48 protein-coding genes, 3 other RNA genes and 1 pseudogene (1 of these 52 running past the window's edge) are annotated in these 57671 nt (G+C 64.5%); 11 read left to right on the top strand and 41 right to left on the bottom strand.

Features of this window, described 5'->3' with window-relative positions:
- Positions 1-958, bottom strand: partial view of a type VI secretion system baseplate subunit TssK gene (gene tssK / locus VC212_RS14030; protein ID WP_055850177.1) — the 5' portion only. It extends 377 nt beyond the left edge of the window; only the first 958 of its 1335 coding nucleotides appear in the window; the start codon lies at positions 956-958; the stop codon falls past the left edge of the window.
- A 117-nt stretch (positions 959-1075) separates the two neighbouring features.
- On the opposite strand from tssK, the gene VC212_RS14025 reads away from it, so the two are divergent.
- Positions 1076-2101, top strand: coding sequence for a hypothetical protein (locus VC212_RS14025; RefSeq protein WP_323526132.1), 1026 nt, complete (start codon positions 1076-1078; stop codon positions 2099-2101).
- 121 nt (positions 2102-2222) lie between these two features.
- On the opposite strand, the gene VC212_RS14020 is transcribed toward VC212_RS14025, so the two are convergent.
- Positions 2223-2298, bottom strand: a non-coding RNA gene (locus VC212_RS14020) — sX9 sRNA.
- A gap of 210 nt (positions 2299-2508) precedes the next feature.
- Positions 2509-3405 carry an aldo/keto reductase family oxidoreductase gene (locus VC212_RS14015; RefSeq protein ID WP_323526130.1) on the bottom strand — a complete coding sequence of 299 codons (897 nt, stop codon included), beginning with the start codon at positions 3403-3405 and terminating at the stop codon, positions 2509-2511.
- A gap of 226 nt (positions 3406-3631) precedes the next feature.
- Between VC212_RS14015 and VC212_RS14010 the strand changes: the two genes are divergently transcribed.
- The gene (locus VC212_RS14010; RefSeq protein ID WP_323526253.1) at positions 3632-4513 is read left to right on the top strand and encodes a LysR family transcriptional regulator; all 882 of its coding nucleotides are present in this window, start codon (positions 3632-3634) and stop codon (positions 4511-4513) included.
- Between the two features lie 130 nt (positions 4514-4643).
- Here the strand turns inward: VC212_RS14010 and tagH are convergent, their stop codons facing one another.
- The 10 genes from tagH to VC212_RS13960 form a co-directional block, all read right to left on the bottom strand.
- A complete protein-coding gene (tagH, locus tag VC212_RS14005; RefSeq protein ID WP_323526128.1) occupies positions 4644-5969 on the bottom strand; it encodes a type VI secretion system-associated FHA domain protein TagH in 1326 nt (441 codons plus the stop codon).
- A 588-nt stretch (positions 5970-6557) separates the two neighbouring features.
- Positions 6558-7106 carry a hypothetical protein gene (locus tag VC212_RS14000; protein ID WP_115563340.1) on the bottom strand — a complete coding sequence of 183 codons (549 nt, stop codon included), beginning with the start codon at positions 7104-7106 and terminating at the stop codon, positions 6558-6560.
- Positions 7103-9067: a type VI secretion system tip protein TssI/VgrG gene (tssI, locus tag VC212_RS13995; protein WP_323526126.1), complete on the bottom strand. Its 1965-nt coding sequence runs from the start codon at positions 9065-9067 to the stop codon at positions 7103-7105. The genes VC212_RS14000 and tssI overlap by 4 nt, the downstream gene beginning before the upstream one ends.
- 150 nt (positions 9068-9217) lie before the next feature.
- A complete protein-coding gene (locus tag VC212_RS13990) occupies positions 9218-10570 on the bottom strand; it encodes a tetratricopeptide repeat protein (RefSeq protein WP_055846917.1) in 1353 nt (450 codons plus the stop codon).
- Between the two features lie 318 nt (positions 10571-10888).
- Positions 10889-11134 carry a PAAR domain-containing protein gene (locus VC212_RS13985; protein ID WP_236699248.1) on the bottom strand — a complete coding sequence of 82 codons (246 nt, stop codon included), beginning with the start codon at positions 11132-11134 and terminating at the stop codon, positions 10889-10891.
- A 111-nt stretch (positions 11135-11245) separates the two neighbouring features.
- On the bottom strand, positions 11246-13759 hold the full coding sequence (locus VC212_RS13980; protein WP_055846912.1) for a serine/threonine-protein kinase: 2514 nt from the start codon (positions 13757-13759) through the stop codon (positions 11246-11248).
- Positions 13738-14277, bottom strand: a complete 540-nt coding sequence (gene ecfK / locus VC212_RS13975; RefSeq protein ID WP_055846909.1) for an ECF-type sigma factor EcfK — start codon at positions 14275-14277, stop codon at positions 13738-13740. Before ecfK ends, VC212_RS13980 begins: the two co-directional genes overlap by 22 nt.
- Before the next feature lie 81 nt (positions 14278-14358).
- A non-coding RNA gene (locus VC212_RS13970) (sX9 sRNA) lies at positions 14359-14434 on the bottom strand.
- 139 nt (positions 14435-14573) lie between these two features.
- Complete coding sequence (locus VC212_RS13965) at positions 14574-14948, bottom strand: DUF2147 domain-containing protein (protein ID WP_236699211.1); 375 nt, start codon at positions 14946-14948, stop codon at positions 14574-14576.
- A gap of 340 nt (positions 14949-15288) precedes the next feature.
- Entirely contained in the window at positions 15289-15816 is a 528-nt protein-coding gene (locus VC212_RS13960; RefSeq protein WP_055846903.1) for a hypothetical protein, read from the bottom strand.
- Between VC212_RS13960 and VC212_RS13955 the strand changes: the two genes are divergently transcribed.
- Positions 15815-16069, top strand: a complete 255-nt coding sequence (locus tag VC212_RS13955) for a hypothetical protein (protein ID WP_153066601.1) — start codon at positions 15815-15817, stop codon at positions 16067-16069. The genes VC212_RS13960 and VC212_RS13955 overlap by 2 nt on opposite strands.
- Positions 16070-16649: 580 nt before the next feature.
- Here the strand turns inward: VC212_RS13955 and VC212_RS13950 are convergent.
- Entirely contained in the window at positions 16650-17234 is a 585-nt protein-coding gene (locus tag VC212_RS13950; RefSeq protein WP_055846899.1) for a TetR/AcrR family transcriptional regulator, read from the bottom strand.
- A 122-nt stretch (positions 17235-17356) separates the two neighbouring features.
- On the opposite strand from VC212_RS13950, the gene VC212_RS13945 reads away from it, so the two are divergent.
- Positions 17357-18763 carry an amidase gene (locus VC212_RS13945; RefSeq protein ID WP_055846896.1) on the top strand — a complete coding sequence of 469 codons (1407 nt, stop codon included), beginning with the start codon at positions 17357-17359 and terminating at the stop codon, positions 18761-18763.
- A gap of 60 nt (positions 18764-18823) precedes the next feature.
- Here the strand turns inward: VC212_RS13945 and VC212_RS13940 are convergent.
- The 3 genes from VC212_RS13940 to VC212_RS13930 all read right to left on the bottom strand — a co-directional run bounded on the left by VC212_RS13940 (position 18824) and on the right by VC212_RS13930 (position 20352).
- A non-coding RNA gene (locus tag VC212_RS13940) (sX9 sRNA) lies at positions 18824-18903 on the bottom strand.
- A 61-nt stretch (positions 18904-18964) separates the two neighbouring features.
- Complete coding sequence (locus VC212_RS13935; protein WP_323526124.1) at positions 18965-19348, bottom strand: nuclear transport factor 2 family protein; 384 nt, start codon at positions 19346-19348, stop codon at positions 18965-18967.
- The gene (locus VC212_RS13930) at positions 19348-20352 is read right to left on the bottom strand and encodes an NADP-dependent oxidoreductase (RefSeq protein WP_323526123.1); all 1005 of its coding nucleotides are present in this window, start codon (positions 20350-20352) and stop codon (positions 19348-19350) included. The genes VC212_RS13935 and VC212_RS13930 overlap by 1 nt, the downstream gene beginning before the upstream one ends.
- 137 nt (positions 20353-20489) lie before the next feature.
- On the opposite strand from VC212_RS13930, the gene VC212_RS13925 reads away from it, so the two are divergent.
- Entirely contained in the window at positions 20490-21017 is a 528-nt protein-coding gene (locus VC212_RS13925) for a helix-turn-helix domain-containing protein (protein ID WP_323526252.1), read from the top strand.
- A 69-nt stretch (positions 21018-21086) separates the two neighbouring features.
- On the opposite strand, the gene VC212_RS13920 is transcribed toward VC212_RS13925, so the two are convergent.
- The 11 genes from VC212_RS13920 to tssB form a co-directional block, all read right to left on the bottom strand.
- Positions 21087-21821 carry a hypothetical protein gene (locus VC212_RS13920; protein ID WP_323526122.1) on the bottom strand — a complete coding sequence of 245 codons (735 nt, stop codon included), beginning with the start codon at positions 21819-21821 and terminating at the stop codon, positions 21087-21089.
- Positions 21822-21882: 61 nt separating this feature from the next.
- On the bottom strand, positions 21883-22542 hold the full coding sequence (locus VC212_RS13915) for a type II CAAX endopeptidase family protein (protein ID WP_323526120.1): 660 nt from the start codon (positions 22540-22542) through the stop codon (positions 21883-21885).
- A 52-nt stretch (positions 22543-22594) separates the two neighbouring features.
- A complete protein-coding gene (locus VC212_RS13910; protein WP_323526119.1) occupies positions 22595-22978 on the bottom strand; it encodes a DUF4124 domain-containing protein in 384 nt (127 codons plus the stop codon).
- A gap of 2082 nt (positions 22979-25060) precedes the next feature.
- Positions 25061-27805, bottom strand: a complete 2745-nt coding sequence (gene tssH, locus VC212_RS13905) for a type VI secretion system ATPase TssH (protein WP_323526118.1) — start codon at positions 27803-27805, stop codon at positions 25061-25063.
- 67 nt (positions 27806-27872) lie between these two features.
- Positions 27873-28913, bottom strand: coding sequence for a type VI secretion system baseplate subunit TssG (gene tssG / locus VC212_RS13900; protein WP_323526116.1), 1041 nt, complete (start codon positions 28911-28913; stop codon positions 27873-27875).
- Positions 28877-30760: a type VI secretion system baseplate subunit TssF gene (tssF, locus tag VC212_RS13895; protein WP_323526114.1), complete on the bottom strand. Its 1884-nt coding sequence runs from the start codon at positions 30758-30760 to the stop codon at positions 28877-28879. The genes tssG and tssF overlap by 37 nt, the downstream gene beginning before the upstream one ends.
- Positions 30761-30764: 4 nt before the next feature.
- Entirely contained in the window at positions 30765-31268 is a 504-nt protein-coding gene (gene tssE, locus VC212_RS13890) for a type VI secretion system baseplate subunit TssE (protein ID WP_115554925.1), read from the bottom strand.
- Between the two features lie 5 nt (positions 31269-31273).
- Positions 31274-32068, bottom strand: a complete 795-nt coding sequence (locus VC212_RS13885) for a type VI secretion system accessory protein TagJ (RefSeq protein ID WP_323526113.1) — start codon at positions 32066-32068, stop codon at positions 31274-31276.
- 63 nt (positions 32069-32131) lie between these two features.
- Entirely contained in the window at positions 32132-32635 is a 504-nt protein-coding gene (locus VC212_RS13880; RefSeq protein WP_055846859.1) for a type VI secretion system tube protein Hcp, read from the bottom strand.
- Positions 32636-32718: 83 nt separating this feature from the next.
- Positions 32719-34212 (bottom strand): type VI secretion system contractile sheath large subunit, encoded by a 1494-nt coding sequence (tssC, locus tag VC212_RS13875; RefSeq protein WP_115514270.1) that lies wholly within the window; start codon positions 34210-34212, stop codon positions 32719-32721.
- A 4-nt stretch (positions 34213-34216) separates the two neighbouring features.
- A complete protein-coding gene (gene tssB / locus VC212_RS13870) occupies positions 34217-34726 on the bottom strand; it encodes a type VI secretion system contractile sheath small subunit (protein ID WP_008572540.1) in 510 nt (169 codons plus the stop codon).
- Positions 34727-35015: 289 nt separating this feature from the next.
- Between tssB and tagK the strand changes: the two are divergent.
- Positions 35016-35674 (top strand): annotated as a pseudogene (gene tagK, locus VC212_RS13865) (transcriptional regulator TagK).
- 290 nt (positions 35675-35964) lie between these two features.
- On the opposite strand, the gene VC212_RS13860 reads toward tagK, so the two are convergent.
- From VC212_RS13860 to VC212_RS13845, 4 genes are all read right to left on the bottom strand, one after another.
- Positions 35965-36411: a universal stress protein gene (locus VC212_RS13860; protein ID WP_055850174.1), complete on the bottom strand. Its 447-nt coding sequence runs from the start codon at positions 36409-36411 to the stop codon at positions 35965-35967.
- A 190-nt stretch (positions 36412-36601) separates the two neighbouring features.
- Positions 36602-37183, bottom strand: coding sequence for a sugar O-acetyltransferase (locus tag VC212_RS13855; RefSeq protein ID WP_323526251.1), 582 nt, complete (start codon positions 37181-37183; stop codon positions 36602-36604).
- A 204-nt stretch (positions 37184-37387) separates the two neighbouring features.
- Complete coding sequence (gene uvrD / locus VC212_RS13850; RefSeq protein ID WP_323526111.1) at positions 37388-39574, bottom strand: DNA helicase II; 2187 nt, start codon at positions 39572-39574, stop codon at positions 37388-37390.
- Between the two features lie 602 nt (positions 39575-40176).
- A complete protein-coding gene (locus tag VC212_RS13845; protein WP_115555165.1) occupies positions 40177-41574 on the bottom strand; it encodes an FAD-dependent oxidoreductase in 1398 nt (465 codons plus the stop codon).
- A 169-nt stretch (positions 41575-41743) separates the two neighbouring features.
- Here VC212_RS13845 and VC212_RS13840 point away from each other — a divergent pair, with 169 nt between their 5' ends.
- Complete coding sequence (locus tag VC212_RS13840) at positions 41744-42136, top strand: VOC family protein (RefSeq protein WP_323526108.1); 393 nt, start codon at positions 41744-41746, stop codon at positions 42134-42136.
- Between the two features lie 10 nt (positions 42137-42146).
- On the opposite strand, the gene cls is transcribed toward VC212_RS13840, so the two are convergent.
- Together cls and VC212_RS13830 are read right to left on the bottom strand one after the other, a co-directional pair.
- Positions 42147-43565, bottom strand: a complete 1419-nt coding sequence (gene cls / locus VC212_RS13835) for a cardiolipin synthase (protein ID WP_323518709.1) — start codon at positions 43563-43565, stop codon at positions 42147-42149.
- A gap of 13 nt (positions 43566-43578) precedes the next feature.
- A complete protein-coding gene (locus VC212_RS13830) occupies positions 43579-44889 on the bottom strand; it encodes a LysR family transcriptional regulator (protein ID WP_323526107.1) in 1311 nt (436 codons plus the stop codon).
- Between the two features lie 101 nt (positions 44890-44990).
- Here VC212_RS13830 and VC212_RS13825 point away from each other — a divergent pair, with 101 nt between their 5' ends.
- From VC212_RS13825 to VC212_RS13815, 3 genes are all read left to right on the top strand, one after another.
- Complete coding sequence (locus VC212_RS13825; protein WP_115554930.1) at positions 44991-45662, top strand: 4-carboxy-4-hydroxy-2-oxoadipate aldolase/oxaloacetate decarboxylase; 672 nt, start codon at positions 44991-44993, stop codon at positions 45660-45662.
- Complete coding sequence (locus tag VC212_RS13820) at positions 45655-46710, top strand: 4-oxalomesaconate tautomerase (protein WP_323526105.1); 1056 nt, start codon at positions 45655-45657, stop codon at positions 46708-46710. Before VC212_RS13825 ends, VC212_RS13820 begins: the two co-directional genes overlap by 8 nt.
- A 561-nt stretch (positions 46711-47271) precedes the next feature.
- Positions 47272-48294 (top strand): amidohydrolase family protein, encoded by a 1023-nt coding sequence (locus tag VC212_RS13815; protein WP_323526104.1) that lies wholly within the window; start codon positions 47272-47274, stop codon positions 48292-48294.
- 331 nt (positions 48295-48625) lie between these two features.
- Here the strand turns inward: VC212_RS13815 and rpmG are convergent, their stop codons facing one another.
- The 4 genes from rpmG to VC212_RS13795 all read right to left on the bottom strand — a co-directional run bounded on the left by rpmG (position 48626) and on the right by VC212_RS13795 (position 53163).
- Complete coding sequence (rpmG, locus tag VC212_RS13810; protein ID WP_002809462.1) at positions 48626-48793, bottom strand: 50S ribosomal protein L33; 168 nt, start codon at positions 48791-48793, stop codon at positions 48626-48628.
- A gap of 13 nt (positions 48794-48806) precedes the next feature.
- Positions 48807-49043, bottom strand: a complete 237-nt coding sequence (gene rpmB, locus VC212_RS13805) for a 50S ribosomal protein L28 (RefSeq protein ID WP_002809459.1) — start codon at positions 49041-49043, stop codon at positions 48807-48809.
- A gap of 260 nt (positions 49044-49303) precedes the next feature.
- On the bottom strand, positions 49304-49951 hold the full coding sequence (locus tag VC212_RS13800; protein ID WP_323526103.1) for a cation transporter: 648 nt from the start codon (positions 49949-49951) through the stop codon (positions 49304-49306).
- Entirely contained in the window at positions 49948-53163 is a 3216-nt protein-coding gene (locus tag VC212_RS13795; RefSeq protein ID WP_323526102.1) for a CusA/CzcA family heavy metal efflux RND transporter, read from the bottom strand. The genes VC212_RS13800 and VC212_RS13795 overlap by 4 nt, the downstream gene beginning before the upstream one ends.
- Positions 53164-53306: 143 nt before the next feature.
- On the opposite strand from VC212_RS13795, the gene VC212_RS13790 reads away from it, so the two are divergent.
- On the top strand, positions 53307-53579 hold the full coding sequence (locus VC212_RS13790; RefSeq protein ID WP_323526258.1) for a hypothetical protein: 273 nt from the start codon (positions 53307-53309) through the stop codon (positions 53577-53579).
- A 286-nt stretch (positions 53580-53865) separates the two neighbouring features.
- On the opposite strand, the gene VC212_RS13785 is transcribed toward VC212_RS13790, so the two are convergent.
- The 3 genes from VC212_RS13785 to VC212_RS13775 form a co-directional block, all read right to left on the bottom strand.
- Entirely contained in the window at positions 53866-55137 is a 1272-nt protein-coding gene (locus VC212_RS13785; protein ID WP_323526100.1) for an efflux RND transporter periplasmic adaptor subunit, read from the bottom strand.
- A gap of 233 nt (positions 55138-55370) precedes the next feature.
- Positions 55371-56636 carry a TolC family protein gene (locus VC212_RS13780; protein WP_323526098.1) on the bottom strand — a complete coding sequence of 422 codons (1266 nt, stop codon included), beginning with the start codon at positions 56634-56636 and terminating at the stop codon, positions 55371-55373.
- Positions 56637-56692: 56 nt separating this feature from the next.
- Complete coding sequence (locus tag VC212_RS13775) at positions 56693-57076, bottom strand: hypothetical protein (RefSeq protein ID WP_161961720.1); 384 nt, start codon at positions 57074-57076, stop codon at positions 56693-56695.
- Between the last annotated feature and the right edge of the window lie 595 nt (positions 57077-57671).

Here is a 57671-nt window from a genome sequence, read left to right as displayed (position 1 = left end):
ACGGGGTGGCGGTCTGTTCGAGCACTGCGCTCAGGCTGGAGCGCAGTGCGCCGATCACCGGCTCGAAGCTGTCCTGCTGCGCCTCGTGCCGGTAGGCCGGCCATGCCGGCGGGCGCTTGCCCGGTGCGGTAAATGTGCTGAGTTCGCCGGCCAGCGCCACCAGCGCACGGAACAGTTCTTCCGGGTGCGCCAGTGGTGCAGCAGCCCAATGCGCAATCTGCGGCTGCCAGCGGTTGACCACTTGCAGTAGCAGGAAATCGGCGATGTCGGCAGCGCCGCCGCGATCGGTGAGCGTGACCCGCGCCGCCAACGCCTCGCCGCGCTGATGCAACAAGCCAAGTAGTTCGGTCAGAAACGTGGTCAGCCTTGAGGCGGCCTGACACACCATCGCGCTAGGAATAAAGTGCGGGTCGAGGATCACCTGACGGTCCGAGCGCGATTCGATGATGCGTGCTACTGCGATGCGGTCCAACCCGTCCAGTGGCTGCGATTGCGGCAGCAGGCGCGTACTCAGCCCGCCGACTTCCATCAGCACCGCCTCGCTGGTGCTGCCCGACGCGTCGCCGCTTTCGGTTTCACGTACGCGGTAGCGGAACAACTGATCGGCCGGCGATTCCGGGCGCCCCAGTTCCGGCTGCGCAGGCACCCGCAACGGCAGCGTGAGATACACGATCTGATCGCGGCAGTTGGGGTCTACCTCCAGCGCCATCGGCAGCGGGTCGTCGCCGGGCATCGCAAACGGCGTGCCGTCGGCAAACACGCCGCGCGCACGCCGCAAGCCCAGCTTACCCACCGCCAACAGATCGGTTTCCCATTCCAGCTCGCTCAGTCCCCAGGCATACGGCCGCAAGCGTGCCGCACGCAGATCGACGTAGCGCTCCAGGTACCGCTCCTGCTGCTGCAGATGCTGAGGGCGCAGAAACAGCCCCTCGCTCCACACGACCTTGTTGTTCTGCATGATCCACTCGCTAGGGAAACGCCGCGCGCCACCGCACGGCGTGCCATGCGCGATCGTCATGTTGTTGGTCGGTTGCATGCCACTGGCGATCGCGATGGCTGCAGTCGCCAGGCCCCGATGGATCGCGTCGATGGAGCGATTCTGCGGCGCACCTGTCAGGCGCACCCGTCAAAATGTCTCAGGCGATCGACTGCCATCGGAGATATCGGTACGCTCTGGCGCACCCGCACAGCAGACACCACCAAAGGTGCCATGCGCTGCGGATTCGTCGCTGGGGAGAGCGCCTTGATCGTGGTGTTTGTGGTCGAAAAGCGTCCCGTCACGCAAGGCTGCGGCTTTATCGCGGACTTCTGCTTGATCTGCCGTACCGCCCGGGTATTCGAGGTCCAGCGCGTCGGCCTGGCATGGTCGATGTTTGGTCTGCGTCTTGGCGCGGCGACCTACACGCATGAACATCAGGTGTGCCAACACTGCCGGCAAGCGCTCCCGCACGATCCAGCGTGGTTCACCCAACGCGCGTCAACGCCAGAGACCGTCGACAGATTGATCCACATCACGCAGCCGGCGTTTGCCGCTCGCCATGCGCGCCGGCTGAAGATCGAGGAGCAGATGCGCGACTCGGCCGCGTCGCTGGATCCGGCGATACGCGCCGACCTGTTGCACGCCCCTTTCGTACTGCTGTCCCCGCAGCTTGATCAGCGCTTTGCGACCACCCAACTCGATTGGCGGCAACTGGCGGCACTGGTGTTTGGCCTGCCGTGCGCGATCCTGCTCCTGCTGCCCATCGAGTTCCTGCTCGAACGCGTCGGCGTCCCCATTGCAAAGACTGGCCCGTGGATCGCGTTTGCCGCGTTCACTGCCTATGTGGGGCTGGTGCTGTTGGTATTTCGACGGGCACGCAGGCAGTTTTTTGAGCGCAAGATTCTTCCAGCGTTCGCACTTGCCGTTGCCGGGCTTTCCCCAAGCCGCGAAGAACTGACGCTGGCGCTGGCACACCATCGCAGCGGCCCGCTGCGTCATTGGCGTCGCCTCAGGCCTGCCTGGCTGGATACGATTGCCCGGCTGCCTGCACCCGCCAGGTGGCATGCGCAACTTCAGACGCCGTCGGCCGACGAGGATGCGCGCTGGCGGCGGCCGGCGTGATGGCGCGCTGTTGCCCGACCTGATTGCGACAGCCGCGGGTGGCGCAACAGCGCGGCTGGCGATTCGATGCGTGTCGCGGTGAGCTTGCCTCCTGCGTTTGAATGGCGCTGCGACTGAGAGCGGCTAACACTACGTCGCGAACAGTCGGCAGGTGGGTGTGGGCGGCGCGGAGGAAGCGGAGTGTACGCGTGGACCATGCCGCACCGAGCACCACCCGCGCCCGCCTGGCGGTGAGCACAGTCGTTTTGCTAGCCGCTCTTGGCAAGACCACCGTTGGCCCGCAACGCACTGACACCGTCGTGACCGTCAGCGCTGCAGGCGTTTGCCACGCGCGTCACCAAGACGCGCCTGGCGCCTCATCTTGCAGTTTCTGAAACCGCTACTGGAGACGACGCATCCGGTTTTTCTCAAGGGGAGCTGCTGGCCTCGGCCTCGTTCGCAATACCGTCGAGCATTGCCACCTGCTGCGCGGACAGGCTCAGCTCGGAAGCCGCGAAGTTCTCCCACAGATGAGGCACGGAGGAGGTGCCGGCGATCACCAGGATGTTCGGCGAGCGTTGCAGCAGCCAGGCAAGCGCCACCTGCTTGGGACTTGCGCCGACCTGCTTGGCGACGGCCGACAGTCGGTCGGACTGCAGCGGTGAAAAACCGCCCAGCGGAAAAAACGGAACGTAGGCGATGCCTTGTTGCGCAAGCGAATCGATCAAGGCGTCATCGTCACGCTTGACCAGGTTGTAGTGGTTCTGCACACACACGATCTTGGCCAGCGACTGCGCCTGTGCGATTTGCCCTGCAGTGACGTTGCTCAGACCGATATGCCGAACCAGGCCCTCACGTTGCAGCTCGGCCAGGCACGCAACCGGCTCGGCGATGGAGCGCTCGTCGGTCTGCGTCGGTGCGCCCAGCCGCAAGTTGACGACATCCAGCGCCTCCAGGCCGAGACTGGCGAGGTTGTCGTGCACCTGCCGCTTCAGGCTTTCGGGCGAGAGATCGATGTTCCAGGAGGCATCGCTTCCCCGGCTGATGCCGATCTTGGTGACGATCACCAATTCGTCGCTGTAAGGATGCAGCGCCTCGCGGATCAGTGCGTTGGCGATATGCGGCCCGTAGAACTCGGCCGTATCGATGTGATTGGCACCTGACGCAACGGCCTGGCGTAAAACCGACAGCGCCGCAGCCTTGTCGCGCGGCGGCCCCCATACGTGCGGGCCAGGCAGTTGCATGGTTCCGTACCCCACCCGCTTCAGGCTGAGGGGTGTGCCGGGCAGGGTGAAGATGCCACCAAGACGCGTTGTGCTGTGCATGGGATGTCCTTGGATTGCGTGAGCGGAATGGCTGTACCGGATCTCCCCGGGAGCGGGGCTGCAACGCGCTGCGAAACCGAGCCACTGCGGCGCGTTGACTGCGGCGATGAAAGACCTCGCCTGCTAGGTACATGGCCAATTTACGGGCGCCGCGCCTGTGCGACAATCGGGTACAAACTGGACAGCCTGTACGGAAATTCGAACAATGAGTAGCCGCCTGGCAGAGATGGAAGCCTTTGTGCGCGTTTCGCGGGCGGGCGGTTTTCGCCAGGCCGCCAAGAGCGCGGGTGGCAGCGCCTCCAACTTCAGCGATGCGATCAAGCGCCTGGAATCCTGGCTCGGCGTGCGGCTGTTCAACCGCACCACGCGCAGTGTCGTGCTGACCGACGCGGGCAAGGCATTGCTGGCACGGGTCGAGCCTGCCTTGATCGAACTCGATGGCGCCAAGGACGTGATGAGCGCGTTCCGCAACACACCAACGGGCACGCTTCGGCTCAACGTGCCGATCAGTGCCGCCAACCTGGTGATGCCGCGGATCATTCCACCGTTCATGGCGGCGCATCCGGATATCAGCGTGGAGATCCTGACCGAAGAAAGTTTTGTCGACGTCGTTGCCGCCGGATGCGATGCGGGCATTCGCTACGGCGAGCGGCTGCAGCAGGACATGGTTGCCATCCCGATCGGCCCACGTGTGCAGCGCAGCGCCACGGCCGCAGCGCCCGGCTATCTGACGCGACGCGGCCGGCCGACGCATCCCCGCGCGCTGGTCGACCACGACTGCATCCGTGCCCGCTTCCCAAGCGGTGCGATCGCCGATTGGGAGTTCGAGCGCAACGGTGAAGTGATCACCATTGTGCCGCGCGGGCAATTGCTGGTGGAAATCGGCGGAGGGATCGAGCTTGCCATTCAATCGGCGATCGCAGGCAGCGGGATCATCTATCTGTTCGAGCAATGGCTGCAGCCGCATCTGGAGTCCGGCGCGCTCGAACCGGTGCTCCGTCCCTGGTGGCAGCCGTTTCCGGGACCGTACCTGTATTACCCCAATCGCACTCTCACCCCGCCGCCGCTCAGGGCGTTCATCGAGTTCGTCAAGCAGCTGCCGGACTGAGCGTGCGCGAGGCGCGGGCGAACTAGTCGCCGAACAGGCGGCGTTTCGTAGGAGCGTGCCTGAGCGCGACGGGGCGTTACCGGGATGGCTCGGTCGCGCTCAGGCACGCTCCTACCGCTGCTGGATCGGGTTACCGCTCGCGCGCCGGCTGCCGCCGCGCCGATTTCAACCGCGCCAATTGCGCTTCGTACGCACGTGCGAATTCATCGCCGAACAAGCGGCGGAAGCAGTCGTCCGGGTCGCCGCGCAGTTGCTCGAAATTATCGCGATAACGCTCCCAATAACGACCCTTGCCGCCGAAGCTCAGGCGCTTGCCGCCGGCGTCGACTTCCTGTTCCAGTCGGTCGGGGCTGAAGTGGAACAGCATCGCGTCGAAGGCGGCGCGCATGCCGGCCAGCATCGCCATCTGGTGACAGCGGATGTCGTCGAAAGCATCCTCGAATGCAGGCACACCGGACAGGAACGAAGCGCTTGGCGGAGCCAGCAATTTCTGCAGCGCGTCTTCGGCGGTGGCGGCGAACTTGAGCGGGTTGTTCTCCGAGCGCTGGATCACCGTCACCGGCAAGCGGAAGGTATTCTTGATCTCGGCGCGGGCGCGCAGCACATCCATGACGCCATCTACGACGATGGTGAAGATGCGGTCCAGCTCCGGTGGCACTGCCAGTGTGGAGACGGGCGCACTGGCGGATGCCTGCGGCGCGGGCGCTGCAACGGGTGACGCAGGCGTGGGCGCGGGCACCGCCGACGATGGCGGTGCAAAGTCGCCCATCGTCATGTCCCAGTTTTCCGGCAGCGTGGCGCGCGTGTCGCCATTGCTCGGCGGGCGGAAGTGATCGTGGCTGGCGTTGCTGTGATTCCATGCGCTGGGCATCACGCTCGGTGGTGGGGCCGGCAATGGGTCGAGCAGCCGCAATGGATCGAGCTCGCGTGGCGTGCTGCCGAGCAGCAGGCCGTCCAACGGGTCGTCGGTGACAGGATGCGCCGCAAGCGGCGCACCGAAGTCCAGCAGGTCGAATGCGTGCGCGTTGGCAGGCGCGGCGGTGCGCATCGGCGATGGCGGCGGCGCGACCTGGGTACGGTCGTCCATGGCATCGAGCAACGGATCGAACGCAGGCGCTAGATCGGGCGCGGCGCTCAGGGAGTGCACCTGCACCTGGATCTCGAAGCTGTCCAGTTGCAGGCGGTCGCCATCGCTCAACGCGCACGGGTCGGCACGCGTCAACCCCACGCCATTGAGCGACATGCCATTGGTGCTGCGGTCTTCGATGAAATACATGCCATTGAGAAAACGCACCACCGCATGCGTGCGCGAGATGCCCGGCGCCGCCAGCACCCAATCGCTTTCATCGGAGCGGCCAATGCTGCCGCCGCTGCCGGCAAAACGCTTCTGCGCGCTGGCCCCGAATTGCGCGGCATGCGCGCCGCCGACGGTGAGGATCAACTGCGAACTGGACACGACACAGGCTCCTGCAAATGATGATCGATATCAGGGAAAAACGTGGTGCGGTTGATGGAACGTCGCGAGCGGCCGCGCAGTGATTGTTTAGCCATCCTCAGCGTCACCCAGCTGGTCCTGAGCGGGGTTGGTCGAGGGCGCGGTGCCCTCACCGCTCGCCGGACACGCCGTGGATCCATCCATGGAGCCTCGGTGGCGGCATCCATGCCGCCACACGGTCCCGCAAGCGGTGAGGACACCGCGCCAGGGAGTAAGTCGGCTGCGTTAAGAAGATCTGCGCACACCGACCATCTCGACTGGTCATTGCCCGCGCACCGTCGCAGGACCTTACGCGGCAGGGATACCGCGTAAGAGCCTACGAGGACATACGTGCGGCATGTGCTGCGATGGTGGGCGGGCAAGGGCTCTGCAGCGGCGCCGCAGATCATCCGCTCTGCCACCGGCGCAGTCATCGCCTTACACACAATCGACATCTCAAGATGTTCAAGTGGCTGGAAAACGTTGCGAACAATAGATAGATAGAGGTGACCGGCGTATTCAAGGACGGCATGTCTGCCTGGCATATGCCGCAATGAACAACGGGCGATGTCATGGCGCGCGCGCACTGGTCAGCAACTCCAGCGCATGTGCGGCATACCCGTTGCGGCGCGCCTGTAGCTGCGCCGGCTCACGTGCCGCAAGCAAGGTGATTGCGGCGGCCACCGCGCGCGCGGTCAGGTGCTCGGGCGGTGGCACCGGCGTGGCCTGCTGCGGTGGCGCCAGGCTGCCGCCGGACCAGGCAACGGCCGCCGCAAGCCAGGCACCCAACGAGACGTAGCCGCCTGCATGCGCAAACGCCTGCGCAGCGCGGCGATGCGCTTCGCTGGGGTCGCGTACCCATTTCTCGGCCAGCGCGGCGCCGACACGGTCTTCCTCGTCCAGTGTTTCGCCGCGCGCGCATTGGCACAGCCAGGCCACCGCGTAGCGCTTGGGCAACAGGCGCGCGAGCAGCTTGATCGCATCCTCGCCATACCCCTGCGCCAGCAACGCACGCACCGCGGCCTGCGGCGCCATCGGCGCACCCAGCTGCGCACGTGCAGGTGCGGACAGCTGCATGTCCGCACACGCCTGCGCCAGCGAGAGATCGGGCGCGCTCATCCGATCATGATCAGGCCGCCGGCAACCTGCACCAGCGCGTCGGCCTTGATGTTGACCAGCGGGCCTTTGACGGTGGCCGATGCGCCGGCTTCGGCGCTGAGCATGCCGCCGGACGACAGTTTGAGCGTGCCGTCGCCCACCACCTCGGTGGCCGGCGAGGTGGCCTGCAGCTGCGCATCGGCAATCAACTTGATCGCCATCGAGGTGGTCTTGGCTTCGGACGTCGCATCGATCAGGATCTTGATGCCGCTGAGCACGATGTCGCCGTTGCGCTTCATCACCAGGCGCGAACTGCCGGTGACCAGTTCTATCTCTTCGCCGGCCTTGAGCAACAGTTTCTTACCAACGTCCACGCTGTCGTTGTTGTCGATACGTGCGCTGCGATCGTGGTTGACCGTGAGCACCTGGTCGTTGGTCACCGTGGCGGTGTGGTCGTTCTCCACTTCTTCGCGCAGATCGCGTTGCGCGCGTAGATAGACTTCTTCTTTGCCGGCCTTGTCGTCGAAACGCAGCTCGTTGAAATCCGCGCTGCCGCCGAGCAGGCTGCGGCTACGCATGCCGCTCTGGGTCTTGTTTTCCGGCAAGGCGAACGGCACGGCGTGATCGGCGTTGTAGACGCTGCCAACGATCAGCGGGCGGTCCGGGTCGCCTTCCAGAAAGCTCACCACCACTTCCTGCCCCACCCGCGGCAGGCTCATCGCGCCCCAGCCCTTGCCTGCCCACATCGAGGCCACGCGCACCCAGCAGGACGGCGCCGCGTGCGGGCGTGCAGCGTTGGCCCAATGGAAGGTCACCTGCACACGGCCATGCGCATCCACCACGATGTCTTCGTCGGTCTCGCCGGTCACCACGGCCGTCTGCAGACCGGCGATGCTGGGCGTGGGCGTGCGCCGCAGGCTACGGAAGGGCAGCCGGCTTTCCATCACCTGCACGGTGCTGGAAAACGGCGCCTCATCGCCGTGCTCCGGTGCGGCCAGCGTGGTGTGTGCCGACAGCACCAGATATTCCTGGTTGAGCGGAGCGCACGGATGCTCGCGCAAGGTGAACAGCGCACCGACCATCAGCCCGCAGGCATTGGTGGTGGCGTGGTGGCTGGCGCGTTGCACGTTGACCGCCTCGTTGCGCACTTGCGCGTAGCGGCTGGCATCGGCTTGCAACGCATGCGGGCCTGGATAATCGAAGACGTCCAACCCGTCGGCCCCGTGTAAATCGTCGCCACTGGCGGCGACCTGTGCCGCCAGGGAGGCGCGTGGTTGCTGCGGGTCGTAGTCGGCGAGTGCGTGACGTGTGGAATGCAGCGCACGGGCGCTGCGCCACTGGCTCACCACCGAGCGCAGGATGCGCCGGTGCTGCATGTCCGGTGGTACGTACGGCAAGGTGTCCACCCCGTTGCGCACCGCATGCGCGCCAAGCGCATCGCACAGCACCAGCGTGTGCGCGTTGCGCGCATGCGTGAAGTAGTAATAGATGCCTTCCTGCTCCAGCAGCCGGCTGATGAAGCTGAAGTCGTCTTCGCGGTATTGCACGCAATACACCCGCTTGGGGTATTGCGCGCTGAGCCGCTGCTGGATGTCGCTGTAGCCGCTCTCGCCCAGCACGCTGCTGACGATCTCCGGCACGCTCATGTCCTGATAGATGCGGCAATCGCGGCGTTGGGTAAGCAACCACGGCCGCGGAACCACGTGCAGCTCGAGCACGGTATAGGGGAGCGCATCGATCACGGTGGAACCGGCCTGCGTGCACGTGGCCACCATGCCGTGGTACCAGCGTTGCTCGCCGTTGTCGTCGGCCAGCTGGACGGCGACCGGTGTGGCCAGCAGCGCGCGCAGGTTAGGGTTTGCATCCGTGCACAAGGCTTCGATGCGGAACTCGAACAGCTGCCCCAACGCTTCGCTGGCCTGCATGCGGTGCAGCAGCAGGCGCTCGCCAAGATCGGAGTGCAGCGTGATGGTGCGCGGCATCGAAGCATCCACAGGTGAGTGAGCAACGCACAACGCGCTGACCGGCAGCCCCGACGTACCGGCATGCAAAGACCACCGCGGGCCGGCAACGGACCACTGCTGCCAGGGTCATGCTCACACGCGTGCAGCCGGCAAAGCCGACATTTCGTCTCAGGTCTGTGCAGCTGTGCGTGCGGTCACGACCCAGCCATGCACCGGCTGGCCACGCTCGCTGCGCAGCACATCCAACGCGATGGCAATTGGCTGCAGACCGGCGCTATGCAGCGCAGCCAGCACATGCGCATGGCTATGCCGATAGCGGCCGCTGGCATCGAGTTCCACCGCATCGGCGTCGCTCTCCAGCGCCTCGACGGTAAAGCCCAGCACCCCGCCCGGCCGCAGCGCAGTGGCTGCAGCGCCGAGCACCGGTTGCAGCGCACCGAAATACACCAGCGTGTCTGCCGATGCGATGACATCCCAATGCGCATACCGGCCCTGCAGGTAGGCGGTGAGTTCGGCAACCTCCAGTACGTCGTAACCGCCGCGCTGCCGCGCCTTGGCGACCATGCCCGGCGACAGATCCACCCCGACCAGTTGCTGCGCATACGGGCCTAGCAGCGGTGCGCACAGCCCGGTGCCGCAGCCGGCATCCAACATGGTGAGCGCAGCCTGCGGCGCAGGCAGACAGGCGGCCAGCGCCTCGGTCAGCCGCTGCGGCGCGCGGTACTCCAGGTTATGCAGCAGTTGCTCGTCGAAACTGTCGGCAAAGCCGTCGAACAGCTCGCGCACATAGGTGTCGCCCGCACGTGGCGGCGGTGCGGCGCCACCGCAGGCCGCCAGCATGTGCGCGGCCACGGCATTGCCCGGGTCGCGCGCCAGCCATGCACGGTAGACCGCCTGCGCCTGGGTATGTTCGCCGAGCAGGTACAGCCCGGTGCCCAGCGCTTCGCGTGCGTGCAAATGCTCCGGTGCCAGGCTACAAGCCTGTTGCAGGCACTCCACCGATTGCTGCAGGTGCTCGGCGGCTTGCGCGTTGTTGCGTAGAAACAAGCCGAGCAGGTAGTGCGCATGCGCCGATTCGGGATAGATGTGCAGCAACGCGGCGTAGGTCAGGAAGGCTTCCTCGAGGCGACGCTGCGCTTCAAGCACGGCGGCCAGATTGGCCAACGCATCGGCATGCGCAGGTTCCAGCGCGAGCGCACGCCGATAGCACTGCTCGGCCTCGCTCAGCCGGCCGCATTCGCGATGCACATTGCCCAGGTTGTTGCAGGCATCCGGTTGCGCAGGCGCCAGCTGCAGTGCCTGGCTAATGGCCTCCACCGCTGCTGCGCTATTGCCTTGCTGATGCAGCAATACGCCCTGGTAATGTAGTGCCTGCGCATGGCCGGGCTGCGCCTCCAGCAGCTGGGCATACGCAAGCGCGGCTTGGTCGAGCTTGCCGGTGCGATGCGCCTGCATCGCGGTCTGCAGCACGGTATCCAGATCGACGTGCATCTCGGCGGTCGCGTGACGGGCAGGCTGCATGTGACATCTCCTAGGAGGATTGGACGCAGGGGCTGCGTCGAATGACGGCGGAACGGAACGGTGGCGCGCAATCTCTGGCGGTGCATCTGTGTATCGGTATCTGCAATCGCCGCGCTTGGCTGTTTCTAGCGGCGTTTTGAACCACGCTCACGCTGTGCATTGGCCGCTGCATTGCAGCCACTCAGCTGCATGCGCACGCGACCGGGCAGTGCAATGGCAGTGCTGAGTACGCATCGAAGATCGCTAATGTGTCGCATGCAATGACGTCGCGTGACACCCATGCAAGCCCATCGCCGCGCGCATTCCCCAGCCACGTCATCAGCCGATCAACACCGTAAAACAGCCCAAGGCGATCACCCCGCCATGCGCAGTGCTGTCGCCCAGACGAGCAGCCGGTTGCCCGCTGATGATCACGGTGGGCGCGCCCATCACGATGCTGTCCGGCGGGCCGACGCACACCGCCGAATCGCCGATGCGCGCGGCCGGCAGGCCACCGATCAACACCGTCGGTGCGCCAGGCCCAATGATCGGCCCACCCACATGCGGCACCACACCGGTGACCATCGGGCAGACATGCAGATCGGTCAGGCGTGCGGCAGGTTGCACGAGTGCGCTCCGGCGCTGGCAGTGCGGGCACTATCGCGCCGCGTGGCGCGGCTTACCCGACGATTCGTCTCAGCGCCGCGCCACCGACGTTGTCGTCTCCACGCTGGAGGCGGCCGGCTCCGCCAACGCTAAGGTCTGCCGCGCCGCACGTAGCGGCTCTTCGGCATCGCCAAAGATGCCGGTGAGCACCTGCACCGCCTGCTGGGCATGCGCGCGCGCGGCGGCGGCCTGGCCGAGCACGCGCTCGGCTTCGGACATACCGCGCAGGATCTCGGCCGTTTGCGGATGCGCGTGGCCCAGCACCCGCAGGCTGGTAGCCAATGCGGCACGCTGCTCGGCCAGCGAGGCTGCCGCCTGCCCGGCGTCCAGGAGCCAGAACGCGTGATTGCTGCGCATGCTGATGGTGGCGGGCGCATCGTCTCCAAACACGGCGCGCGTGCGCTCCAGCGCCCCCCGATAATGCGGGCCGGCTTCGGCCACCTTGCCCTGCTGACGCAGTGCGCCGGCCAGATTGCCTTCCACCATCAAGGTATCCATGGCGTTATTCCCGTAGAGCCTGCGATTGATCTGCAGCAGCGGCGCAAGTTCGGCCTCGGCGCCGGCAAAATCGCGTTGCATCAACAGATAGACCGACAGGCTGTTGCGCATCGACAGCACCAGCGGATGCTCGGCCCCATGCAGGGCGCTGCGCTCGCGCAGCAGGCTGCGTTGCAAGGCGATCGCCGGGAGCAGTTGCCCGCTATCGGCCAGCAGCGCGGCATAGACATTGCCGGCATCGATGCGTTGATCTGCACTGCTCGCCGGATTGGCCAGCGCTGCCACATAAGCGCGCCGGCTCTCGGTCATGGCCTCGGCCATGCGGCCCTGATCGCGCAGCGTCCAGCCCAGCCAGGCGCGCATTTCATTGCCAATGGCTTGCTGTTGCAAATCGCCACGCTCGGCCTGTGCAATGCCCTGACGCAGCACCTGCACCGCTTCGTCGCGCTTGCCTGCACCGCGCAGCGCCTGGCCCAGCATGGAAGCCGTCTTCAACGCCGGCCTGCTGCCCGCGCCCATGCTCTGTTGCGCCAGTGCGTGGGCGGTGCGCAGATGCAGTACCGCCTGTGGAAAATCGGCCAGCGCGATCAAGGTACCGCCCAGCGTCTTTTCTACATCGGTGCGCGCATCAGGCTGGCTGGCCAGTTCGCGCGCGGCGCGCTGCGAGGCTTGCTCCAGCACACGCAGCATCAGCGTCTTGTCCAGATCCTTGGCAATCGCCGGGTCCACGCTGGACAGCACCGAGGCCATGAAATCGCCAGTGACGCGCGCACGTTGCGCGTCGCGCGCGGCCTGCTGCAGCGACCACAGCGTTGCGCCCAGGCCGGTCACCACCGCCATTGCCACTAATCCACCGGCCAGCACGCCACTGCGATGGCGCTGGGTGAACTTGCGCAACCGCAATAACCGGCCAGCGCGTAGCGCGCGCGGCGGGTAGCCATCGAGCCAGCGATGCAGATCGTCCAGCAGCGCCGACACCGAGGCGTAGCGCTCCACCGGCTCCGGCGACAACGCGCGCAGCACGATCGCATCCAGGCCATCGCGCAGTTGCTGCTGCAGACGCGTATGGGTGGTCGCACGTGCCGCGCAGATGCGCGCACGCGCATCGGGCGGCACTGCTGCCACGCGCTGCGATGGCAGCTGCGGTAACCCGTCGCGCCCGGCCACTGGCACCAGCCCGCAGCTGAGTTCGTAGAACATCGCCCCCAATGCGTAGATGTCGCTGCGCGCGTCCACCTCCTGCGCGCCGCGTGCCTGCTCCGGGCTCATGTAACCGGGAGTGCCGCGCCCATGCGCCGAGGTCACGCCCGGGTTGGCGGCATCGATGGCGATGCCGAAGTCGATCACTCCCGGCACCGGCCGCCCATCGATCTCGCTGACCAGCACGTTGCTGGGCTTGAGGTCGCGATGGATCACGCCTTTCTGATGCGCGTGCTGCACCGCCTCGCTCACCCGCAACATCAGCAACACGCGCGCATGCAACGACAGCCGATGCGCATCGCACCACCAGGTGATCGGCTCGCCGCGCAGGTACTCCATTACCAGATAGGGGCGGTCGTGCGCATCGGTGCCCACATCGTGAATCTGCGCGATCGCCGGGTGCACCATCTGCGCGAGCAGCCGGCATTCGAACTCGAACAATGCACGGCCCTGCACATCCAGCGCGTCGGCGGCCACCAGCTTGATCGCCACCTCGCGCTCGTAGGCACCGTCGGCGCGATGGCCCAGATACACCTGGCCCATGCCGCCGGCACCGATCAGGCGGTCGATCGCCCACGCACCAAAGCGCGTGCCGGCCGGCAGCTCCGGCAACGGCGCGCGCAATGCGGCGGCGGCCTGTTTCAGTGGCCCACGCACGCGCAGCGTGGCCTGCGATTCCACTGCCAGCATCGCCAGCAATTCATCGCGCAACACCGCATCGTCGCTTGCCTGGGCATGCGCAAAGGCCTCGCGCTCGCGCACCGGCAACTGACAGGCCTGATGGAACAGCGCCTCCAGCCGCTGCCAGGCCGTAGCCGCCACGCTCACAGCTGCGCCGCCAACCACACCCGCGCAAACCGCAGATCGCGCTCCAGCGTGGGCACCGACACCTCCAGCTGCTCGGCCGCTTCGGCCACACTCAAGCCCACCAGCTCGGTCAACGCAAACGCCATGGCCTTGCGCTCATCCACCCGCGCCAGCTTGTCGAAGGCATCGGCGACCAGCATCAGCGCTTCCGGCCGCGCCGCGCCGTCGGACAAGCTGATCGTCAGCGTCACCGCCTGCCCAAGCCGTTTGGCGCTGGCCTGCTGCCGCGCCAGATCCACCAACAGATGACGCATCTGCAGCGCCGCCACCGCATAGAAATGCGCGCGCGAACGAAACCCTTGCTGGCCCTGCTCCAGCCGCATCCACGCCTCGTGCACCAGCTCGGTTGCCTGCAGCCCGGCGCGCGCATCGCGGCGCAGCTCGCGCAGTGCGGTGGCGCGCAACACCTCGTAGACCTGCCGCGCCAACGCATCGCCCGCCCCGGGCGCATCGTGCTGCCAGGCCTGCAACAACTCGGTGATCGGCAGCTCGGACATCGGGGCCCATCTCGCCTGCGTGGGAGCGCAGTATCCCGCATTGGCGGCTGGGTGGGCGGCTGAATACGTAACGATTTAAACGGCTCACAACGCCGTCAGGACAGCTATCAGGTGAGCGTGGACGGCGCGCAGGAAACGTAGTGTCCGAGTTGGGCCGGCCGAGGTCGAACATCGGCAGCGCCTGTCGGGCGGCTCCCCAGTCGTTTCGTCAGCCGCGCTTGGATGCCCGGCCCAGGTTGCAACGGGCTGGCTGTATCGAGCTGGCTAGCTTCCCCAAACGTGCGTCTGCGCGGCGATCAGTTGGCAGGCTGCCAGGTTGGGCCCTGGCAGATGAAGGCCACACATCCCTCCACCTTCAACGAGCCATCGGCATCGCGTTTGACCTTGGCGTTATAGCGCTTGCCGGACTCGGGGTTGTAGATCGTGCCTTTCCACAGATCCCCCGCATCCACCAGCTCGCTCAGAATCACTGTTCCCTCCATCGGGTTGTGGCGCTTTGACGGATCCGGATTGAACACATCGGTCTTTGCGCTACCCGGCTTGACACGCAGCACCTTGACGATGGTGCCGCACAGCGCTGCACCGCAGGGCTGGATGTCCACCAGTGCCTGTTGGTTATCAGTGAACCACTTCCCGGTGATTGGTTCGGCGGCGAATGCGGTTGCGCTCAATGCAACCAATGCGAGGACGAGACAGCGTGCGTCAGAGATCGGCGGGTGCATGATTCGTTCAACCTTCAACAAGACGGGAAAACCAAAGCGGCTTGCCGCAGTGGCCGATGACCGGCGATTGATTCATGAAAGAATCAGAGCCGGCTAATCCGATCTTATTGGCGCAATCTTGGGACATGGTTAGCCACGACTTGGTCGACAAGGCAGCATTTTCATCTTCAGCGTCTTCTGCACTGCATATTCTCCAGTCCCTCCCCACTGACGGGAAAAGGACTGGAGAGCTACTGATCATGGCCAATCTTGGGCCACATCAGCGCAACGCACTCTGCTCAGCAACCGACTAACTCAAGTTCAATGTCGAGCCTTCTGCACAGGCACGAAACTGCTGCGCGCCGCCACTGACAGCCGTGTAAACGATGGCAAAGTTCTTTTTGACATTGGGATCGGGATCCCCGCCGAACGTTGCGTTGCTCACCGTGATCGCGGTACCACCGTTGTTGATCAGCCATTGGCATGTGGCAGTGACGTCGTACCCGTTGTTGCCGGTGCCGTACAGTGCACGCACGACTGTAAAACTGGGTTTACCCGGCACTGGAACCGGCGTCGTGGCGGTAGGCGGATTGGGAACCAGATCGATCTGGCCATTTTCCGCGCAACCGAGCGCGATGGGATTGCCGTTGTTCAACGCGGGATTCTTGTACAGAAGCGCAAAGCTCTTGACCGTACCCGGGTCGGGGTCCGTTCCGAAGAAGGCATTGCTTGCGGTGATATCGTCGTTGCCTGTGTCGACGATGTTCTGGCACACCTGGGTGACATCGACTCCTGCCTTGCTGGTGCCGTACACAGCGGAAAGGATCGTGATAGCCATGATAATTACCCTCTTGGGGGCTGGGAAGGCCGCCCCGAGTCGCCTCTCGCCATGGATGACCGATCAACCGGCACCCTGGCACAACGTTGGACGCAGCGTGCGTGATACTTGGTTATTAAGCGCAATATTTCTTGATGTCTCTAATTTCCAATATCCTTCCGAAGCAGTTGGCCAGCGCCATGCCGAAGCTCTGATGCCGGAAACTCAACGCCACCGTCTTATCCATGCCTACAGCGTCAGGGACATTGATTGATGCTTCCAGAGTCACGATAAAACGTGACCGGAGAGCATCGACAGGAACTTGATGCAGCAACAGGGCTCATGCTGTCCTCAAGCACCGGTAGGGCTCAAGCCAATCTTAGCGAGCGGTAGAACACACACCCGACACAACGTCTCAATCATCTGCCGGGATGCAGACGTGTGACATGCGACGCCTTGTTGGATGAAAATTCGACTAGGCGCGCTGGCTAACGTTGAGAATGGACCGCCCTTCCAACAGGGTCCGCTTCATCTGACTTGTTTCTAGCGACGGCGACAGCACGGGCTTTGACGTTCCTGGCATCGTACGCGTATCGCGCTAAGTGACGACTGCTCCATGCCCCGCTTCTGTGAAGCCTGCGATGCGTACCACTGTGTGGTGACCTATGACGCTGCGCGTCGCCAAGGCCATTGACTCCAGACTTATCCGTTCACAACAGTTACATGCACCCGCTAGCGAAAATCCACCGCCAAGGTGCGGTGTCGCACGTAGTCAACCGCTCCAACTCTTCACCGCTTCGTAAGTGTCTTCAGGTCGAGGCCACGCCATCCGCCGCGTGGCGATGTCTGCGTCATCACTTCGGCAACAACCCGCTTGCCTGGTAACTGTCGATCAACGCATCGAAGAGCTTGATGTCCGCTCGACCACGTGCCATCAACTGCGCACCGCCGATTGCGGCAAAGATGGCGCGAGCACGCTTCTTGGAGTCCTTGGCGTTGGCCGCGTCGGCCGCGTCGGCCGCCACCAGCATCTTGGAAAGCCAGGCAATGTTCACATCGGTGAAGCCCTGAACCTCGCTCTTCACCACGTCCGGCAGGTCGTCATACTCCGCGGCCATGAAACTGCACAGGCAGATGCGGTTTCCGTTTTCGAGCGAGCGACGAAACGTTTCCGGATAGCGGCGCAACGCCTTCAGCGGGTCTTTGGTTTCCGCTGACAAAGCGTCCAGCGTGGCGGCCGAATCCTCCCAATAGCGCTTGGCGACGGCTGCCGCAAGATCTGCCTTGCTCGGGAAGTGGTGATAGAGGCTGGCGGCCTTGATGCCCACCTCTTCGGCAACGCTGCGCACGTTCAAACCACCGTAGCCATGCGCCTGCGCAATCCTGGTCGCTGCGAGCAGGATCCTGTCGCTGGAATTCGTACTGGCCTGGTTCTTCACACATCCGCCTTCGACAGGTGTTGACAGCACCCAGTATAGCGCGCATCGTTTACCTAACAAACGTTAGGTAGTTAGTTTCCAGCGTTTGTCCGCCAGCCAACTTTCTCCTTGCGAGGCACCCCATGCGCAGCGAACTTTTCTATCAAGACGCCACCACCCTGGCAGAACTCATCCGCACCAAGGCCGTCTCCCCTGTCGAGGTCATGCAGGCGCATCTCGACCGCATTGAAGCGGTCAACCCGCAGATCAATGCGATCGTCAGCGTGGCCGAGGGTGCGCTCAGAGCGGCCAAGGCAGCTGAAGCTGCAGTCCTGGCAGGCGAAGAACTCGGCCCGCTGCACGGCGTGCCGTTCACGGTGAAGGACTCGATCGACACCGCCGGTGTGCTCACCCAGCGCGGCTCGCCGATCTTCAAGGGACGCGTGCCCGATGCCGATGCAACCAGCGTGGCACGCATGAAGAGTGCGGGCGGCATCCTGCTTGCGAAGACCAACCTGCCGGAATTCTCCTACTGGATCGAAAGCGACAATCTGCTCACCGGCCGCACTAGCAATCCGTGGGATATCACCCGTACCTCGGGCGGGTCGAGCGGCGGTGAGTCGGCCGCCATCGCAGCCGGCATGTCGCCGATCGGCCTCGGCACCGATCTGGCGATCTCGGTCCGTGGCCCGGCGGCGCAGACCGGCATCACCTCGATCAAGGCCACCCACGGCCGCATCCCCATGACCGGGATCTGGCCGCGCGCGCCGCGCCGTTTCTGGCATGTCGGGCCGATGGCCCGCTCGGTCCGCGACATCGCGCTCGCCTTCGCACAGCTGGCCGGCCCCGATGGCCAGGACGCCTTGTCGAGCAGCACCGTGGCGTTCGACGCCGGCATCGGCCGCCAGCCCTACCGCCCGTTGCGGGTTGGCTGGATGGTTGGCCCCGGCTACGGCCCGGTCGACCCGGAAGTGCAAGCGACGGTGCGCGCGGCGGCCACGGCATTGAAGGACATCGGCATCTTTGTCGAAGAAGTCCGAATCCCGGCGCTGGACCGCGATTTCGCACTCGATGTATTCAACAAGCTGCATGTCATGGAAATGAAGCCTGCGTTCGCGCACGCAACGGCTGGCCATGAAGACCTGATGTTCAAGATGTCCAAGACCATGCTGTCGCTCGCCGACACCTCGCTGCAGGATTACATCGAGGCAGAGCAGGCCGCCGAGCGCATCCGTGATGGCTATGCCGACTACTTCAGCCGCTACGATGCACTGATCACCCACGTGTTGCCGATTCCCGCGCATAAGCACGGCGTCGAGCAATTCACTATCGACGGTCAGACCGTGGACGCCACCTACCTTCAAGGCGCAACAGTGCCGCTCAATGTCGCCGGCCTGCCTGGTGTTGCGATGCGGTTCGGCACAAGCAAGGAAGGCTTACCGATCAACGTGCAGATCGTCGGCAAGTGGCAAGCAGAATCCACCATCCTGCACGTCGCGGCGCTACTGGAAAGCGTCAGCGCCGTGCGCAACCTGCATCCGGCGCTGTGACAACGACAGCGCTGGCGGGGCTTGCGAATCCCGAGCGCTTTCACTTCGATCTAGGCGAGCGGCTTACAACACGCAACGGGCAGCTATCCGGCCGGGGGGTGTGGACGGCTCGGAGGAACCCGAGTGTACGCGTGGTACATGCCGATTCCGAGCACCGGCCGCGCCCACCTGACGGCTCCACAGCAGATTTGTTAGCTGCTCTTAGGCCACTGCAGCCGGATGAACCGCCTCATCGATCCATAGAAACCGTCCATCGGCATCGCGTTCGGCGAACACGTAGACATTCAGCGCAAGCGCTGGGCCATTTCGCATTGCAAAGGCAATCGTGTGCCGCTGCGCATAGCGATTGCCGCAGCAAAACTCGTCGCGCACAACGAACGTGGCGTGCTGCAGATCCTCGCGCAGCTGCACGATGCGTTCGCTTACGGCAGTGCGGTCTTCCCGGAGACCATTAGTGCATTGCCGAAAGTCGGGGCTGAAGTGCCGGTCCATGGCCTCTTCCACGCTCAGCTGGCGATTGTTGAGCAAATCCTCCACCGCGGCCTTGAGAACATTCGCACGCACGATGGTCTGGCGATCGTCCATCACTCGACGGTCATCACGATCTTGCCCTGGATGTGGCCTTGCGCGGCGCGTTCGTGTGCCTGCCGCGCCTGCGACAGATCGAAGCTGCTGTCGATGGCTACGCGCACGATGCCGGACTGCAGGAGCGGAGCCAATGCAGCGAGTTGTGCGCCGCTGGATCTGACCTGGGTGGTGGAGACGCTCACACCCAAGGCGTCGGCGGCTTGCCTGCCGTCGAATCCGAGCGGAAAGATCGGAAACAGCGCGCCGCCACGTTTGAGCATGCGCAGGAATCGTCCCGTCGCCGGGCCTCCCACGGCATCCACGACCAGATCTGCGTCGCTGATGGCATCTTCTGGCGTTACCCGGGTGTAGTCGATGAACACATCTGCGCCCAACTCACGCACGAATGCTTCGTGTCTACCTGAGGCGATCGCAACCACGTGCGCACCCTTCCATTTCGCCAACTGCACTGCAAAGTGACCGACGCCGCCGGCGGCACCGTTGACCACCACGGTCCTGCCATGCAGCTCCACCGGCACATGCGGCATCGGTTGCAGCGGATTGAGTGCGTTGTGCCCGTGCTCGATCATGAACTGCCAGGCCGTCAACAGCGACATGGGCGCACCCGCAGCGTGGGCATGATCGATCCCGGCAGGTTTGACGGCGACCTGGTCTGCTGGCGCGGTCACATACTGCGCGTACGCACGGCTGCCTCCGGCCAATCCGCTCGGAAAGCGCACCATCGCATAGACCTCTTCGCCCACCGACAGCCCTTCGACGTCGTCGGCAACCGCTTCGATCACGCCTGACACGTCCGTGCCCAATATCAACGGAAAATCCACTGCCGGGCGCCACTGCGCGGGCAGCGCCTTGTAGCCCTCACGCAGGTACCAGTCCGGTGGATTCAAGCCGACGGCGTGCACCCGGATCAGCACTTCCCCCGGTTGTAGCGCAGGCATCGGCGCGTCTTCGTAGCGGAGCACGTCGGGCCCGCCGAATGCGGTTTGACGGACGGCCTTCATCGTCTTCATCGTTTCTGTAGCGGCTTGCATGCGATATCCTTAACGGAACGGTGATCCGAATATACGGAGCACTGCTCCGATTGTAAAGGATGGGCATGAGAGCCGACGCACAGAAGAACTATGAGCGCTTGCTGGACGTGGCGCGGGAAGCCCTCGCAGAAGCGGGCGCGGAGGCATCGCTGCGTGACATCGCCCGCCGTGCCGGGGTCGGGCTGGGCACCTTGTACCGGCACTTCCCCACGCGCGAGGCCTTGCTGGAGGCGCTATTGCGCAGCAGCTTCGAAGACCTGGCGACCAAGGCCGATGGCTTGCAGCAGGCAGACGCATCGGACCGGGCATTAGTGCTGTGGCTGCAGGACGTCATCGACTTCACGCACCGCCAGCGCGGCGTCCTTGCGCCGATGATGTCGGCCATCGAAGACGAATCGTCGGCACTGCACAGCTCTTGCGTCAGGCTCCGCTCCGCCGGCGCGGCACTGCTGGCGCGCGCCCAGGCAGATGGCAAAGCGCGTGCCGACATCGACGGAGACGAACTGTTCGACCTCATCGCCGCGTTGGCCTGGCTTCGCGAACAACCCTCGCATACCGATCGGTCCGGCCGCCTGTTCGAGATCGTTGCCGGGGCGATTCTCGTTGGTGCCCCTGCAGCAATGCAGTATAGGTAAGCTGGGCACAACGGCGGGACGGAATCTGCCTGCGCTGACCTGCGCGCAGCAACACAGCCCATCTTATGCTCACCGCTTGGCCGCCTCGCATAGCTTGCGATTGAACCAGGTGGACTTGGCGATCGGCAGGTAGGCGTCCCAGTCGCTGGGCGGCAACATCGTGCTGTTCTGATCCAGCTCCGCCTTGAACGAATCCTCGTCGTGGCTGCGGCCAGCCATGGTGCCGTCCAGTGCCGCCAGGCACTCCTTCGGACGATTCAGGCGCAGCAGGGTGAGTGCGCGGTCGTTGGCGAAACGGTCGCGATCGAGCCAGGTGAGAAACTCGCCGCACTCGCCTACGAATGCCTGCATGCCGGCGAGCGCTTCGGCATAGCGCTTGCCGCGATATTCCCGTAGGTACGCCTCACGTCGTCGGCTGCTGGCAGCGGACGTGCAACCCGCCGGCAACTGCAGATAGTCGCCTTCAAAATGGGCACGCATGCCGCAGTAGTCGCGGCAGCTGTCCTGGGTCAATGCGGCGATGGTGAAGCCGCCCGCCACAGGTTCGAACGATAGCTTGCAGGGCGCATCGACAACATCGCTCACTTCCGCCCTGTCGCCGTGCAGGGTGCCCGATAGCGTGCAGCTGTGGCCGTTGGCGCCCATGGTGAGAATTTCGAACTGGCGCGCCCCACCCTTATCGCTGACCTGCAGGCTGCCCCAGCCTTGCTTGGTACTGTATTCGCCGGGCGTCGGACCGGCCGCCACCGCACCGAAAGTCATCAGCCACACCAGTATCCCGCTCCATCCATATCGCCGCGCCATCGCCTCGTCCTGTGTTCAACCAGAGTGGCAAGTGTGCGACATCGCGGCGACGCCAGGCTACTCAGGTGTAGACCATCAACCCCAGCAGATCCAGTGCGCCATGCGCCAGGATCGCCGGCCACAGCCGCCCACGTCGGGCCACCCACCAGCCCAGGATCAACCCGATTACCAAAATGCTGATGGCGCCGATCGGGCCCTGGTAGAGGTGATACAACGTGCGGATCGCCACGCTCACATTCACCGCGAACGCACGGCCATGGCGCGACTCCAGGGCGCGGATGACGTAAGCGCATACGAACACTTCCTCGAAGATCGGATTGATCAGCGAGATCGCCAGCACAGCCGTGATCGACAGCTGTCCGGCGACCATCGCGTCGAATGGATTCGTGTTGCTCCCCAAGCTCCAGTTCACCAGCGTCAGTGGATAGGTGACCACCAGGCAACCCACCAGCAAGCCGAGCCCCATCACCACGTCGCGCAGCTGCCACTGCAGCCCCAGCGACTGCGGCGTCCAGCCGCGGAACCACAGTACTGGCAACAAGATCGCCAGAATAAGCAGTTCGTAAACCACCATGCCCCATAGGCTCGCCTCGGAAAAGACAGGCTCGACGGCATCCCGCGCCAGCGCCGAAACACTGGACCAGATCGACAGCCCGAATGCGATCGTCACCACGATCAACAACTCGCCCCATCTAGCAGACGCTCCTTCACGCTCCTGCATCGATCTTCCTTGGCATGCCTTGATTGCAGATACTCAACTTGAAACGCCCTGTCTAGCGGCAGGCCTGCACGACCGCTCGCTCGACAGCCTGCATGAAATCCGGATCGCGACGCATCGTAGTATCGGCGCGGGCGCTATCGCGCACATGGGTGGCGCGCGTACACGCCTCCGGGCTCGGCTGGCGGTCGTAACTGATCAGGCGTAGACCCAGGTTCGACTCCTGCCCATTGCCAGAGGCCGTTTGCAGGCCGGTCTGCGCAGTCGCGGCCTTCGGTGCCGACGCGGGTTGCTTGTTCCAACGCTTCTGCTCGGTGCCGTCGGCGCACGGCGTGGACTGGTACACGGTCCCCAGCTTTGCATCACTGCACTTGTAGGCGGACTGCGCCGCCGCCGGCAACGCCAGCAGATAGATCACCACCACAAGACTTCTTTTCATTTGCCCCTCCCCGGAACGGCATAGCTTACCGATAGCAGGGAATGAGGCTTCATTCCTCGGAGCCTTACATGTTGGCTCTTCGATCGCCAGGATGGGTAAGGCGTACCTGGCAGCTTTACCGACCGGCCTGGATAGTCGCAACACCTGTGCGTTACCAATGGCAGCGCGAAGCGGAAGCAGAGTGCTTGCCGACCAATGTCGCATGCACCCTTTGTTGCGCCAAATACAGCTCCATCCGGCGATGGAAGCACAAACGAACTGCATTTACCGCCGACGCGCAAGCACAGTCGCCGCCGACGCATATTCTTGCGGGCGTTAGAACAGCTCATCGGCGCCGCAAGTCGCCGTAGTCGCCCGATAAGTGAACCTGACCCCGTTATCCGTCCATATTGGCTCTTCGATCACCAGGATGGGTGCGGCGTGCCTGGCGGCTTTACCGACCGGCCTGGATCGTCCCAACACCTGTGCGTTACCAATGGCAGCGCCAAGCGGAAGCAGAGTGCTTGCCGACCAATGTCGCATGCACCCTTTGTTGCGCCAGATACAGCTCCATCCGGCGAAGGAGGCGCAAACGATCTGCATTTACCGCCGAAGCGCAAGCACAGCGGCCGTCGACGCATATTTTTGAGGGCGTTAGAACAGCTCATCAGCGCCGCAAGTCGCCGTAGTTGACCGATAAGTGAACCCGACCCCGTTATCCACCTTTGTCAAGACGTCAGGCGATTTACGGTGCTATTCGCAAAGACCCTGGACCACCAGAGCCTTACCAAATTAGCAGCTACCCTAATCAATAACTGACACTGGGACACCGCACTTCTGAGCGTAGAGCGAAGCAAGGCTGAGTCGCTGCGAGACAACTCAACCGCCCAGTAGGTCTATAAGTGCATCCAAATAATTTTGGCTACCACTCTGGTCGCTTTGTTAAAATATTTATTTCAAATCTCCTGCGGATCGTGAGACTTATTTGGCTCTTGAGTAGTAGTAATCCGCAATCAAGTTATTTATTTCACCTGCTTGGGTTCCGGTAAGGCGCCCCAAAGATGCATGCCCGTTGACAACCTGAATAACTTGCATAGCAACCTCAGCACTCAAATTGCCATTGACGTAATGCGCATTTAGCTGATCAATAACGGCGAGTCGTAGCGCGCCGGGGAAATCATTCTGAGCCAAGGTTCCTAAATGACTAGACCATCCGCTTGCGGTCCCGCTACTTCCAGTAGAAGAGACTCCTCCTCCAGCTCCACTCTGGCCGCCTCGATGGACATCATACGGTATACTTAAAGTAGGCTCTGTTTGATAGCTATAATTTATACCCGATAATTTAAGCGCTGCATGTGGGAAAAGATGCTCACTCTCGAACTGACCTCTCTTTGAAGACTTCTTTGTTTCTTTATGCTGACCTGCGGCCTTCGGTGAGAAAGCGTCGCCATTGCAGGAAAAAATTCCACGATGGCAAATTGATCCCATATTACAAAGGGCATCTAGACAGTGAGGGCACATACTTCCTCCTTTGAAATCATTCCACCAATTGATATTTTTTTAGATTAATATTCCAAGTAAGCCAGAGAGGTAACGAGCTTATCTATGTCAATCCATAGACCCGCGTCCAAACGACTCCAGTCACCTGGACTATGCGTGCGCACGGTAGGTGAATTTGGTAGCTTCTCAACCTCCCATGTTTCGTTATCATCGCAGGAAAAAAAATACTGATTTAGGTACGGACCGCTTTCTATCTTCAAATGCCCCTCCTTGAAAGTTCCCTCCCGAGTGTCATCGGGTGGAAATGATAAGTGGGCTCGCAGCCATTGACCTTTTACTTTCACTTCGATCCCTTGAAGCAATACCATTCCAGCACCGGACCTTGAGTTAGCTACACTAAGCTTTCCGCTGCATCGCAACGAGGTAAATCTCCAGCTGTTGAACTCAAACGTAGGCCAGTGCTTCTCAAGATAAGTGAGGGTTTGATTTGACATGAAATTACACCTCTTATAAGCAGAAATTCATAATTTAACTAGACATCGATAGACTAAGGATCCGCTCGCCACATCAAATTTCTTTGATGCGACGCTGCGAAGAAATTAATTACGCGATATCGAAATTATAAATAAAATTATTGCCGTCTGAATCGACACTAATAGATCTATTCCCACTACCTTCCAACGTTCGATTTAAGAAATCCCGCGAAATCTCCGGCAACATAGAATTAGTCAAAATCGCATCAATCATCCGCCCACCCGACTCACTCTCGGTGCATCGACTCACCACCAGCTCCACCACCGAATCGTCGTAGTCAAACGGAATCTTGTAACGCTCCTCGATCCGCTTCTTGATGCGGTTCAACTGCAACCGCACGATCTGGCCGAGCATGTCGTTGCTCAGCGGGTAATACGGAATCGCGACCAGGCGCCCGAGCAATGCCGGTGGAAACACCTTCAGCAACGGTTCGCGGATGGCCTTGGCCATGCCCTCCGGATCCGGCATCAACTCCGGGTCTTTGCACAGGCTGGCGATGAGGTCGGTGCCGGCGTTGCTGGTGAGGATGATCAAGGTGTTGCGGAAGTCGATGCGGCGGCCTTCGCCGTCTTCCATCCAGCCTTTGTCGAAGACCTGGAAGAACAGTTCGTGTACGTCGGGGTGGGCTTTCTCCACTTCGTCGAGTAGCACCACCGAGTAGGGTTTGCGGCGCACTGCTTCGGTGAGGACGCCGCCTTCGCCGTAACCGACGTAGCCGGGCGGTGCGCCCTTGAGCGAGGAGACGGTGTGCGCTTCCTGGTATTCGCTCATGTTGATGGTGATCAGGTTTTGTTCGCCGCCGTACAGCGTCTCTGCCAGGGCAAGTGCGGTTTCGGTCTTGCCGACGCCGGAGGTGCCGGCCAGCAGGAATACGCCGATCGGTTTGTCCGGGTTGTCCAGGCCGGCGCGGCTGGTCTGGATACGCTTGGCGATCATCTCCATGGCGTGGTCCTGGCCGATGACGCGCTTGGCCAGCAGTTCGGGCAAGCGCAGCACGGTGTCGATCTCGTTGCGCGCCATGCGCCCGACCGGGATGCCCGTCCAGTCAGCGACCACGGCGGCGACGGCTTGATAATCGACAGTGGGCAGGATCAGTGGCGATTCGCCTTGTAACGCGGCCAGTTCGGCCTGCACCAGTTGCAGGCGTGCTAGCAGCGTGTCGCGATCCACTTGCACCGGTGCGTCGAGCACGGCGGTATCGCCGGAGGCGTCCTGTTCTGCCTCGGCTTCCAACGCACTGCCGGTGCCTTCGACCGGGGCGTTGCCGCTGCGTAGTTGCGCGCGTAGCGACAACAGTTCATCGACCAATGTTTTCTCGGACACCCAGCGCTGTTCCAGGTCATGCAAGCGGCGACGCTCGCCATCGAGCAAGCCGGCACACGCAGCCGCGCGCTCATCCACCACGATGCCGATGGCGCGCTCGCGCTCGATGATGGCGTGTTCGGTGTCCAGCGATTCGATGCGGCGGCGGCTGTCGTCCACTTCCGCCGGCGTGGCATGCAGGCTCACTGCAACGCGGGCGCAAGCGGTGTCCAGCAGGCTCACCGATTTGTCCGGCAACTGGCGCGCAGGGATATAGCGGTGGCTTAGTTTGACGGCGGCTTCCAGCGCTTCGTCGAGGATCTGCACGCTGTGGTGCTGCTCCATCATCGAGGCGACGCCGCGCATCATGCGCACCGCCTTGGCTTCGTCCGGCTCGTCCACCTGCACGGCCTGGAAACGGCGGCTCAGCGCCGGGTCTTTTTCGATGTACTTCTTGTACTCGGCGAATGTGGTTGCGCCCACAGTGCGCAACGTGCCGCGCGCCAGTGCCGGCTTGAGCAGGTTGGCGGCATCGCCGGTGCCAGCCGCGCCACCGGCGCCGACCAGGGTGTGGGTTTCATCCACGAACAGAATGATCGGCTTGGGGCTGGCCTGCACTTCATCGATGACCGCGCGCAGGCGCTGCTCGAACTCGCCCTTCATGCTGGCGCCGGCCTGCAGCAGGCCCACGTCCAGCGTGCGCAGTTGCACGTCTTTCAATGCGGGCGGCACGTCGCCGCGGGCGATGCGTTGCGCGAAGCCTTCCACTACCGCGGTCTTGCCCACGCCAGCCTCGCCGACCAGGATCGGGTTGTTCTGGCGGCGACGCATCAGGATGTCCACCACCTGGCGAATCTCGTCGTCGCGGCCGATGATCGGGTCCAGCTTGCCCTCGCGTGCTTGCGCGGTGAGATCGGTGGTGAATTTCTTCAGCGCTTCCTGCTTGCCCATCGCGGCCGGGGCGATGGCACCGCTGGCTTCTCCCGGCGCCGCACTTTGACCGAGCGAAAACCCATCGCTGGGCAGCAGGCCATCTTCCGGCGAGCCGGCCACGATCTGCGCGAAGTGCTCATTGATCACAGCGGGCTTGAGCTTGTCGAACTCCTTGGAGATCGCCAGCAGCGCGTTGCGTAGACCGCGCACGCTCAAGATGCCGACGACCAGGTAACCGGTGCGCACCTGCGCCTCGCCGAAGCTCAGCGAGGCATACACCCAACCGCGCTCCACGGCTTCTTCGACATTGGCCGACAGGTCGGTGACGGCGGTGGAGCCGCGCGGCAGGCCGTCCAGCGCGGCGGTGACATCGCCCGCCAGCGAGGAAGGATTGAGTTGGAAGTGCTTGATGATGCGGTGCAGGTCCGAGTCCTGCAGCTGCAGCAGCTGATGCAGCCAGTGCACCAACTCCACATACGGGTTACCGCGCAGCTTGCAGAACACCGTGGCACTTTCGATGCCGCGATAGGCGAGTGGATTGAGCTTGCCGAACAGGGCACTGCGGGAGATCTCGGCCATGATGCGTCCTTCGAAGTCGGTACGTTGCGTGTGAGCGTGTGTGTGAGCGGCAGTGGTAGCGGTGCGGTCAGCCGGAGGGGCGCAGCAGCACCTCGTCGGCGTCGGCCACGCTCCAGGCGCGCCGGCCGAGCCAGGTGTCCAGGCCCAAGCGGCTATTGCGTGCCAAGTGCGGGGTGGGGACGTCGTCGGCCTTGAGCAGCAACTGCAGCTCCCAGCCGAATTCGTCGCCCAGATAGCTACGCACCGCTGCGGTGAGTTGGCGTAGCGCCTGGCCGCCGGGCAGGAAGCGTTGAAAGGCAATGCGCGGCAGCGGCCCCAGCCGAATCCGCACACGCTGTTGCGCACCACGCACCTGTGCGCCAACCACGCTGTCCACACCGAGCCGTGCATTGCGCGGACCAAGGCCCAATTGCAACTGCGCATCGGCGGGGAGCCGCATCCATTCGGCAATGAATTCCTGCACCTGCACCGGCCAGTCGAACAGCTGCTGCAGCACGGCGCGCAAGCCTTCCGGTGTGCGCGTGGCCGCGCCAAACCGGCCGGCGTGATAGCGGCGTGCATCGTCGGGCAATGCATCGCGCTCGCGCAGGTGCGGGCTGGCGATACCGACCAGCGCATCCAGCCACGCACGGAACTGATCGCTGGCCGGTCGCTCGGCCTGCACGGTGGGCTGCGCCTGCGCCCAGGCGCGATAGAACAGGCTGAGCATGCGGTGATGGAACACATCGGCAAACGCGGCGAAGGTGCCATCCTTGGCTTGCAGCGCACGCTCGATGGCGTATTCGGTCAGGTGTAGCGGCAGCGGCGCGTTGGGGCCAAACAGGCCGAGAAACAGCCCGTACAGCGCCGCGGGTTGCGCGTCGTGCGCCGGTGTGTAGCGGTCCAGGGCGTGCGGCGCGAATGCCAGCGACGGGGTGTGCCGCAGGCGCACCACGTCGTCCACCGCACGGGCGGATTCGCCCAGGCGCGGCTGCAACGGATGGCAGCGCTCGATCGCGCGCAGCGCCGCAAACGGGGTGAAGTCCTGGGGCCGGGTCTGCAGCGCCTGTTCCAGCGCGGCAGCACCGGCGCTTACAGGCGCGGTCGGGAGCCGGGCTGGGCGGGCCATCGGGCCACCTCGTTGCGTTCGGTGGTGCGCAGTACGGTTTCGGTGAAGGAATTCACCGAGACATAGCGCGCAAAGAAGTGCCGCAGCACCGAGGTCAGCAGAAACGCGCCGGTGCCTTCGAAGGCGGCGTCTTCGCAAGTGAGCGTGATCTCCAAGCCACGGCCGAACGTGATCGGGCCCGGCACCGGAATGCGTCGCACGATCGGCGTGCCGGTAACCTGCTTGACCCCTTCGATCTGCCGCTGTGCCGAGGCATCGAACGGGTCGCAATACAGGGTGAGGATCTCGCGCAGCGCCGCCGCACCGTTGGGGCCATCTTCGAACAGCGACAGATAATTGAGCTGCAATTGACTGAGCAGGCGCCAGGCGGTTTGCCCGTCGGACACAGCCGGGCGCGGCTTGGTCGGCCCGGCCACGCAGCGCACACTCTGCACCGGCACACCGCTGTCCATGCTGAAGTCGGTGGTGCCCTTGCCCACCGGCATGTGCAACGGCAGGTCGCGGTTGCTGCACCACAACTGCAGCCCGAGCTGACGCAAGTTGCTGGCATGCGCCTGATCGTTTGCATCGACCAGGCTGACGAACACCTCGCTACCCACATAACTGGAGCGCGCGCCATCGCGGCGTTGCCGCGCCGACAGCAGGCGTGGCTCGCGGCGCATGGTGTAGAACGCGCCATGCCGCGCATGCCAGGTGTGTGCGTCGCCACCATAGAACGCGGTGAAGCGTTGTTCCGGTTCCTGGCGGTCGCCGAAGCCTTCCACCTCGCCCAGATGATGGATCTCGAAATCCATCGGCCGGGTGCGATCGGCCAGCACGTGATACTCGTGCTGGCCGGTCTGCAGATGGATGCGGTCGGCGCGGCGTTCGAACAGATTGATTGCCGGCGTACAGAACAGCTTGAAGTGTTCGGCACTCACTGCGGCCGCCAGGCTGGGCACGCTGCGTTCCAGCAAGATCACCACCTCGAAACTGGTGCCGTGCAGGCGACGCAATGCAGTGCGCAAACCGGTGAGTTCTGCGAACAGAAAGCGCTCCGGGCAGGCGAAGTATTCCTGCAGCAACCGGTAGCCACTGAACGAGCGACCGTCATACGGGATCAAGCTGTCTTCGTCGGCGTACCCGCGCATCTGCAATGTATCGGCGCCTTGCAGCGTCTGCACGGTGGCGCCCTGCGCATCGCTGCCACGTACCAGAACGGCGCTGGTGTCGGCATGCAGTTGTTCGTACAGCCGCTTGGGCAGGCCATCGGCGCCGGCCAGGAACAGCGGCAACCGATCCAATGCCAGGCCTTGGGTCTGCGCACCGCCCACCAGCTCGAAGCGCAAGCGGATGCCGGCGCGCACGCTGCGACCGGCGGGCAATGCGATCCCCGCCGCCGCCAGCGCAGCCGGCGATTCCAGATACTTGGCCTCGGCCAACTGCAGCGGCCACAACGTCACCGCATGTGCGGTGCGAAATTCGCAGGCGGTGCGCTCACCGGCGCCGATCAGGCTGCGCAGCGCGCTATGCCGCGGTACGTCGACACCGGCGCTCAAGCCGCTGTCTTTCAGATCCGGCTGCAACTGCACCACTGCCATCGATGGTAGTGGCGCCAGATAATGCGGGTAGACCATTTCCAGCAAGTGCTGGGTAAAGACCGGGTACTGCGCGTCCAGCTTGAGTTGCACGCGCGCGGCCAGAAACGCGAACCCTTCGAGCAGGCGCTCCACATACGGGTCAGCGCATTCGAACGCATCCAGCCCCAGCCGCCCGGCGATCTTGGGGTACTCGCGCGCAAACTCGGCGCCCATGTCGCGCACGTGCTGCAATTCGCGGGTGTAGTACGGGAGCAGGCGCGGGTCCATGGGATTAGCCGTGGCCCTCCATCACTTCAAGTCGGCCGGTTTCCAGGTCCAGCGCGGTCTTCAGATACAGGTTCAACGGCAGCGGCTGCGCCCACATCTCCGATTGGATGGTGAACAGCAGCGAGCGCTTGTCCATGCGTGCAGCGTCGGCGTGCACACTCACGCGCAAGGTATCGGCAATCAGGCGTGGTTCGAAGGCCAGGATGGCGTCGCGAATACGCTGCTGCAGCGCGGCCGCATCGATGCCGGCCACGGCTGCGCCGGCCAGATCGGGGATGCCGAAGTTGAGCACCGAGCGACGGATCTGCGGATGCGCGTCCAGCGGCCAGCTGGTTTCCAGATTCACTGCATTCAACAGCCACGACAGATCGCGGATTACGCATTCGCGCAGGCGCGTTGCCGAAATCACGCGTTGGTCGCGGCTCTCTTCGCGTTGGCTGGGCGCGGCATCGGTGAGCCGGTCCAGCAGCGAGGGCTGCAAGCGTTCGGTGGTGGTGAGCTCGGCCATGACGATCAGGACGCGTCGAACTGCAGCTCGCGCACCTCGAGCAGCGCAACCTCGCGCGACTCGGTGCTGAGCATGCGTTGGCCCAGGCCGATTTCGCCCTGCGCACCTTCGGTCCATTCGGTGCGACGCGCCAGTTGCAGCTCGCCCGCATCCAGGTGTTCGCTGCCTGGATAGCGCACCGGCATGTACGCAAACGCCTGGCCGCCATTGCGCCACAACACGCTCACCGGCGCCCACACGGTATCGCGTAGATCGCTGGGCGTTTCGAAGCGTAGCTGCTGCACTTGATGCAGCGGTGCCCACGCATAGCCGGTGTCCAGGATCAGTTCGATGCATGGGCCGAAGCGTGCATCCGCATCGGCCAGCCACTCGAACCGCACGCCATCCAGCGTGCCGCCGATGGCCGGTGCCTGCGCAAAGGCCTGCTCGCGCAATGCGGCCGCCTGCGCTGCATTGCCACGTAGCGATAACTGCAAGGCCTGCAGGTGCAGCGCCATCCAGGCATCGGGTGCGCCGATCACGGTAGGCAGGCAGTCGCCGGCAAATACCGCAGCGCGCGTCTGTTCTGCCTGCAACACGCGCTGGTAGGTGTGCACCATCGGCGCACTGCCGCCATCCAGCTCCAGGCAGGCGCGCAGCTGGTCGGCCGCGCGCGACCACTGGCCCAGGACGGCCAGCAGCTGAAACAAAAACACGCGCTGCGCGGCATCGGCCGGTTGCCGACGCACCTGCTGCACCAATTGCTGCAACGCCTGCGCCGGCTCGCCACGGGCGAGCAGGGTCTGTGCGGTGGCATCCATCGCGCGTGTCCTTATCGAAGAAGGTGGCGGTGCCGGTTATGGCACCGCCGTTGGTTGCCGGCATTACGCCTTGGCGACAGCCTGGATGTCGTAGGTGAATTCCTTCGCGCCGCCCTGCGCCGTGCCCTTGTCGTCCTGCGGCTGGAAGCCGTACTTGAACTTGCCGAAGTGCAGCGTCACGTTTTCAGTCAGACGGTCTTCGCCGCCGGAACCGCCGGTGGACAGCGAGGTGATCAGCACGCCTTCGCTCAACTCGATGGTGAGAAAGTCGCTCTGCTCGCCGGTGGCATTGGTGACGTACAACCAGGCGTTTTCCACGCGGGCGCCGGTGCACACCGCATCGAGCAATGCGTTGGAGCACCCGTCGACGTACTTGGTGATGGAAATGTCCTGGATATGCGCCTTGCCGCCACTGGCCGAACCGCCACCGGTATGCAGGTCGCCGGAATTGCTCGCGCCCCACGACCACGCCAGGATCGGAATCTCGCCCTTGTGCTTCTTGTGATTGGACGCGCCTTCGATCTTGACCTTGCCGCTGCCGAACTTGATATGCATGTCGAACGCCATGGAACTGCTCCTTCGCTAAGTGGGAAACACAGGTGGTGCGACGTGCAGAGCGCACGTCGTCGCCGTGACGCAAAGACGCTGGATCAGGCCTTGGCGGCCGAGGGCAAGCGCGAGACCAGACGCAACGAGACGGTCAGGCCTTCCAGCTGGTAATGCGGCTTGAGGAAGAACTTGGAGCTGTAATAGCCCGGTGCGCCCTCCACTTCTTCCACCACCACTTCGGCGGCGGCCAAGGGCTTGCGCGCCTTGGTTTCTTCGCTGGAATTGGACGGGTCGCCATCGATGTACTGGGTCACCCAGCGCGTCAGCCAGCTCTGCATCTGCTCGCGATCGGAGAACGAACCGATCTTGTCGCGCACGATGCACTTGAGGTAATGCGCAAAGCGGCAGCAGGCAAACATGTACGGCAGACGCGCGCCCAATGCGGCATTTGCGGTGGCATCCGGGTCGTCGTATTCGTCGGGCTTGTTCAAGGACTGCGCGCTGATGAAGGCGGCCATATCCGAGTTCTTGCGGTGCACCAGCGGCATCAGGCCCATCTTGTCCAGCTCGGCCGAACGGCGGTCGGTGATCGCCACTTCGGTGGGGCACTTCATGTCCACGCCGCCGTCGTCGGTGGGGAAGGTGTGCGTCGGCAGCCCTTCCACCGCGCCGCCGGATTCGATGCCACGAATCCGCGAGCACCAGCCGTACTGCTTGAACGAGCGGTTGATGTTGACCGCCATCGCATATGCCGCATTTTGCCAGGTGTATTTATTGGAATCGGCGCCGGCGGTCTCTTCTTCGAAATCGAATTCGTCCACCGGGCTGGTGGCCGCGCCATACGGCAGGCGCGACAGCGTGCGTGGCATCGCCAGACCGATGTACTTGGAATCTTCCGATTCGCGCAGCGAGCGCCATGCGGCATAATCGGGCGTGGAAAAGATCTTGGCCAGATCGCGCGGGTTGGACAGCTCGTTCCAGTTGTCCATGCCCATCAACTTGGGCGCGGCCGCGGCAATGAATGGCGCGTGCGCAGCCGCAGCAACCTGTGCAATACCGTTGAGCAGCTCCACATCCGGCGGGCTCTGGTCGAAGTAGTAATCGCCGACCAGGCAGCCATACGGCTCGCCGCCGAGCTGGCCGTATTCCTGCTCGTAGACCTTCTTGAAAATGGGGCTCTGATCCCATGCGGTGCCCTTGTAGCGCTTGAGCACCTTGCCCAGTTCTTTCTTGCTGATGTTCAGCACGCGGATCTTGAGCTGCTGATCGGTCTCGGTGTTGTTGACCAGGTAATGCAGGCCGCGCCAGGCACCTTCGAGCTGCTGCAGATCGGCGTGATGCAGGATCTTGTTGAGCTGTTCGGTGAGCGTGCGGTCGATCTCGGCGATATAGGCCTTGATGGTTTGCGAAACGTCTTCGCTGACCACATCGCTGCGGTTGAGCACCTGCTCGGCGAGCGTGCGTACCGCCGCTTCCACTTCTTCCTTGGCGCGTTCGCTCTTGGGGCGGAACTCGCGATTGAGCAGCGCGGCAAAATCGCCTTGCTCGCTGGTTTCGGTACTGCTGCTGGCCAGTGCGGCTTCGGTGGCGGACATGGCGTCAGGCTCCTTCCGGCTCGGAGGCAGGCTTGGCCGCCGACACCAGCGACTGCAGCAACGCCGGGTCGCGGATGGCATTGGCAATCAGCTGCTCGGCGCCGGCCTTGCCGTCCATATAGGTGTCCAGGTTGGCCAACTGCGTGCGTGCTTCGAGCAACTTGGCCAGCGGCGCGACCTTGCGCGCGATGGCGGCCGGGGAAAAGTCGTCCATGCTTTCGAAGGTGATATCCACCGCCAGCTCGCCTTCGCCGGTGAGCGTGTTGGGCACCTTGAACTGCGCACGCGGGCGCATCGACTGCAGGCGGCTGTCGAAGTTGTCGACGTCGATCTCCAATGCCTTGCGCTCGTCCAGCGAAGGCAGTTCGCCGGCGTTGGCACCGGACAGGTCCGACATCACCCCCATCACGAACGGAATCTGCACTTTCTTCTGCGCGCCGTAGACCTCTACGTCGTATTCGATCTGCACGCGTGGCGCCCGATTGCGGGCGATGAACTTCTGACTGCTGGCCATGCCTGATCTCCGATTGAGCTTGCCCGTTGCGCCAACGTGCGGGGCACGTGCGCTGCCTTGTGGCCTGGATATCGCCGGCCCGGCCGATCGCCTGGAGCCTGCGTGCGACGCCGGTGCTGCGAGCTTCCCCGCAACTGCCGCACCACGCGGACCAAAGCGACAGGCCGTGCGATGACGCTCTTCAGCGTTGCGGCGAGTCTAGGAATGGCCCTGCGCGCTCACCCGACAAATCGTCTCAATCGTGCCGATGCGTGATGCGCGGCCGACTTCGTGAAAGAGGCGTGATGGGTTGGCGATGCTTTTTTCGGTTGATCAAAGGACAGGCCCCGGGGAGTGGGCCGCAGGCAGTACCGCATGAGCATCAGCTACTACAGCGCCATCGCGCCGCAAGCGTCCTCGACCATGGAGGCGCATGCGCCGCTGATGATCGATCTGCTGGCCTATATCGAGCAGCACATCAGTGAGGCCGAGCTCGGCACCGAGTCGTTGCAACAGGCATTCGCACTGTCGCGGGCGTCGTTGTATCGGCTGTTCCAGTCGCGTGGCGGCGTCGCCAGTTATATCCGCGAGCAGCGTCTATGCACCGCGCACCGCTATCTGCAGGCGTATCCGGAGTGCAGCCTCACCTGGTTGCTGTACGAAATGGGGTTTGCCTCGGAGCGGCAGTTCCAGCGCGCCTTCCAGCAGCGCTTCGGCATGCCACCGATGCAGTGGCGCCGCCAATGCCGCGCCACGCCACACGCACCGGCACCGCGCCGTGGCCACTACATGCCGATGTGGCGCTTCATGCGCGAGCTGGGCCAGGACGCGCAGCAGCACACGCCCGCCACGCCACGCACGGCTGCGCCGCTCACCCATAACGCACCGCTGATGCACGCCGAAGCACTGCGCCGGCTCGCCCGACCGTCGCCACGCTTTGTGGCGCAACTGGAGCCGATGAAGGGCTAAGCACGGTGGGTTGCGTAGGAGCGCACCTGGGCGCGATGGCATTACCGGGAACGCCCCATCGCGCCCGGGGGCGCTCCTACAAAAGCGTGCATGCATCAGACTGCACGTCCATTCATCGTGTTCTTATCTGCCTCGTGCACACCGGAAACTATAAACACTACGTAGGAGCGCACCTGGGCGCGACTGGCATTACCGGGAACGCCAGTCGCGCCCAGGTGCGCTCCTACGTGTCACAACCCGATGGGCCGTCTGCGTGCCTGCTCATCAACAACTCGATATCGGCATCGACCTCAACGAATCACCAGCACCGGGATCGTGCTGTGCGTGAGCACTTCCACGGTCTGGCTGCCGAGCAGCATGCGGCGCACGCCACGTCGCCCGTGCGAGGTCATGATGATGAGATCGCTTCTGCATTCTTCTGCGATCTGCACGATGCCCTCGGCCGCGAAGCGGTCCAGCACATGCCGTGAGGTGGCCTTGATGTTTGCAGCTATCGCCAGCTCCAGTGCAGGACGCAGAATCTTTTCGGCAGCGGCTTCGCGCTCATTACGATATTCCGGGCTCGCCTCGTATCCCACGCTCCAGCCCATCGCGTCGTACATACCCATCGCCCACGGCTCGGACACGGTGACGATGTCGACCTTGGCACCGGTCGCCTTGGCCAATTCCAGTCCCTGAAACAAGCCGCGATGCGACAGCTCGGACGCATCGATGGCGATGAGAATACGTTTGTACATGGTGACCTCCTGCAAGGGTGGCAATGCTGCCAAAGGGTAGTGCCGGACTCACGGTGACAGGCGCTGGTGGTGGCTGCCTTGATGTGGATCAATGCTGCAATTGCTGGTGTGGCGACTCATGGTGTGTTTGCTCCTACGTGCAACGCATGCAAGATCGATCACATCGCACGCCACTTGGCTTTCACTGCGCTCAATCCGTCGCTACGGCATCCGGATCCGGTCGAGCCTCGCGCACGCGCGCCGGATTGCCCACTGCCGTGGCACCTGCGGGTACATCGCGGGTAACCACCGCGCCTGCGCCGATCAATGCATCGTCGCCAATGCTCACGCCCGGCAGGATGGTCGCCCCGCCGCCAATCCACACGTTGCGCCCGATGCGAATCGGGCGTCCAAATTCCAGACCGCTGGCACGGCCGGCCGCATCGCGCGGATGATCGGCAGCGTAAAGCTGGACGCCAGGCCCGATCTGCGTGCCATCGCCAATGCTGACGTCGCAAATATCCAGAATCACACAGCTAAAATTGAGAAAGACCCCGGCGCCCAGACGGATGTTGTACCCGTAGTCGCAATGAAACGGCGCACGGATCACCGCGCCCGCGCCCACCTCAGCCAACCGCTCGCGCAAGAGCGCGTGCCGCTGCTCAGCCGTCTGCAGGACAGCTGCGTTGTAACGCACCATCCACTCGGCAGCGGCCGCCTGATCGGACTGCAGCGCTTCATCGGCAGCGTTGTACAGCTCGCCTGCGAGCATTTTCTGTTTTTCGGTGCGCATCGGGCCGTGTGTCTTCATGCAGTCGGTTCGACCGCAGCGTGTCACGAATGCTGTGGCGAATGCATCGGGCAGCGCACAACGGCGCGATACGGTGCTGGAACGGCCTGGACACGAAGATGACGCTCCGTCACCGCGACCCACCCTCATCCGGAACTGCGCGCCACACCTGCCTGCAGGAAGAGGAGAAAGCGCGCCATCGCCTAGCTACATCACCGTCAGATTCGCGTACGCCATCACCAACCATTTGGCGCCGACCTCGTCGAACTGCACCTGCACGCGCGCATGCGCACCGTTGCCTTCGTAATCGACAACCACGCCGCCGCCGAAGGTGGGGTGCTCGACGTTGGCGCCGAGTTTGATCGGCGCGGTCTCCACGATTCCGTGCACCGGGCCGCCACGCGCTGCGCCCAACGAGGCGGTGCGCGAAACCTGCACCTTGGGGCGCACTTCGTTCAACAACTCGCGTGGAATCTCGCGCAAAAATCGCGACGGGACGTTGTAGTTGTCCTGACCATGGATGCGGCGCGACTCGGCGTAGCACAGCACCAGCTTCTGCCGTGCGCGAGTGATGCCCACATACGCCAGACGCCGTTCTTCCTCCAACCGGCCGCTTTCTTCCAGCGACCGCGCACTCGGGAACAAGCCATCTTCCAGGCCGACCAGAAACACGATCGGAAACTCCAGACCCTTGGCCGAATGCAGCGTCATCAACTGCACGCCTTCTTCGCCGGCCTGCGCCTGGCCTTCGCCGGCTTCCAGCGAGGCGTACGCCAGAAACGCAACCAGCTCGGTCATGCCCTGGCTGTCTTCGTCGTCCGGCCGGGTGAAACGCGAGGCCACCGACACCAGTTCGTCCAGGTTCTCGGTGCGCGATTCCGAATCCAGCCCGCTGCGGCTTTCCTTGGCCCAATGCTCGCGCAGGCCCGAGCGCATCAGCACGTGGTCGATGCGTTCGGCCAGTTCCATCTCGCCGGTTTCGGCGTGCAACTGGCCGACCAGGCTCAGGAAGGTCGCCAAGGCATTGCGCGCACGCGCGGCCAGGCTGTTTTCTTGCGTGGCCAGCATTGCCGCTTCCCACAACGACAACGCATTGGCACGTGCCAGCCGGCGCACTTCGTCCAGCGTGCGGTCGCCGATGCCGCGCGTGGGCGTATTGACCGCGCGTTCGAAGGCGGCATCGTCGCTGCGGTTGGTGAGCAGGCGCAGGTAAGCCAGCGCATCCTTGATTTCGGCGCGCTCGAAAAAGCGCATGCCGCCATACACGCGGTACGGCAATTGCTCGGAAATCAGCGCTTCTTCCAGCGCGCGCGATTGCGCGTTACTGCGATACAGCACCGCCACTTCGCCGTAGCTGCCGCCATCGCGTACCCACTGGCGCGCGCGCTCCACCGCATAGCGCGCCTCGTCCACTTCGTTATAGGCCGCGTACAGATCGATCGGGTCGCCATCGCCGGAATCGGTCCACAGCTGCTTGCCGATGCGGTCCGGGTTATGGGCGATCACCGCATTGGCCGCGCCCAGGATATTGGCGCTGGAACGGTAGTTCTGCTCCAGCCGCACCGTCTGCGCGCCGGGGAAATCCTTGAGGAACCGCTGCACGTTCTCGACCTTGGCACCGCGCCAGCCATAGATGGCCTGGTCATCGTCGCCGACCACGAACACATGCCCGGTCTCGCCGGCCAGCACGCGCACGAAGGCGTACTGGATGGCGTTGGTGTCCTGGAACTCGTCCACCAGAATTTCGCGAAAGCGTGCGCGGTAATGCGCCAGCAATGCCGGTGTGTCGCGCAGCAGTTCGTGCGCGCGCAGCAGCAACTCGGCGAAATCCAGCAGCCCGGAGCGGTCGCAACGTTCCTGATAGGCCGCATACACCTGCCGGCGCACCTCGGTCCAATCGTCGTTGGGCTCGGGCTGGATATGCTGCGGACGGCGGCCTTCGTCCTTCTGCTCGTTAATCCACCAGCTCATCTGCTTGGGCGGATACTTGCTCTCGTCCAGCTCCAGCGACTGCACCACGCGCTTGACCAGCCGCAGCTGGTCGTCGCTGTCCATGACCTGGAAGCCTTCGGGCAGCCGCGCGTCCTGCCAATGCAGGCGCAACAGCCGATGCGCCAGCCCATGGAAGGTGCCGATCCACATCCCGCGGCTGCCGTTACGCAGCTGCAGGTCGGTGCGGTGACGCATCTCGCCGGCGGCCTTGTTGGTGAAGGTCACCGCAAAGATGCCGTGGTTGGGCACGCCCTGGACTTCGTTGAGCCAGGCGATGCGATGGATCAGCACGCGCGTCTTGCCGGAGCCGGCGCCGGCCAGCACGAGGTAATGCCCCGGCGGCGCGGAAACGGCCTCGCGCTGGGCGGGGTTTAAATGATCGAGCAAATGAGAGACATCCACCGGCGCATTTTACCGGTTGTGGCGTCGCTGCGGCTGAGATTGCGATGAAGCGGTTTGGGATTGCTGCCCCCATCCGCCCTTCGGGCACCTTCCCCCGCAGGCGGGAGAAGGCAGGATGTTGGCTTCTCTGCCGCCTGCCAGAGGAGCTTAGGACGTCGATTCCTCTGCGGCCTGCCTGAGAAGGCAGGATGTCGGCTTCTCTGCCGCCTGCCTGAGAATCTTAGGACGTCGATTGCTCTGACGCCTGCCTGAGAAGGCAGGACGTTGATTGCTCTGACACCGGCAGGATGAAGGCAGCAGGTTGATTGTTTTCCCGCCTGCTAGAGATCAGGCAGTGCTCGCCATGGCAGGGCCCCTCTCCCGGCTGCGGGGCGAGAAGGCACGGCTTGCGCGCCGCGCGCGCCTGCCTTGGAGCGCCCGCGCCGCAAGCGCAGGCCGGGGCGCGGAGCCGGGGTTGGGGGAGGGCACGAGACGCAGCCAAGCGAGTCACCCGAGGCTTCGCTCGCCCCCACATCCGGCGCTATGCGTCGCCTTCGCCCCTCGAAGAGGCCAATGTCGCGGCCGGAGAAGACAGCCAAGCTCCTTCTCTGTTCCCGACATGCCTATCGGCGCTCCAGCTGCACCAACACACCCCGCGCAATCGCCGCTGCCTGTTCGCGCAACTCCGGCACTGCCAGGCTCTCCCACAACGAACCGATCCGCAGGCTGCCAATCACCCGCAGCCGCGGGTTGGCGCGCCCGTCGGCATCGAGCAGGCTGCCGTCGGCAGCGGTGTCCACGCCGATCCCATGCGGGCCGGCCGTCGCAATGCCCTGCCCCAGCAACTGCTGCAACAACGGGTTACGCATCGCCTGTACGCGCATTTCAACGCCCGTGGCATTGACCAGCGTCTGCACATCCAGCTGCAACGCATGCCCGGCACTGGCGGCGCCGGCACTCACACGCACGCATGCACCTACCTCGAAGGCCACATCCAGCCGCGCACGATGCAACTGCAGTTGCCCACGTGCCTGCATCGCCCGCAACTGCGCATGCACCGGCGCGGCAATGCGATGCCGATGCACATCCCAGTAGCGCACCACATGCCGCAGGAAACGGCGTTGATCGGCCACCGACAAGGTTTGCCACAAGGCCTGACTCAATGGCCGGATGCGTTCCATCACGCTCTGCCACGGCAGCCCCTGTGCCAGCGCCGCGCGGGTGTGCTGGCGTAACGCACGCATCCGTGCGCGCAACGACAAGGCAAGCAATGGTTGTGGATCGAAGTCTGCGGCAGCGCCATGCGCATGCGGCAAGGGCAGCAGACCATGCCGCGACACCACATGCACCGCGCCGCGATGGGCCTGCGCAGCCAGCGTCACCACGGTGTCGGCCATGCTCAGCCCCGAGCCGACGATGCACACGGCGGCGTCTTGCGGCAACCCGGCCACTGCTTCGGTGTCCCAGGCCTCCACCCGCTGCGCCGCCGACAAACCGGTGGCACCACGCAACGGCAACGGGCGCAGCGCATTACCAACCGCCAACACCACGGCGGCGGCCTGCACGGTGTGTCCGTCATCCAGCTGCAACAGCGCGCCGTCTGCGTTGGGCTGCAGGGTCTGCACGCGTGCGGTGTGCACGCGCAAGGTCGCAGGACTGGTTGCACACGCGGCCTGCAGGCGCTCGCGCAGGTACGGGGCGTAATGCCTGCGCCCAACATACTGTTGCGGCAGCTGCGCGTCGTCCAGCTCCGGGCAGCATGCGTGCGCGCGCAGATAGTCGACAAAATCCTGCGGCGTATCGGCCAGTGCGCTCATGCGCGCGGCAGGCACATTCAGTAGATGCTCGGGCCGCGCCGTGGAATAGGCCACGCCCTCGCCCAGCACCGGGTGCGGCTCGATCAACACGATCTGCAGCGGCGTGGTCGCCTGATGCAGCAGCTGCAATGCCACCAGCACGCCTGAAGCGCCGCCTCCGACGATGGCGATCGCTGCAACGCCGGGATCACGCGATGTGTTCATTGCGGCATTGTAGGCGATGGCTGCACCAGACCCCTCGGTCACCGCATCACCCTCTGCGAAGGCGCGTCGCCGCCGCCGCAAGGGTGGGAGCGGTTGGCATGCGTCCCGGCATCAGAAGCACGTACGATCAGCCGCGCACGCTCGGTAAATGCCACGGGAGGCCCACAGGATGTCCATCGCACTGGTCAGGTTCATCATCTATGTCCGCGACGTCGCTGCGGCCAAGGCGTTCTACCAGACCCACTTCGCGCTTCCGGTCATCGAGGAGATCGCCGATCAGTGGGTCGTCCTGGCGGCGGGCCAGATCGAACTGGCGCTGCACCTGATGGGTGACAGGTACCGACAGCAGCCGTCATCGCCCGCATCCGACGCGGCACCGACGGTCGGCTCGACCACCAAGTTGGTGTTCGCCATCACCTCCGATCTGGCCGCCCATCGCGAGCAACTGCGCAGCGCAGGCGTGCGTGTGGATGAACTCAAACGCTATGCGGGCTTCGCTTACCAGATGTACGACGGCCGCGACCCGGAGGGAAACGTGTTCCAGGTGATGCGCCTGGACTGAGCGCAGGCCACTACATCAACGCATCCGCCAGCCGCGCGATGCCCTCGCGACTGCGTCGCCAGGCCGGGCGCCGCCGCCACTGCTGCAGATCCAGCTGACGTGCGTTGGCCAGATAGTCCTGTTCGATCGCGCGCAACCGCTGCACCACGCCGGTGTCGTAGCACACCATGCCGATCTCGGCGTTGAGCGCGAACGAGCGGATATCCAGATTGATCGAGCCCACCAGCGCGATGTTTTCATCCATGCTCAGGTGCTTGGCATGCAGGAAGTGCGGGCGGTACAGCGCAATCTTCACCCCACAGCGCAGCAGTTCGTCGAAATACGCTTCCTGTGCCCACGCCGCCAGACGCTGATTGTTGCGCTCGGACAGGATCAGCTGCACATCCACGCCCGAGACCGCGGCGATGCGCAAGGCGCTCAGCAAGGCCTCGTCCGGCACGAAGTACGGCGTCACCAGTACCACTTTTCGTCGCGCCAGATGGATCACCGCATTGATCGCATCGCGCGCGTTCTCGAAGGGATACGCCGGCCCGCTGGGCAGTAACTGGGTGGCGATATTGGCCTCGCAGACCGGCGCATCCGGCCAGACATCCAGGCGTTGCCCGGTTTCGGTGAACCAGTCGCTGGCGAACACCGCTTCCAGATGATTGACCACCGGCCCGCGCACGCGCGCCACCAGCTCGCGATTGGGCACGCCGTCGATGAAGCCGGCGTCGGCCAGATTCTGCGAGCCGACAAAGCCCACCTGGTTGTCGATCACCGCAATCTTGCGGTGATTGCGCAGATCCATGCGCCCGCTGCGGCGCCAGCGCAACCCTCCGGGCAGCACCGCCAGCACCTCGATGCCGTCGGCCTGCAGCCGCTTGCGATAGCGGCGCAGGCCGCGCTTGGCGCCCACCGCATCGAGCAGCACGCGGCAGCGCACGCCGCGCGCGCTTGCCCGCTGCAGCGCTGCCACCACCGCATCGCCCACTGCATCGTCGAACATCAGGTAATACAGCAGATGCACGCGCTTTTCGGCCGCATCGATCGCGACGATCAACGCCTGCAGCGAGTACGCGTAGTCATCGAGCAATTCCACCGCATTGCCCAAGGTGGGCATGAAGTCGCCCTGCCGTTCGATCAGCGGCACCACCTCGGCGCTGCTGGTATCGGGCGGCGGCGTCCAGCGCAGCGCATGCAACGGCAGCTGCTGTTCGCGAATCACCTGCGAGGCGGTGGCCTGCCGCTCCACGCGCAGCCGCGACAACCACGGGTGGCCAAGCAACAGATACAGCGGCAGGCCGACCACCGGCACAAAGCCGATCAGCAGCAACCAGCTGCGCGCCGCACCAGGCGTGGTGCGGGTGGGAATCCATAGCAGCGCGGCCAGGCGAATCACCCAGTCCAGCGCCAACAGCCAGGTCCCTTGCAACCAGTCGGGCAGCATCAGCGCTCCGTTCTCATGAGGAAGCCGATTCTGACCCGGCCGCGTGTAAACGCAACGACGCGGTCCCCACCGGTTGGATGCAATGGCGAAACGGGCCGGCATCTGCCGCTGCCGGATGCACGCGCTCGGCGCACACCTGCCGCAGCGTCTGCACGAAGGCGGTCTGCGCGCGCGTGGGATGCCAGTCGCTGCGCGTGGTCATGCCGATCTGCCGACGCAAACGCGGCCCGGCGCTGCCGATCTCGCGCAGCAGGCCGGCGCGGCGCTCGAACAGGAACTGGTCGCGCGACATCAGGGTCAGCCAATCGTCTTCCAGCAACAGGCCGCGCACGGTCAGCTCGGCGCCGCATTCGATACGCAGCGGCGGCGGCTCCAGCTGCCGATCGCGGAACATACGTTCCCAGCGCTCGCGCACCGGCGTGCCCGCCGCGGCCATCACCCATGGGTAGTCGAGCAGCTGCGCGAACGCATACGCCGTTCCGGCCAACGGGTGCCCGCTGCGCGCCACGATCACCGGCTCGTCGTCGAACAGCGGCTCCTGCAGCACGTCGCGCACCGGCAGCGGGTCGCGTAACGCACCGATCAGCAAATCCAGCCCGCCCTCGCGCAGATGCGCCAGCAACTCCGCATACGGCCCTTCCACCACGCTGATGCTGGCGGCCGGGTGCGCACGCGCAAACCGCGCCAACGCCTGCGGCAACAGGATCGCCCGCGCCAACGGCATCACCCCCACCACCACCCGCCCGGCATGCTGCGAGCGCAGGGCGGCCACTTCGTCGAGCGCGGCGCGTACCTCCGCCAGCGCCAGCCGCACCTGCCGCAGCAACCGCTCCGCCACCGGCGTGGGCTGCATCGCCTTGCCGCGGCGCATGGTCAGCGGCACCTCGATCACATCGGCCAGCGCCTGCACCGCGCGGTAGACCGCCGGCTGCGACACGCCCAGCTGCACCCCCGCCAGCGAATAGCTGCCCGCCACATCCACCGCCACCAGCGCCTGCAGCTGGCCCAACGATACCCGTCGCTCCAGACCGGGGCGCGCCGGCAGCCGCAGCGCACGCCGCGCAACCAGGATGCCCCGGCCCAGATGCGCCAAGGCGCGCTCGATCCGCGGCACCACCAGCTGGGTAGCCTCGGTGGCGGCCATGCCGCCGGGCTGACGCTCGAACAGCCGCACGCCCAGTTGTTGTTCCAGGCGCGCGACCGCCTGGGTCAAGGCCGGCTGCGACAGATTCACCTGCGGCGCGGCCGCGCTGATGCTGCCCAGCCGGTGCACCACGACCAGGGCATACAGATGACGCAGGTTCGGCTCGGGCATCGGCAGCATGCTCTAACTATAAGCAAAATCAATACGCATACCTCAAATGAATCTTGAGCTGATTGACTCTCGCCGCTCAGACTCGGCGCAGTACTAACGAGGATGGATGGATGAGCCAGGTCGTCACCCAGATTGTGCGCACCCCGATCGCCCTCGTTGACGGGCTGGCACAGGCCGGCGTGGCCACCGCGCACGAGGCGCAGGGCCGCAGCGGTCTGCTGCACCACCGGCTGCGCCCGATCTACGCCGGCTGCCGCATCGCCGGCACCGCAGTCACGGTGTCGTTACCGCCCGGCGACAACTGGATGATGCATGTGGCCATCGAACAGTTACAGCCCGGCGACGTGCTGGTGGTGGCCCCCACCAGCGACTGCTGCGACGGCTACTTCGGCGATTTGCTGGCCACCTCGGCGCAGGCGCGCGGTTGCCGCGGGCTGATCATCGATGCCGGCGTGCGCGACGTGCGCGACCTCACCGCCATGCAGTTCCCCGCCTGGAGCCGCGCCATCTGCGCGCAGGGCACCATCAAGGAGACGCTGGGCTCGGTCAACGTACCGCTGGTCTGCGCCGGGCAACTGATCCAGCCCGGCGATGTGGTGGTGGCCGACGACGATGGCGTGTGCGTGGTGCCGCGCGCCACCGCGGCCGACGTGCTGGCCGAAGCGCAGGCCCGCGAAGCGCGCGAACTGATCAAGCGCGAACGTCTGGCGCGCGGCGAACTGGGCCTGGATATCTACGCCATGCGCGAGCGCCTGGCCGCCAAGGGTCTGCGCTATGTCTGAGCAGGTGCGCGCGATGTGGATGCGCGGCGGCACCTCCAAGGGCGGCTTTTTTCTGGCCGACGACTTGCCTGCCGACACTGCCGCACGCGATGCCTTGCTGCTGCGCGCCTACGGCTCGCCGGACCTGCGCCAGATCGACGGCATGGGCGGCGCTGACCCGCTCACCTCCAAGGTCGCGGTGGTGTCGCGTTCCACACGCACCGATGCCGATGTGGACTATTTGTTTTTGCAGGTGGCAGTCGAACAGGCGCAGGTCAGCGATGCGCAGAACTGCGGCAACATGCTGGCCGGCGTGGCGCCCTTCGCGCTGGAGCGCGGCCTACTGCCCACGCACGATGGGCAGACCGACGTGCGCATCTTCATGCGCAACACCGGCACCCTGGCAACGGCCACCGTGCACACGCCCGGCGGCCGGGTCACGTATGCGGGCGACGCGCGCATCGACGGCGTGCCGGGCACTGCCGCACCCATTGCATTGGCATTCGCCGAGATCGCAGGTTCTTCCTGCGGCGCGCTGTTGCCCACCGGGCGCGCCGTGGACCTGTTCGATGGCGTGGCGGTGACGCTGATCGACAACGGCATGCCGTGCGTGGTGCTGCGAGCCAACGACGTCGGGATCAGCGGGTATGAAGACCGTGCCACGCTGGATGCGGATGACGCACTCAAAGCGCGGCTGGAATCCATTCGCCTGCAGGCCGGCCCCTTGATGCAGTTGGGCGATGTCAGTGCAGCGACAGTGCCGAAGATGATGCTGGTGGCCGCACCGCGCAACGGTGGTGCGATTAGCGTGCGCTCGTTTATCCCGCACCGCTGCCATGCGTCGATCGGTGTGCTCGGCGCTGTCACCGTCGCCACCGCCTGCCTGCTGCCGGAGTCACCCACGCACGCGCTGGCGCAGCTGCCCGGCGGCAGCATCCAGCAGGTGGACGTGGAGCACCCCAGCGGCATGACCGGCTGCGTCATCGAACGCGATGCACATGGCGCGGTGGTGCGCGCCGCGGTGGTCAGGACGGCACGCAAATTGTTCGATGGGGTGTTGTTTGGGTGAGCACTGCCAGTCTCGGGCTGTGTTGCCAGCGTCAGGCTGGTTTGAGCAGGGGGATGGCGGCGTGCGCCCTGCACAGGTCCGATCGTCGATGGGCTGCACGGTGTCGTCTGCGTTGTCATGCGAGAGCGTGTGCTTGCGCCACTGCGGATCGCACATCGACGCAACGTCCCGTTGCGTATCGGCAACGCTTTGCCGGCCAGGAATATGCCAGGCAGGTGCGTGGCAGACGGGGAGCAGCACCTGCAGCGGATCGAATGCCGGTCGCGCCCGGGTGCGCTCCTACGTGGTGGGCGCGTCGGGCGGCCTGGGGTGCAGCTTGAAGCAGGAAACGATGCACCTGCAGCGGCATGCACGTACTGATGCAGTGCCGTCGGTTCGCCGCGCACCGCGAAAAACGCATTCCGGAGATGCCGTGGTGGATGGCGATAACGATGGCACACCCACTCAGCGACTGCGTGCGACTGGCGGCTGGGCAGACGCAGCAGTGGCTGCTGTCACACGCTGCACGCCTTCACCCGAACGCGTCCGACGGATCCGACCCGCACTTCAACGAGCATCGCCATGATCATCGACTGCCACGGCCATTACACCACCGCACCCGCTGCACACGATGCGTTTCGCAAGGCGCAGATTGCGCATTACACCGACGCAAGCGTGCCGGCACCGGTGTATCCGCACATTTCCGATGACCAGCTGCGCGACAGCATCGAGCAGCATCAATTGCGCCTGCTGCGCGAGCGCGGTGCGGACATGACGATTTTTTCGCCACGTGCCAGCACCATGGCGCACCACATCGGCGATGAAGCCGTGAGCCAGGTCTGGACGCGGCATTGCAATGACCTCATCGGCCGCGTGGTGCAGCTGTATCCGCACACCTTTATCGGCGTGTGCCAGCTGCCACAGTCGCCGGGGGTGTCGATCGCGCACTCGATCCAGGAGCTGGAACGTTGTGTCACCGAGCTCGGATTTGTCGGCTGCAATCTCAATCCAGACCCATCCGGTGGCCACTGGACCGGCCTGCCGTTGACCGATCGCGCCTGGTATCCATTCTTCGAAAAAATGGTCGAGCTGGATGTGCCAGCGATGGTGCACGTGTCGGGCAGTTGCAACTCAAATTTCCACGCCACCGGCGCGCATTACCTCAACGCCGACACCACTGCTTTCATGCAGTTTTTGGAAGGCGACCTGTTCGCCGATTTTCCGGAGCTGCGCTTCATCATCCCGCACGGCGGTGGCGCCGTTCCGTATCACTGGGGTCGCTTCCGCGGCCTGGCCGACATGTTGGGCAAACCGCCGTTATCCACGCACGTGATGCGCAACGTGTTCTTCGACACCTGCGTGTATCACCAACCCGGGATCGACCTGCTGTTCGAGGTGATCGACATCGACAACATCCTGTTCGGCTCGGAAATGGTCGGCGCGGTGCGTGGCATCGACCCGCAGACAGGTCACTATTTCGACGACACCAAACGCTATATCGATGCACTGGCAATCTCCGATGCAGACAAGCGCAAGGTCTTCGAAGGCAATGCACGGCGCGTGTATCCACGCCTGGACGCGCAATTGCGCGCACGTGGCCTATAGCTCTTCCTTCTCCCAGCGGGAGAAGGTGCCCCGAAGAAGCGGATGAGAGTGCGCCTCAGAGAGTGGTCACCGCCCGCGATATCAAACGCGTCACCACGCGCCTTCAGAAATGAAACGCCAACTGCTTCGCCCTTCACCCTCTGCCGCACAGGGAAGGGAGTGCAGCAAACCAAGCTGCATCCAACGTTGCAGGGCGCAACACAACCCTGTGCATCAACGTATGCCGATCAAACGCGTTGGGGCAGTCGAGAATGTCGCGATCGATTCCCCAAACGCAAACACCCGCCTTTCGGCGGGTGTTTGCTTGGATGCAGATCATGTAATCGGTGGATTACTTGATCTTGCCTTCCTTGTACATCACGTGCTTACGCACGACGGGGTCGTATTTCATCATTTCCATCTTCCCCGGAGTGTTTTTCTTGTTCTTATCCGTGGTGTAGAAGTGGCCGGTAGCGGCCGAGGAAATCATACGAATCTTGTCACGCTTGCCTTTTGCCATGACTGCTTACTCCTCAGACCTTTTCGCCGCGCGCACGCAGCTCTTTCAGAACGGCATCAATCCCGTTCTTGTCGATGGTGCGCAATGCATGCGCGGAGACACGGAGCTTCACCCAGCGGTTTTCGCTGGCGACCCAGAAACGGCGCTCGTGCAGGTTAGGCAGGAAGCGACGACGGGTTCTGTTGTTTGCGTGGGAGACGTTGTTACCCGTCTGCACACGCTTGCCGGACACTTGGCATACGCGGGACATTACGCACCTCGATAAATGAATTGCCACCCATAGCCTGGGGAGCGGCGGCCCCGACAGCATCAAGCTGCCACGCAACGTTGGGAATCAAGAACTTACGCTGGGAACGAGCCGGCAACCCCATCGCGCTGGGTGCCGCCATCCGGAGCGATCCGGGCACAGCGAGCCGCGCATTATGCACGGCAATTCCTTGTATCGCAAGCACTTACGGCGAGCCCGCTGACGCGGGCAACACCGTTACCCCGTGCGTGCGCAGGCGACGATCAGCCGCCCCCGGCCTGCGCCATCGCAGTGACCTGGCGCAACTCCGCCAGGGCTGCACGCGCCACCTGCCAGGCCGAGCGCAGGAACAGCAGCAGCAACGCCACCGCGATCACCAGGTCGGGCCAACCGCTGCCGAACGCCCACACCGCCGCACTGGCCGCCAGCACCGCAATGCCCTCGTAGACATCGTTGCGCGAGCAGGCCCAGGCCGACGCCAGATTGATGTCGCCGTTGCGGTACGGCCACAGCAGGCGCAGGCATGCCAGATTGGCGGCAAAGTTCAGCGCCGCCACCACGCCCATGCTCTGGAATAACGGCAGCTGCGGGTGAGCCAGTTTCCAGCCGATCTCCGCCGCCACCGCCAGCGCTGCCAGCAGGATCAACCCGGCCTTGAGCAAGGCCACCCGCGCCTTGGCCGCCAGGCTGGCACCCACCACCGCCAGGCTCAGTGCGTACGTCAGCGCATCGCCCAGATTATCCAGGCTGCCGGACAGCAGCGAGGCGGCGCCACTGTGCAGCGCACCTGCCAGCATCAGCGCAAAGGCGCCGACATTGATCGCCAACACCCACCAAAGCACGCGCCGCTGACGGGCCTGCATCGCTGCCACATCCAGTGTCTTGCCACAGCCGCAACAGGACTTGCTCATGCGCCGTCTCCGCGTGGCGTTGCCGCGACAACAGCTCTGGATCGCCCCGATCGCTCCCGATGCAGCCACCGATACAAGACCGGCAACACCAGCAAAGTGAGCAAGGTGGACGAGACGATGCCGCCGATCACCACTGTCGCCAGCGGACGCTGCACCTCTGCACCGGCGCCGACGTTGAAGGCCATCGGCACGAAGCCCAGCGCGGCAACCAGCGCGGTCATCAACACCGGCCGCAGGCGCGACAATGCACCTTCGCGCAGGGCCTGCTCCAACGGCATGCCGTCGGCGCGCAAGCCACGGATGAAGGCGATCATCACCAAGCCGTTGAGCACCGCCACGCCCGACAACGCGATGAAGCCGACACCGGCCGAGATCGACAACGCCAACCCACGCATGGCCAAGGCCACCACGCCACCGGTCAGCGCCAACGGCACGCCGCTGAACACCACCACCGCATCGCGCAACGAACCGAACGACCAGTACAACAGCGCGAAGATCAGCAACAAGGTGCCCGGCACCACCCAGGCCAGGCGCTGACCTGCAGAGATCAGTTGCTCGAAGGTGCCGCCGTAGCCGATCCAATAACCGGTGGGCAAGGCGACCTCCGCCTGCACACGCTGCTGCACCTCCGCCACGAAACCGCCCAGATCGCGGTCGCGCACGTTGGCGGTGATGACAATGCGGCGCTTGCCGTCTTCGCGATTGATCTGGTTCGGGCCGAGCACGGTCTCGATCTTGGCGACCTCACGTAGCGGCACGGTGGTCGGCTCGCCGCTGCGCCAGCCGGCCGCGCGGCTGGATTCGTCGGCATCGCCACGCTCGCCATCGCCGCGCAGCGGGATCGGCAGATCCGCCAAGGCGGCCGGGTCCTGACGCAGGCTCTCCGGCAGCCGTACCACGATGTCGAAACGGCGGTCGCCTTCGAACAATTGCCCGGCCTCCTGCCCGCCCACCGCAGCGGCCACGGTGTCCTGCACCACACCGGGATTGAGCCCGTAGCCGGCCAGTGCAGCGCGATCGGGCACCACCGCCAGCATCGGCAGACCGGTGGCCTGTTCCAGGCTGACGTCGGCTGCGCCGGGCACGCTGCTGGCGATCTCCTGCACGCGCTGCCCCACTTTCACCAGCGTGGCCAGATCGTCGCCGTAGACCTTGATCGCCACATCCGCACGCACGCCGGAAATCAGCTCGTTCATGCGCATCTGGATCGGCTGGGTGAACTCGTAGTTGTTGCCCGGCAGTTGTTTCACCGCCGCTTCGATCTCGGCCACCAACTGCGCCTTGGGCTTGCGCGGGTCCGGCCATTGCGCACGCGGATGCATGATCAAGAACGTGTCGGCCACCGATGGCGGCATCGGGTCGGTGGCCACTTCGGCGGTGCCGAGCTTGCCGAACACATGCGCCACTTCCGGAAATTGCTTGATGCGTTTTTCCAGGGTGGATTGCATGGTGATGGCTTGTTCCAGACTGGTGCCGGGAATGCGCAAGGCATGCAGAGCGACATCGCCTTCATCCAGATTGGGAATGAATTCGCTGCCCAGCCGTGTGGATAGCACCGCACACAGCGCCACCGTGACCAGCGCCGCAATGCCGACCCAGCGCCCGTGCCGCAGCGCGCGATCCAGCAAGGGCGCATACACACCGCGCGCCCAGCGCATTGCGCGGTTTTCATGCTCGGCCACCTTGCCGCCGAGCAGCAAGGCGATCGCCGCCGGCACGAAGGTCAGCGACAACAGCATCGCTCCGCTCAGCGCCAGCACCACGGTGATGGCCATCGGGTGGAACATCTTGCCTTCGATGCCGGTGAGCGCGAACACCGGCAGATACACCGCGGTGATGATGCCCAGGCCGAACAGGCTGGGACGGATCACCTCGGCGGTGGCCTCGGCGGTGAGCGCGAAGCGTTCGTCGCGATCGAGCACACGTCCAAGTCGCAGTTGCGCTTCGCCGAAGCGACGCAGGCAGTTCTCCACGATGATCACCGCACCATCGACGATCAAGCCGAAATCCAGCGCGCCCAGGCTCATCAGATTGCCGGACACGCCACCGCGCACCATGCCGGTGAGCGTGAACAACATCGCCAACGGAATCACCGCCGCGGTGATCAACGCCGCGCGCACATTGCCCATCAGCAGGAACAACACCACGACCACCAGCAAGGCGCCTTCGATCAAGTTCTTGGCGACGGTGACGATGGTGCGGTCGACCAACGCGGTGCGGTCGTACACCGGCACCGCCTGCACGCCGGCCGGCAAACTGGCGTTGGCCACTTTCAGGCGCTCGGCAGCGGCTTGCGACACGGTGCGGCTATTGGCACCGACCAGCATGAACACCGTGCCGAGTACTACTTCGGTGCCGTCCTGCGTGGCGGCCCCGGTGCGTAACTCGCGGCCTTCGCCGACCTGCGCCACATCGCGCACCCGGATCGGCACGCCTTCGCGGCGATCCAGCACGATTGCGCCGATCTGCGCGATGTCATCCACCTGCCCCGGCACGCGCACCAGAAACTGTTGCCCGTTGCGTTCGATGTAGCCGGCACCGATATTGCGATTATTCGCCTCTACCGCCTGCGCCACGTCATCCAGCGTAAAGCCCAACGCGACCAGACGCGCAGGATCGGGCGTGATATGGATCTGCCGCGCGTAGCCGCCGATGGTGTTGACCTCGGTGACGCCGGGCACATTGCGCAACTGCGGCCGCACCACCCAATCCTGCAGGGTGCGCAGATCGGTCGCCGTCCACGCCGTGCCATCGGGTTTGCGTGCATTGGGCTTGGCCTCCACGGTGTACATGAAGATCTCACCCAGGCCGGTGGCGATCGGCCCCAGTTGCGGCTCAAGCTCGGCCGGCAACTGCGATTTGACCTGCTGCAAACGCTCGGCCACCTGCTGCCGCGCAAAGTACAGATCGGTGCCATCGGCAAACACGGCGGTCACCTGCGACAAGCCATAGCGCGACAACGAGCGCGTCGACTCCAGCCCCGGCAATCCTGCCAGCACCGTCTCCAACGGAAACGTCACCCGCTGCTCGGACTCCAACGGCGAATACCCCGGCGCTGCAGTATTGACCTGCACCTGCACATTGGTGATGTCCGGCGTGGCATCGATCGGCAACCGCGAAAAACTCCACGCCCCGATCGCAATCAATACCCCGGTCAACGCCAGCATCAACCACCGCTGCGCGATCGCAAACCGAATGATGTTGGTCAGCATGACAGGCCCCTCCGTGCATTCCTGGCACCGCACTGCGCCGCGCGCCACCCTCGTGGTGCCACCGACCGACAGCGCGGCCTCCCTATCGCGGTGCGCCGCAGCACGCCAAACAAACACCCGTCCGCACACCAGCACCAAGGCTGTTGCTGTTGCTGTTGCTGTTGCTGTTGCTGTTGCTGGTGCTGTTGCTGGTGCTGTTGCTGTTGCTGTTGCTGTTGCTGGTGCTGTTGCTGGTGCTGGTGCTGGTGCTGGTGCTGTTGCTGGTGCTGGTGCTGGTGCTGGTGCTGGTGCTGTTGCTGTTGCTGTTGCTGGTGCTGGTGCTGGTGCTGTTTGCGTTTGGGGCCCCATACCGCAGCGGCAAGGCCTGCAGATACAACCCGCAGGGCGGCGCGCATGGATGCGCGACGTTTTTGTAAGGGACATGGATGTCCCTTACAAAAATTTCTGCCGGACTTGCGGACCCGCAGCGCCGCAGGCGCGGAGGGCGCGAGGACGGGGTGTGCTTTGTTTTGGTTACTTTGGTCAGCCTGCGGCTGCCGTAAAGCGCTTCTTGCACAAGCAAAGAAAAGTAACTCGCGCCCGACAGGGCGTGAAAGCCTTCGCTCTAACCTGAAAGGGCGCGAAAGCCTTGAATCTGGCATGCATCCGCGTCTCCGACACACGCTCCCACTCGACGACGCAATGCCGCCCACCGCAACGCGATCAATGATCATGCGATGCCCCCGACTTCTCGATGTCGGCCTTCACCAGATAACTCTGCTCCACCACCACCGTGTCGCCCGGCGACACGCCCGAAACCAGCTCCACCTGCCGCGCGTCGCGCGCGCCCAACGTCACCGGCCGCGCCTCGTACACATCGCCCACGCGCACGAACACCACATTCCAGTCGCGAAACTGCTGCAACGCTCCCACCGGCACCACCATCGCGGCCGGCTGCTGCGCGACCGTCACCCTCGCCTTCACCGCCGAGCCTGGTCGCCATGAGCCATCGGTATTGCGCAACACCGCGCGCGCCACCGTGCTCTGGCTGGCCGTGGCCGTGCCCGGCAACACGCGCTCCAGGACGGTTTGTGCCACCACGCCATCGCTGATGCGCGTCACCGTCACCGGCGCGCCGGCGGCGATATGCCCGGCGTCGGCGCCGAAGATGTGCAGATCCACCCACAGGCTCGACAGATCCGCGATCTCGAACAGCGATTGGCCCTCGCCCGCGTTGCTGCCCAGGCTGGCGTTACGCGCCAGCACGGTGCCGCTGATCGGTGCGGTGACCGAGTAGGTGGTCAGGCTGAGATTGCTCTCCACCGTGGCCAGCACCTGGCCCGCACGCACCTGATCGCCGACGTTGACGCGCAGGCTGCGTACCGGCCCGGGAAAGCGCGCAGTCGCCTGCGCCTGCGCACCTTCTGCCGGCGTCAGCAGGCCTTGCACTTCGTGCTGATCGGCGATGCTGCCGGCACCCACCGGCGCCATGCGGATACCGGCGTCCTGGGCAATCTTGGCGGCGATCGTGGTGCGGCCTTCGTAGCTCGAATAGGTCCAGCGATGCGTCTTGCCCTGCACGCTGGCGCGCACTTCCACATCGAACGAATGCGGCTCGCCTACTTCGCTGGCGGCCAGCAGACTTCCGTCGACCTGCGCACGCAGCGGATAGGTGTCGACCTTGCCCCCCAACCGCGTGGTCTTGACCTCCACGCTGCCGGCGCTGGCCGGCACTGGTTTGCCATCGCGATACAGCCAGGCCTGGAACGTCGGCGGGCGGCCATCTTCGGCAATCGCAAGCTCCACGCTGTCGCCGTCCTGGCTGAGCAGCCGGCCGCCGTGTTTGCCTTTGGCCTCGTCGGCGTGCTCGCCACCGCCGCCCTCTTCGGCATGGCCAGCCTCGCTGCCTGCATGGCCGTGTGCGTCTTCATCGGCGCGGCCGCAACCGCCGAGCAGCAGCGCCAGCAGCAGCGGTGCAAAAATGTATGGCGTCATCGAACGAGATCCTTTGGAATGCCGGCGCACTGCGCCGAGCGATGCAGCGAGTGAGATGCGGCGCGGCGTGTGCTGCGGCGGCGTGTACGTAGCAGTGCCCGCGTGAGTGGCATCTGCGGCATCTGCGGCGTCTGAGGCGTCTGAGGCGTCTGCGGTACAGGTTGCGGCTAGCGGTGTGGGCGAGATGGCGTGCAACGGTGTGTGCAACCGCGCGTGCACCTGGATGATCGTCGTCATGGAGTCGTCTCCGCCGTGACCACAAACGGTTGCCCGGTCAGCCGTTGGATTTCGATCAATGCGCTCTGCGCTTCCACTGCGGCAGCGAGTTGCTGCTGCCGTGCATCGCTGCGCTGCGCCTGCAGCTGCGCCCAATCCAGATAACTGGTGGCTCCGGCGCGGTAAGCGCGCTCTGCAGCGGTATCGGCGCGTGCCAGCGCGGGCAGCACCTCCTCGCGCATGCGCGCCACTTCCAGCTGGCCGGCGCGGTAACGCCCATGCGCATCGGCCAAGGTGGCGTAAAGCTGCAAGGCCTGCGATTGGCGTTCGATGTCCAGCAGCGACAGCTCGGCCTGCGCGGCGCGGATGTCCGGCTGCGCGCGACCGGCGCTGCCCAGTGCGAGCGACGCACTGCCGACCAGCGCGGTGGCGTTGTTGCCTTCGAGCCGGCGCACACCCACTTGCCAGTCCAGGTCCGGGCTGGCCTGGCTGCGGGCAAGCTGCAACCGCGCATCACGCAGGCGCTGCTCGTTGTTCAGGCGTGACAGCTCCGGCGTGCTGTCGAGTAACTGCGCCAGCACCTCGAACTCGGGAATAGCCGGCAGTTGCAAGGCATCGCCGCTGATCTGGTCGGCCTCGATGCTGCGCGCGCCCCATAGCAGCGCCAGTTGCCGACGTGCCGCGGCCAGTTCCAGCTGCGCGCGGTCGCGGTCCAGTTCCGCACGCGCCTGCAGGGCCTGTGCGGTGAGCAGGACCGATTCGGGCGATGCGCCGGCCTGCAACCGCTGGCGGGCGGCGGATACGGTGCGTTGGCGCTGCGCCAGGGTTTCCAGCGCGATGGTGTGGCGCTGGCGGGCGGCGGTGATGGCCAGATAGCGCCGCGCCACGTCGGCCAGCACGTCCAACCGCGCGATGGCACGTTGCGGGGCCAGCGCATCGATGCGCGCCTGCGCCAGGGTGCGGCGCGCATCCAGCTTGCCGCCGCGCTCGAGCACGCTGGCCAGGGTGACGGTGAGTTCTGCCTGGTCCAGCGCGCGGGTCGGCCCGCTGCCGAACACGTTTTCGATCTCCGCGCCGATGCGCAGCGGCGGGCGCAACGCATCGCGCTGCGCCTCGGCGGTGAGCACGGCCTGCTGGCCGTCGGCCAGACGTAGATCGGGGTGCTTGGCGGCGACGCGCGCGATGGCGTCGTCCAGGGTCAGCATAGTTTGGGGCGGTACGTCCTGCGCCATGGCGCACGGCACGACCGCGAGGGCGGCAAGTGCCGCCAGTCGCAACCACATGAGGGTATCTCCGCGAATCGGGATCGATGGACAGGCCGGCAGCCGCCGGCAAGGCATCAAGCCGCGATCGGGGGCCGCAGCAAGGTATCGATCAGATGCGAACGGTAGTCGGAGGTCAGCGCGGCCGGCTGCGCGTGTGCGCGCATCGGCAGTGGACCCCAGGAGATGGCAGGCAGCATCGCCGGGCTATGCCCATGGCAATAACCGCTGTGCATCAAGGCATGCAGCAGGCCGGCACCATCGCGCTCGCCGGCATCGTCTTCATCGGCGCCGTCATGGCCGTGCGGCGCGCTGTCGTCCAGATGCGCCTGGTCGTGCGCCAGCGCATGCACATCGCCCAGTGCACAGGCCACCGGCGCGACCAGCACGCCCATGACCAGCACTGCCAGCGCCATCAGGCGCAACAGAGGGTGCAATAAGCGGGCGCGTCGAAACAGCATGGCACGCAGCGTATCGGGGCCAGGGCAGTTACACAATCGCATCCGGGAGCGCAGTGGCCGGTCCGGATCGCAAGGCACTCACCGGCAACCGTCGTAGGAGCGGACCTGGCCGCGACGCGGTCCCGACCAATTCACAGCCACCGGAAGGAGGCGGATGGACCGTCGAGGCGGTGTGTCTGGTGTGCCAAATGGCCGATCAAGCGTTGCGGCGTTGAGGAAGTCGGGACGGCATCGCGGCCGGGGCCGCTCCTACGACAGCTTGGCTTCGGCAAAATCGGCTGGTCCTGCTGACTTGTAGGAGCGGACCTGGCCGCGACGCGGTCCCGACCAATTCACAGCCACCGGAAGGATGCGGATGGACCGTCGAGGCGGTGTGTCTGGTGTGCCAAATGACCGATCACGCGTTGCGGCGTTGAGGAAGTCGGGACGGCATCGCGGCCGGGGCCGCTCCTACGACAGCTTGGCTTTGGCAAAATCGGCTGGTCCTGCTGACTTGTAGGAGCGGACCTGGACGCGATGCGGTCCCGACCAATTCACAGCCACCGGAAGGAGGCGGATGGACCGTCGAGGCGGTGTGTCTGGTGTGCCAAATGGC

Source organism: Xanthomonas sp. WHRI 8932A, assembly GCF_035012785.1.
Classification (GTDB): Bacteria; Pseudomonadota; Gammaproteobacteria; order Xanthomonadales; family Xanthomonadaceae; genus Xanthomonas.
This window is presented reverse-complemented; position numbering and strand designations above follow the sequence as displayed.

Bases quoted from the DNA above. Each gene is read 5' to 3' on its own strand.
- VC212_RS14025 (WP_323526132.1), top strand. From the start codon at position 1,076: ATGGATCGCGTCGATGGAGCGATTCTGCGGCGCACCTGTCAGGCGCAC.
- VC212_RS14015 (WP_323526130.1), bottom strand. From the start codon at position 3,405: ATGCACAGCACAACGCGTCTTGGTGGCATCTTCACCCTGCCCGGCACA.
- VC212_RS14010 (WP_323526253.1), top strand. From the start codon at position 3,632: ATGGAAGCCTTTGTGCGCGTTTCGCGGGCGGGCGGTTTTCGCCAGGCC.
- VC212_RS14000 (WP_115563340.1), bottom strand. From the start codon at position 7,106: ATGAGCGCGCCCGATCTCTCGCTGGCGCAGGCGTGTGCGGACATGCAG.
- tssI (WP_323526126.1), bottom strand. From the start codon at position 9,067: ATGCCGCGCACCATCACGCTGCACTCCGATCTTGGCGAGCGCCTGCTG.
- VC212_RS13990 (WP_055846917.1), bottom strand. From the start codon at position 10,570: ATGCAGCCTGCCCGTCACGCGACCGCCGAGATGCACGTCGATCTGGAT.
- VC212_RS13985 (WP_236699248.1), bottom strand. From the start codon at position 11,134: ATGGTCACCGGTGTGGTGCCGCATGTGGGTGGGCCGATCATTGGGCCT.
- ecfK (WP_055846909.1), bottom strand. From the start codon at position 14,277: ATGTCCGAGCTGCCGATCACCGAGTTGTTGCAGGCCTGGCAGCACGAT.
- VC212_RS13955 (WP_153066601.1), top strand. From the start codon at position 15,815: ATGATAATTACCCTCTTGGGGGCTGGGAAGGCCGCCCCGAGTCGCCTC.
- VC212_RS13960 (WP_055846903.1), bottom strand. From the start codon at position 15,816: ATGGCTATCACGATCCTTTCCGCTGTGTACGGCACCAGCAAGGCAGGA.
- VC212_RS13945 (WP_055846896.1), top strand. From the start codon at position 17,357: ATGCGCAGCGAACTTTTCTATCAAGACGCCACCACCCTGGCAGAACTC.
- VC212_RS13935 (WP_323526124.1), bottom strand. From the start codon at position 19,348: ATGGACGATCGCCAGACCATCGTGCGTGCGAATGTTCTCAAGGCCGCG.
- VC212_RS13930 (WP_323526123.1), bottom strand. From the start codon at position 20,352: ATGAAGGCCGTCCGTCAAACCGCATTCGGCGGGCCCGACGTGCTCCGC.
- VC212_RS13920 (WP_323526122.1), bottom strand. From the start codon at position 21,821: ATGGCGCGGCGATATGGATGGAGCGGGATACTGGTGTGGCTGATGACT.
- VC212_RS13915 (WP_323526120.1), bottom strand. From the start codon at position 22,542: ATGCAGGAGCGTGAAGGAGCGTCTGCTAGATGGGGCGAGTTGTTGATC.
- VC212_RS13910 (WP_323526119.1), bottom strand. From the start codon at position 22,978: ATGAAAAGAAGTCTTGTGGTGGTGATCTATCTGCTGGCGTTGCCGGCG.
- tssH (WP_323526118.1), bottom strand. From the start codon at position 27,805: ATGGCCGAGATCTCCCGCAGTGCCCTGTTCGGCAAGCTCAATCCACTC.
- tssG (WP_323526116.1), bottom strand. From the start codon at position 28,913: ATGGCCCGCCCAGCCCGGCTCCCGACCGCGCCTGTAAGCGCCGGTGCT.
- tssF (WP_323526114.1), bottom strand. From the start codon at position 30,760: ATGGACCCGCGCCTGCTCCCGTACTACACCCGCGAATTGCAGCACGTG.
- tssE (WP_115554925.1), bottom strand. From the start codon at position 31,268: ATGGCCGAGCTCACCACCACCGAACGCTTGCAGCCCTCGCTGCTGGAC.
- VC212_RS13885 (WP_323526113.1), bottom strand. From the start codon at position 32,068: ATGGATGCCACCGCACAGACCCTGCTCGCCCGTGGCGAGCCGGCGCAG.
- VC212_RS13880 (WP_055846859.1), bottom strand. From the start codon at position 32,635: ATGGCGTTCGACATGCATATCAAGTTCGGCAGCGGCAAGGTCAAGATC.
- tssC (WP_115514270.1), bottom strand. From the start codon at position 34,212: ATGTCCGCCACCGAAGCCGCACTGGCCAGCAGCAGTACCGAAACCAGC.
- tssB (WP_008572540.1), bottom strand. From the start codon at position 34,726: ATGGCCAGCAGTCAGAAGTTCATCGCCCGCAATCGGGCGCCACGCGTG.
- VC212_RS13860 (WP_055850174.1), bottom strand. From the start codon at position 36,411: ATGTACAAACGTATTCTCATCGCCATCGATGCGTCCGAGCTGTCGCAT.
- VC212_RS13855 (WP_323526251.1), bottom strand. From the start codon at position 37,183: ATGCGCACCGAAAAACAGAAAATGCTCGCAGGCGAGCTGTACAACGCT.
- VC212_RS13845 (WP_115555165.1), bottom strand. From the start codon at position 41,574: ATGAACACATCGCGTGATCCCGGCGTTGCAGCGATCGCCATCGTCGGA.
- VC212_RS13840 (WP_323526108.1), top strand. From the start codon at position 41,744: ATGTCCATCGCACTGGTCAGGTTCATCATCTATGTCCGCGACGTCGCT.
- cls (WP_323518709.1), bottom strand. From the start codon at position 43,565: ATGCTGCCCGACTGGTTGCAAGGGACCTGGCTGTTGGCGCTGGACTGG.
- VC212_RS13830 (WP_323526107.1), bottom strand. From the start codon at position 44,889: ATGCTGCCGATGCCCGAGCCGAACCTGCGTCATCTGTATGCCCTGGTC.
- VC212_RS13825 (WP_115554930.1), top strand. From the start codon at position 44,991: ATGAGCCAGGTCGTCACCCAGATTGTGCGCACCCCGATCGCCCTCGTT.
- VC212_RS13820 (WP_323526105.1), top strand. From the start codon at position 45,655: ATGTCTGAGCAGGTGCGCGCGATGTGGATGCGCGGCGGCACCTCCAAG.
- VC212_RS13815 (WP_323526104.1), top strand. From the start codon at position 47,272: ATGATCATCGACTGCCACGGCCATTACACCACCGCACCCGCTGCACAC.
- rpmG (WP_002809462.1), bottom strand. From the start codon at position 48,793: ATGGCAAAAGGCAAGCGTGACAAGATTCGTATGATTTCCTCGGCCGCT.
- rpmB (WP_002809459.1), bottom strand. From the start codon at position 49,043: ATGTCCCGCGTATGCCAAGTGTCCGGCAAGCGTGTGCAGACGGGTAAC.
- VC212_RS13800 (WP_323526103.1), bottom strand. From the start codon at position 49,951: ATGAGCAAGTCCTGTTGCGGCTGTGGCAAGACACTGGATGTGGCAGCG.
- VC212_RS13795 (WP_323526102.1), bottom strand. From the start codon at position 53,163: ATGCTGACCAACATCATTCGGTTTGCGATCGCGCAGCGGTGGTTGATG.
- VC212_RS13785 (WP_323526100.1), bottom strand. From the start codon at position 55,137: ATGACGCCATACATTTTTGCACCGCTGCTGCTGGCGCTGCTGCTCGGC.
- VC212_RS13780 (WP_323526098.1), bottom strand. From the start codon at position 56,636: ATGTGGTTGCGACTGGCGGCACTTGCCGCCCTCGCGGTCGTGCCGTGC.
- VC212_RS13775 (WP_161961720.1), bottom strand. From the start codon at position 57,076: ATGCTGTTTCGACGCGCCCGCTTATTGCACCCTCTGTTGCGCCTGATG.